We start from the raw sequence: 50,322 nt of genomic DNA on the forward strand, positions 1-50,322 counted from the left end.
CCTCACTCAGAACTTCATCCACACGTGGCGGAACCAGGTAGCCCTGCTCCGGTGAATACGGAAGATAGCGCGACATACTCTCTTTTCGTATATCTATCCACGAAAATCAAGCACTCACACAGACTCTAAAGCCCATTTCATATTGAGCCGATACACCGTGGGCTGAAAGCCCACGGCTCCCACCGATTCGAGCTTCGCTCGAACATCCCACCCATCGCTAGGCAATTCGCTGATGCGAGGCCGCTTCTTTACGCGCGAGGATAATGCTGCCCTGCCCGCAAAGCAACCAAGACCGGCCCGATGATCCCGTCGCGTGCAGAGTAGTCTCCAATGGTTCTGAGTTCATATGGGATGTAATACGTAGTGTTGATCGTGCATGCGTAAAGAGCTTGCGTCGAGGGTAGTAAATGCAGGCACCGGCATGGCATTGTGGATAGGGCATTCTCACGGTGGAAGGAGCTTTGGCCAGGACAAAATAGAGGTTGGTATCTAACTCGATCTACTTGTTAAATTGCACCAGGAGCTAAACATGACGACCGTCTCGAAATGCACTGCTACTTTGATCGCTGTGCTGTTTCTGCTTGTAGCGCCCGCGCAAGCACAAGATCCGGCTCACGCGTCTGCAAAGCAAAGGCAGCCAGGCCATGATCCTGACGGCAGGCCTCGGATTGCTTTTCTCACGCACCGCCTTGGCGCCGATCATGCCGAAGGGATCTCGATGATCGATATGAACGGTGACGGTTTTGTCGATCTGCTGAGTGGCGCCTACTGGTACGAGAACCCGGGGGCGCAAGGCGGCGAATGGAAACAGCACCAGTTCCGCACTGTCGGGATTCACCAGGAGTTCGTCTCCGATTGCGGCGAGTGGGTCATGGATGTTGATCACGACGGCCTGCCTGACCTGGTGACTACCGGATGGATCTCGAATGGCGTTTGGTGGTTCCGCAATCCAGGTCCGCAAGCTACAGTTTCCGGAGAACAATGGAAAGGCGAAAAGATCACGGATAGCTTTGACACCGAGGGCGGAGCCTTCGCCGATATTACAGGGGATGGCAGGCCGGATCTTGCGCTGGCTCACTACAACCGGGCGGGTGTCATCTGGATAGACTTCGCTCAAAACAGGCCGAAGGTGCACCACCTCGGCGGCAGCGAGCAGGATGGGCATGGCATCGGCATCGCCGACCTCGATGGAGACGGTAAAGCTGACATTCTCACGACGCACGGCTGGTTCCAGCAAATCGACGCGGATGCGGACAAATGGCAGTGGCATCCCGATTGGACGCTCGGTGAAACAGGCTTTCCCATCCTTGCCTACGACGTGAACCACGACGGCAAGATGGATCTCATCTATGGACAAGGGCATGGCTACGGCCTCTACTGGCTCGAACAGGCCGGTACACACGAACATCCGCGGTGGATTCGCCACATGATTGACGAGTCTTTCTCGCAAGCGCACGCTTTGGCGCTGGTGGACCTCAATGGCGACGGCAGCCTGCAACTTGTCACCGGCAAACGCTACCGTGCACACTCGGGCGGTGATCCAGGTGCGTATGAACCGACGGTGGTGTATGCCTACCGCCTGCCTGGTGCAGCAGAGCTAGCGGCAGCGAAGGCTCACACTGGTACGAACGCGGCAGGCCCGGACATGACCATCGCAGATCCAACCGCTGATCCTGCGTTCCATCGCATCGCTCTCTCTGTCAACGGTACAGCTACGATCGGCACGCAGATCGTTACGGCGGACTTCGATCACGACGGCGATCTTGACCTGGCGACCGCTGGAAAGCTGGGCGTTCACGTCTTTGAGAATCTCAAGGTGAACGAGATAAAGAAGGCCGCACGAGAGGATATGCAGCCCATCAATCGCGCATGGCCGTTTCCGGGCGAAGGAGCTGAAGTACCACAGGAAGATGGACCGCCAGTTCCAAAGTAGTCAGCTGCTGATAACGCCCGTTCGGGACGCCATTACAGGTACCTCAGCGGCTAAAGCCGCGATCATTTTGCAGCTATTTCGGCACGGCTGAAGCCGTGCCCTTCAGCAAGACATTCGCGCTACGCGCGAACCGTCGTTCTTCGTCATTGTGGAGCAGCTCATGCGTAGCAGTGTACTGCTCCAAGCACTAAAGGCCGCCGTTGCGCAAACGCGCAACTGTTTCGCACCGCAGGTGCGAATGTCTTGTTAAGGGGACGGCTTTAGCCGTCCCGTACCAGACGCTGATATGGTGACGGCTTTAGCCGCTGAGGTACCCAGGCTATGACCTCAGCTGCTAAAGCCGCGCTCTTAAGCAAGACGGAATGCCTTCAGCGCTTCGGGTCAGTTGAGGTCCGCCGAGTCTGAAATCGCCGCCTTGTCAGCTTCGTTCAGACTCGGTTCCCGACTTTTGTCTTGCAAATCCACTTCTAGCCATTTAAGCAAGGAAGCCCAGATTCGGCGTACTGAAATGTCCTATGTTAGGAAAGACCGTGGCCAGATTCGCAGAGCTTACGCCAAACCATTCCGCCAGGGTCGCACCGTATTGATCGACCGACGATGTCGGAATCAAGGAGCCGCGGTTCGTGGCATCGTAGGCGCCGCCGAGCGTGAGCAATGGAAACTGACCATAGAACCTGCCGCCCTGCACGCTGGATCCGATGATGAAATGATGATTGCCCCAGGCATGGTCGGTGCCACCGCTGCCGTTGGGCGTCAGTGTGCGCCCGAATTCAGAGGCGGTAAACGTGGTTACATCCCGGTCGACTTCCAACTCCCGCGTGGCTTCATAGAAGGCCATCACGGCCTGGCTGAGCTGCTGCAGGAGCGAGGCCTGAATGCTCAGCTGACCGCCATGGGTATCGAAGCCATCGAGGTTACAGTAGAAGATCTGGCGTGTTAGCCCCAATGTGCTGCGCACTTTGATGATGCGTGCCACGGTTTGCAGTTGCGCAGCAATCAGATTGGGAGCGCCATCGACTCCGATCAACGGAAATTGCGTCTGCAATGTCGAGTTCGCCAGCGCCGCGCTGAGAGCATTCGCGTAGCTGACTCCACGGCCCATCGTGTCGTTGGCGGATTGTACAAGTTGCAGACCGTTGTCGAAGGTCAACAACTGCTGCATGCCGGTATTGCGGGACGAGTTGACCGTATTGAGCAATGTTGCCGATCCACCGGGCACATTTGCAGCAAAGGTCTGCTGGCCCGTGAGGAAGAGATTGGCTCCGTTCATTGAAGTCATGGAAGGGAAGGTGGCGCCGGAGTTCGAACTCTGCATAAGATCGGCCATGCGCCCGCCCCAACCGGTACTGCCCAGGCCAGATGGAATGGATGTCTGCCACTGGCTCAGCTGATCGGAGTGAGAGAAGAGCGCATTCGGCAAGATCGTCGTGTTGTTCGAAAGGTAGTCGGTGCGGGTGATTGGCTTGACCAGCATACCTACATTGGCCAGCACTGCCGCTCGCCCCGCGTTATAGAGGCTTTGAATCTCAGGAAGAGACGGGTGCAGTCCGTAGACATCGCTGCCGTCCTGAATCGGCAGTAGCGAACTCTGTGCAAGGCCCATGCCGGCGCGGGCGTTTTGATACAGGTTGAAACCCTGTTGGGCGGTGGCGATGGGGATAACGGTATTGTGGCCATCGTTGCCGCCCGTCATAAAGATGCAGACAAGCGCCTGATAGTTCGAGCCGGAGGCGTAGGCATTAATTTCGCCGAATTTGCCTAAGGCTCCCAGTGCACCGGCGGCAGAAACAGCCCGGATCCCGTCCCGTATAAAGTCACGTCGTGTACGAATCAGCATGTTTTTGAGTCTCCTTGTTCCGCGCTGCGCTGTAAGTCTAGTGCCAGACGTTGTAATAGCCCGAAGAAAGAATGAGCCACGCGCCCGTCTGCACGCGCGACAGGTTGCCATTGGTGTCATTCGTAACCGCTGTCACGATGTTTTGCTTCATGGTCGCGGGCATGGTGCCGTGTGTCAGAGTCAGATCAAGCGCGGCCACCAGGTTGTTTGGATTCGAGGCGAGCGCGAGATATGGAGTCAGATCGATGGAGGTTCCAGGTCCGTAGCTCAGAACCGGATTGCTGTAGGAAGAAAAGAGATTCCCCATCATGTTTCCGCGGTAGATAGCGCTGTCAGGTGTGTAGAGCTGGAATTCCGGACCCAGCAGTGTACTTCCCGGTGCACCAAACGTCGGAGAGTAATAGTTGAATACGCTGGGGGCGTTATAGAGATCTTCGCCCATATTGGACAGCTCCCAGGAGAAGTAATTCTGATTTGTCACCGTTCCGCCAAAGGCGCGAACAACACCGGCGACATAAAGGATCGGCTCCTGCAGGTGCCCGTCGCCAGGATCTTCGCTGCCGCCCTCATCGTTGGCGCGCGCTTCGGGATCAAGCAGAATCGCGGTGATCACCGCTTTCATGTCGCCGCGAACGCCACGGCCGTTGTCGTTGAACGCGTCCGCAACACGCTTGATGTAAGCAGGGCTGGGATTGCTCTTCACAAGGTGCTGGATGAGGAGCTTGGAAACGAAGGGTCCCACATTCGGATGGTTGAAGATGTTATCGAGTGCGCCATCCAGATCCGCCTGTGGACTGAGTCCCGCAGATGCAACATAGCCATTCACCAGATTCTTCGAGCCACTATCGTGCTCGGCAGGATAAGGAACCATCGGTCCCGCGGGATTGATATATGCGTTCCAGTAGACGGAGCTTCCGCCCGCGGGTTGATAGGTCCATCCGGTAAAGACGCGCGCCGTCTCGCCTACGGTGGCCTGATTGTAGGTTGGGATAAACAGCCCGTGGCTATCGAGTTGCGGCGTGCCGTCGGGATTGAGCATTACGGTGCCGATGGTGAACAGCTGCATCACTTCGCGTGCGTAGTTTTCGTTCGCTACGGTGCCCAACGCGGAATTCGCCTTCGCGTTGTTCGCCATGTTGAGGTATTGGCCCATGGCGGGGCTCAGCGTCACATCGCCCAGAATCTGGCGGTAGTTTGAAAACGCATCGTTCATCAGCATCTGTTGATATGGAATCACCGAGTCGTTCCAGATAAGCGTGTTGATCGACGTAACGAAGATCTGGCTGAGTGCGAAAGCCACCTTCTGGCGAAGCTGATCCGGGTTCATGACTGCATTTGCCATGAACTGCGTTGCCAAGCCGCCCTGGCTTCCGGTGACTGCGCTGTAGTTGGAGACCTGCGGCATATTGAACTGGTTGGTGATCCATTGCTGGAACCCGACCGCCTGTACGGTATTCGCCTCGGAGGGGGTTGGACCGAAGGCAGCCTGCTCAAGAAACCTTCGCGCTGCCGCCGACGACACCAGCGCATTCTGAATGCCGATTTGTACTGGCGCCGGCTGCGATAAAGTCGAGCCATTGCCGACGACCAGGGTTCCCTGGCCGGACTTACTGGCAAATCCAGAGATTGTAAGTGAGTTAGGCGAATTGTAAGCCGTGGTGATAGGTGAACCATTTAATGTGGCGGTCGATGTCGGGATAAAGCCGCTTCCTGTGACCGTGGAACTGAAGAGTCCCAGCGGAAGCTGCCCGCCATTCCCGACACTGTTGATCACAGGGGTGGGCACGAGCAATGCCACAAGTGCTGTCGCTGACCCGCCGGGCCCAGTGACGGTTACGGTATCGCTGCCGGAAGCCGGCATACCTGCCGGAGCCGTATAGAGACCGGTGCTGCTTACGGTTCCGTATTGCGCGGTCCAGGTGGTGCCTCCACCGCTGGAGAACTGCTGGGTTGTGCCTAGAATCAGGCTCGCGGAAACAGGCGAGATGGTTGTGGGCGTGCTGTTGATGACAGTGATGATGGCTGTGGCCGTACCGCCGGGGCCCGTTGCAGTTACGGTTGCGGTGCCTCCGGCCGGCTGCACGGAGGGCGCCGTGTAGAGGCCAGTGCTGGAGATGGTGCCGGCGGATGCGGTCCACCCTGTAGCACCTGCAGAGGTGAACTGCTGCGTCACGCCCAGGTTAAGACTCACAGCGGCCGGAACAATGGTCTGGGGAGGCAGAGGGACCAGGGTGACCGCAGCGTTTGCGCTTCCGCCAGGGCCGGTTGCAGTGACCGTGACAGTTTTGGAGGAGGGCATGGTTGAGGGAGCCGTATAGAGTCCCGAAGAAGTAATGGTTCCGGCGCTTGCTGTCCAACTTGTAGCTCCGGGAGAGGAGAATTGCTGCGTTTTTCCCAGCGTAACTGAAGTCGATGACGGAGCAATCGTTTGCGGCGTCACGCTCTTGAACTGTAAGTTGTACACTGGGCTCCACAGCGTACCCGGATTTTGAATCTGGAGTGTGCCAGTGGTTTTGTTCCAATAACCTCCGACCTGCAACGTGGTCGAGTTCACATAGGTCGCGGAGCCCGATGCGCCGTTCAACAGATACATGGCGCCTTTTTGAAATCCGCTGCCCGTAACAGTGATCGTGAAGTTTCCCATGGGAATGGGGCTGGGCGACACGGCCGTGACCGTCGGTCCGGCCGGCTGGATATTCACATACACCACGCCAACCGTTTTGTTATCGGAGGCAAGTGCCTCAATCAGCGTGCTGACGGCCGGAACCTGCGCCGGCGCCGTATAGAGCCCAGTGGGGCTAATCGTGCCCACCGTGGCGTTGCCACCCTTCACTCCGGAAACTTCCCAGGTGACGCTGGTATCGCTCAGGCCTGTCACTACGGCGGAATACTGTTGAGTTGCGCCTACACCCAGATTGGTATATCCGGGAGTGATGGTAACCGACTGCGCATGCGCTCGAACGGCAACCAGGAAAATCGACGCCAAGGCAATGGCGAAGGCAAAGCGCCTCAAGAACACGTGCATGGGGACCTCGACTTTTAATGAGAAATAGGGAAGCTATCGCGAGCTTGTCCGCCACTGCGGCCTGTCTCTATAAGCTTGTGGCCAAATGGGAAAGGATATTACCGGGCTCAGAAAAATTTTCTTCAACAGAATTTCCGGGCAGCAACTGCCGATCCCGGTCTGATGGATTTCCTGGAACCGCGCGATGCCGCCGCGGCGCGACAGAAGCGTGACCTGTTAGCGATGGCGGCGGGATTATTCCGGAAGCGTATATCGCGAATCGATGAGAGCGCGTATGAGCTTTCGAGACTCCTGGGAATTCCGAGGAAATTGAAGTTCTATTCGAGCTGCCTGGTCTGCCATGTAAGGATCTTTCACCGCTTCACGAAACCACTTGGAATAGTCTTGACGGTGCAGATGGAAAAGCCACGTTTCCTCATCGATACCTTCAGCAATTTGCGAAAAAATGGCAAGATTGTGGGCCTTGAGATTGTGACGGTTCCCCGGCCCGCGAAAATAGAAGCTGTGATAGCGCATATTGCCTTCAGCGTATTTTCGGCGATGACGGATACGATCTACTTTGGGTGGCATGATGCCCATCGGCGATGGAGGCTTTCCAGACGCAGGAAGCCAAACGATAGCCTGCCCCGCCTTATGGGACAGACCTTGAGGCCAGAGCAGGGGACGACCCGTTGCAGTGCTGAAGCTCTTCATGGTCGCCTCCGGGGAAGGTCCCACTGCGATGACTACATCCATCATCGCCAGGAGCGCGGTCGGCAAATGATCTGGTCGCACCGTCACGAGTATCGTCTCGCCTAGTTTTTGCGGCAATACTTCCGGCAAATGACCCCAATCTAAGGGCAAAAGGTGATGAGCTTCATCAAAGATCATCCAGTGCGGCCGGCCTGTTCGCGTACGCAAGGTTCGGAGGCTAGGGAAAAGTTGCCCGAAAAATCCGGGACGATCCGCAAGCTGAATACCGAGGAGATTGAGGCTGACGTTCATTTTTGGATCCTCGAGTATGCTCAATACCTCGTTGATGCTGATTGCACGATTCGAATCGCCTAGATGGATAACGTCGCGGGAGGGCCCGTAGTCTCCTTCCGGGTCGATAATGCAAACCTGATACGTCTGCTCAAGCAGGCGTTCGACGATACCTGCTGTGATCGTGGACTTACCGCTTCCCGAAGGCCCGGCAATAAGGATATTGGTTCCATAGGGGGGAACTTTGAGCTCGCCTTGGCCCTCAAGCGAACCAATAGGTATGAAATTGCGGCGAAGGTTTCCTTGCATTCGGGCGAGGTCGTCGAAGATTAACTCATTCACTAACTCTGCCAAACCGCTGCCTGCTTCTCCCTTTGTGACCAAGTCGACGAGCTTAACGACGGAAGGCACTGCATTGGCTACCGCAGCGGAACATTCACAACGGTCGAGAAAAGACTGGTCGTTCTCTCCGTCTCCAATACCCACTGCTTCATGAAATGAAAGCCCAAGTCGTCGCAGGGCAACACTAAGTCCAGTCGCTTTATTGACCCCTGTAGGAAGCACCATCACGGCGTTCTTGTTGAAAACGATCAGCAACTCCAAACCCGATTCCTGAATAGCTCGAAGGACGGCGTTTTGATGAGGTGTCCATGTGGCAACTACAACCCGGCCAACCTCGATCGGCTTTACGCCAAGACTGCGGAGACGTTCGATAAAGCCTAAGGGTAACGGTGGGCAAAGGAGCGTCTCCTCTCGTGTCTGAGGGATATAAAGAACCGCGCCATTTTCTGCGACGACACAGTCGAACAGATCAATCTGGGGCAGAACCTCGAGCAACTCAACAAGCCGCCTTCCGGTCACCAGAATGACTCGCCGTCCCGAAGCCCTGAGACGTTTGACAGCTCCGATCGCCTCCTCCGACACTTGCCCATCGGTAGCCAGCGTGCCGTCGTAGTCCGTAGCTAACGCCAAGTATCGCAATGTCGTGATCTCCGATCGCTAATTCGGAGCATATGCTCGCAATGGTAGTACGCGATAAGGGGACCAGCGCACGTCAACTCGCGTAATCGTGTCTCCGATCGTACCCTCTAGGACAGGGTGCGAAAGCTATTCCGCACCTCGAATTAGTCCTCACAAACGCGCTTCCAAAAGTTGTAAGGCTTTCGAAGTGCAACTATGCCGGAAGCGTACACATCGTCGGTGCAGGCTCAAAAACCGATTTGGTTATTTCGGTTGGAGGATCTGTATGGGAAACGGGCATTTCGGAAGTTCCGACTCTCGCTTGTGCCAATCGCCAATGCATTCATCGAGGTGTTTCAATGAGTGCTTTGGCCTGCAGTCGCCAATTGAGAGCGGCTGGGCAGATTACTTACGATATGCCGACTTGTCAGGACTAACCCGATTTCGGCTAAGTTTGAACCGATGGGACTGGACGAGTAGAGATTGTTCTGAGGACGGAAGAGTTCTTGGGATAGCCATCGAAGACCAATAAGCGGGCCGCATGCTAGGTCGCAGGCTCAACGATTTGGGCTATCTTGCCACACCGGACTCGTGAGCACCATCGTCCATCTGGGCCCTTTCTGATACAGCGGACCTACAAGCTTGACAAAGGTCGGCACTTCGCCGTCCATCACCCAGAGTTTGAGATCGGAGGGCTGCTTTCCGATGACGGGCGCAATAGCCCCAGCAACGCCACCGATCTCGATATGGATATTGAAAATGCCCGCTCGCCGACCACCGCCACCCACCGAAAAGTGATCCTCTCCCTCCCGCTTGATGGAAAGCTTCACGATCCGAGGCTTTGAGTCCCCCGCTACGTAGGAGACCTTCATTTCCTGTTGCCTCTCTGGGAAGTTTTCTACTACCAGCGGGACCAAGCCATTCGCCAGGTCGGAAGGAAGTTCCATACGTTGGCTCTTCACTTCGTCCTTACCATTCTTCGTCTCGTGCCAGGTGACCTCGCTGGCCGGGACATTCACAGTCATATCGAGAGGTTCCGGGAACGAGGGGCCCTTCTGGATGTGATGATCGCTCACCAGTTCGAGGATCTTCTGTTGACGGAAGACCGTTGTCTCATCATCGATAGACCCGTCCTTGAACCGGAAGATCAGCCGAGAACGCACTTGGATTCCATGTGTGACAGTTACCTGATCCCCCACGGCGAGGATCTTGCCTTCCGCGGATTTCAAAAGCAGAAATCCGTGAACTGAGCCCTGCTTATGACGAGCAAGCACCTGATCGCCGAATCCGAGCGAGCAAAAGCTAAAGCAGGAAAGAAACAGCAAGGTTGCAGTCCACCGTAAGCGCATCACAATCGGCCCTCTCGCAGAAATCCATCGACGGCAGCCACCACCACCAAAAGCACGCAGGGTGATGCCGCCTAGGCATATGAGATTTCTTGCCCCCGCCAGGGTTGTACTTATCTCGCGGGTAGATAAGGCAGACACACTGGGCGCCCGGTTCCCTCGAGATTCGGAAACACTGAAGAATGACCCTGCCAACTCCCGATAGACGCTGTTCACAGAACAGCGAAGGGGATGGATGGACGCTAAATCGCCGAGTCACTCACTGACGGTTGGCACAATGAGCGCTTTGCCCTTTTAGCAACAGTTCAGAGCCATTTGGCTGAATCGCGAGATGCGGATATCGAGACCGAACTTGAAATCATATGGCCGCTTACAAAAATGACAGACCGGCCAACGGCGGTCTGTCGAAGATCAGAAGTGGCAGCCTGACTAGGCCGGCATATTCCCTTGGATTGTGTTGGCAGCTTTACGGATTACATCAATGACAACGTCAGGTTTAGAGAGCATCGGAACATGGCTGCTTTCGACCTCAATCACTGTCGCTCCCATACGTTTGGAGACCCAACGCTGTAGATCGGGATGAACGGTGTGGTCTTGCAGGCACAGGATGTACCAGCTTGGCTTCGACTTCCAGGGAGTGCTCTGGAGCTTCTGCTGCGTGAAGAGTTCGGCGTGAGGCGGGAAATGTGTCGCCCAGACGAGCTTCTGCTCTTCCTCGGAGAGGTCTCCGCAGAAGAACTCAGTTCCGTTTGGAAGCATCCAGGCATACCCGTCCGCAATCTGGACGCGAGAAAAGATATCCGAGGGATACTTGTCGAGTTGCTGTTGTACGGTCTCTCCGACATCCGGAGCAACCGCTCCGATATAGACGAGGCCGGCCACGCGATCATCGATTCCTGAGGCTGTAATGGTAGCGCCGCCATAAGAATGGCCCACAAGCAGGACGGGGCTGCCAATGCGGTTGAGCGTCCGCTTCACCATGGCCACGTCGTCTTCGAAAGATTCCAGGCTGTATTGAACTGCGATCACCTCGTAGCCATCCGCCTGCAATGCGGGGATCACCTTGCTGAAGCACGAGCCATCAGCCCAAATACCGTGGCAGAAGACGATGGTTGGTTTGCGTTGTGATGACATACTGATACTCCTGAGATTGGATTTTGGAGAACTCGGAAGAGCTATCCATTGGCTATAGATTCCGCCGCGCCAGGTGCGGGGACAAATACTTTGAATGTTGGAGTTATGCTTCTAAGGCATAGATGGAGGCCACATGGAACTTCGTCATCTGCGGTACTTTATTGCGGTTGCCGAGGAAGGCAGTCTTTTGCACGCCGCTGAGCGGCGACTTCATACGGCACAGCCGTCCCTGAGTCGTCAGATTCGCGATCTGGAACTCGAACTAGGTGTGAAGCTGCTGGAGCGAAAAGCGCGGGGCGTTGAGCTCACCGCGGCCGGACGCGTATTCCTCGATCATGCACGGTTGGCGCTGATGCAGATAGAGGTAGCATGCGAGGCTGCGCGAAACACGGAGCGGCCGCACAAACCAGGCTTTGGACTTGGCTTCCTGCCGGGACAGGAAATTATCTGGCTGTCAGAGGCACTGCGGATCCTGCGTGAGGAGGCGCCTGATGTCGACGTCACGATCACCACGAAATCTTCACCTGATCTCGCGAATGCATTAATGCAGGGAGAGATCGACATAGCCCTGCTGAGGCGCGAGAAGCGCACCGCCGGCCTGGACTTCAGGCTTCTCGTGAAGGAGCCTCTGGTCGCGATCCTGCCTTCTCGCCACCGCCTGGCCCGGCACAAGACAATACGGCCAGAGGACATCTGTCGCGAGGACTTTATCAGCACAGCACGTGCCGCGCCCGTGCTTAAGACCGTGATCGAGGAGTACGCGGCGAAGGTCGGCATCAAATTGAAGCAGACCTATGATGCCGAAACTCTTTCTGGCGGAATGTCGTTGGTGGCCTCCACAGGAGGCTTCACATTATTGCCAATCTATGTGCAAAATGCGCTGATTCCGTCGGTGGTCGCCAAGCCTTTGCACGGCGAGATTCCGACGATCGATCTCGTGATGGGGTACAACAAATCGAATACCTCTCCGCTGCTTAACAAGTTTCTGCTGCGGGCAGAGGAGTTGGCCGTACATGGAGCTGCTATGCGAGGAGCTCGCTCTGTACAATCGAGGACCTGAACCCAGAACGGATGAGTGAGCTTAAGCCGATTTATGTTAGTGACCGGAGCGCATCAAGATCAAATCGAGATCTTACAATCTCGGTTCAGCGAGCGACGTGGAGAGTGCGTTTCCAGCGCGTGTCTGGAAAGAAATGCACCAGAACGTGGCCGATCCACGCGAGCTTGGGACCGAATCCTGTCTGTTCAAGTTGTCCATCTGCGGCCTTGAACGACCAATAGTTGAAGAGAGGACGGCCAATTATGTTGGCGCGCGGCACGAAGCCCCAGTAGCGCGAGTCCAGGCTGTTATGCCGGTTGTCGCCCATCATGAAATACATGCCGGGTGGAACCACCAGGTCGCCAGCCTGGATATAGCTTGAGAAGTTCGCGGCCCACGACTCTGTCGACCCAGATGCTGCTGCCGGGGGTACTGCGGGAAAATCATCGAGGAACTCGTTGAAGTTATCCGTTGTCGTCGGTTGCGCAAATCCGGCAGGCTGTGCGACACCATTAACAATCACAATGCCGTTGCGTAGATGAATATGATCGCCCGGTACGCCAATCAACCTCTTCACCAGGGGAGTGTATTGTGGTGTTCCATCCGCATCAGCGGCATCAATACCAGGCTGGTAAACGGGCTTGTGGAACACCACGATATCGCCGCGGCTCGGCTCACGATACCTTACTAGCGGCATCCACGAAGCGGGCGACTTTAGCGTGATCTGGTCGACAACGAGGTGATCACCTACAAGCAACGTGTTCTCCATCGAACCAGACGGAATTACGTAGTTCTGGGCTAAGAAGGTCATAATGAATAGGCCCACCACCAGAACTGAGCAGATGCTGGCCAGCGCCTCGAAAGGAGTCTCCTCCCGGTCGATCTTGGCGGAAGCTGCAGGCTTCGTTGAAACAGGAGAAATCTTCGTCGCTGGGCGCATCCAAGGGCTCCTCAGGAAGGCTGGCGAGCCCCGGAGCGTTCGCAGCGGTCCCTTCGAAAGGGATGATTTTATGTACGTCCGACTGTCGTCGAGTTTGCGTCTTGACCGGAGTCTATCAAATCCGTGTGCAATGTAGAATTCTGCGGATGATTCGGCGTGCGAGCGGTTAGTGGTCGATCCGGAAGTTATATAGGAGTAAATACTTCGGCCCGCTGATAAAGGGCCTAAAAGTAGACGGGCTTTAGCCCTGGGCCTCCTCTGTACGAGAGGAAAAAGCCCAGGGCTGAAGCCCATTTCATATTGAACCGATACACCGTGGGCTGAAAGCCCACGCCTTCACCCCAGCCAGCAAAGCTGGCCGGGACTCCGATGCTCCCACCGATTCGAGCTTCGCTCGAACATCCCACCCATCGCATTGCGATGGATGGGGCACCCAGAGTTTGGGCTATCTGGAATTTGTCGATACGCTTCTAGTGCGCAGGGTTGAAGAAGTGAAGATTCGCTTGAAAAAACTCTTCCAGTGCTTGCGGGTTTCGCCCGGTCACTCTCTGAATGACATCCGTCGGCTTCGTCTGGTGCTCCCGGGTCCTGAAATACCTCCAGAGGTGGGAAAGATGGTCAACGGCATGAGCGTTGATCCTCTCCTTAACCGCATCGGCCCACTGCTCGTCTGTAATAGGTACATACTTCAGGGGCCGGCCTAGCACCTTGCTGAGGCTGTCGACGATCTGATGTACCGTGAGCGCTTCGCTTACCAGAGGAAACACCTTCTGTCGTGGCAGGCTGGGACTCGCTAAAAGAGTTGCAGCAACGCGGGCGACATCCTCCCCGCCTGTAAGTGGGAACGTAGCGTCCCCGTCGCCCCAAGGCAGAAAGACAGTATCTTTTTCGGAGACAGAACGGCTCACGAGCGCACGAACATTCTCGTAGTATGGCGGCGCTTGAATATGAACGGCGCCGACTTCCGCCCAATCAAAAATCAGATCGGTGAGACGGTGCTGTAGGTTGCGTTGACTGGGAGCGCCCACGAGATTGCGAAAGAAAGTGTCTTCCGGAGTGTCTTGAAATTGAGAGTTGTTGACCACCAGCTCCAAACCCGCGGTGCGGGCCATAGCCGCGAAAATCGTGGCAGCATCCATGAGTCCATCTGCGACGGGATAGGTGAAATAGGCGCGACGAATGTCCCTCATCGCTTCTTGGACCGATCCCGGATTGAGGAGATCCCCGACAAAGATGTCGGCCCCTTGTTCGCGCAATTCATCCGACCGCGCATCAACTTTTCGGACGAATGCTCGAACCGGTATCCCTTGCTGGAGCAAAAGCGTTGCGATAAGGCGACCGGTCGCCCCCTGCTGACCACCGGCTGCGCCGGTGACTAAGACTGGATGAGACATATAGGATTCCCCTTTCTGTGCTATGGGATTATTATCATCATCCTATCGATGCACTTTATTCGTATCGCCATGTAGGATGATTGTCAGCATCCTAAAAAGGATCATGCTCCGCAGCAAATGTTCGGGAACGACCTCACGAAATCTTTAACGAAAACCCGGTGATCAGCACCAGCAGATGCAAGGATGCTCGCGATAACTCTCAGCTAAGAGGGCGTCACGCCGCCAAAACCTCTCTACCACTTCATCCAAAACAATGCCTTAGAGCATTTTCCCTGTTGCCGGGTATCCCGGAAGGAACGTGCAGCGGCGTTTTCATTGCGGAAAACGCCCATAGATGCGGATCCTCTGGACTACACCTACAGGGAAAATCCTCTACCGCCTCTGCGCCTGCTCCAGTGCCAGATCAAATACATTTGGCTCCGTGCAGACCCACATGATGCCATTCAACCCGGCAAATCGGCGCACGAACTCCGCCGTGATCTGGATGAGCTTGCTGCCGGTGAGCATTGTGATCGTTTTGAACCGGGAGCGATTTTGCGTGAACCAAGCCGACCATTCGCTGCTCACGTCGATTGAGGCGCCGCGCACATTCCGGGCATCGATAAAAAACTCGACTGCGTTGACCCCAGCCACCCATTCGTCGAGCACTTTAATGGGCGCGTCGAGCAGCTCCCCGGTATCGGTGCCCGTCAGGCGCATCAGGATCAGCGTTTCCGAAAGTTGCTCGAGCTCTACCGCGAAGTGTGCTCCTTCAAAGCTCGCCGATTTCAGTCCTGTTGCCATACCACTGATTCTCGTTCTCATTCCCCAAAGCTGCAACCGCAGACCGGCCGACGCACCAAGTCAGCCCCGGGTTGCCGGTATGTGCGCTAGCGCGTCGGGAGGGTGGAGGGGAAGAAGATGGTGATGACGGTGCCGTGGCGGGCGGGATGCTCGGACGTGCGGACATTGATGTGGCCGTCGTGCTTGGCGACAATGCCGCTGACGACCCAGAGACCCAGGCCGGTGCCCTTTTCGGCTTTGGTGGTGAAGAAGGGTTCGAAGATGCGCGCGAGGTGGGTGCGCGGAATGCCGGAGCCGGTGTCGGCGATGGTAAGGCGGACGCCGGGCTGCAGGGTAGACCAACGGCGCGCGGGATGAAGCGAGATGATGATGCGGCCGTTTTGCGGTGTAGCTTCGATCGCATTGAGGAGCAGGTTGTCGATCACCTGGCGAAGCTCGTCACCGAAGCCGACAATGCGGAGCGCGGGAGTGATGCGGCTGGAGAGGTGGATACAGGTACGCGCGGCCTTTTCGCGGTAGATGGAGATCGACTCGTCGACCACGGTGGAGAGGTCGAGCTCGCGGGGGACGGTGCCGATGCGGTAGTAGGAGAGGCTCTGGCGGACGATGCGGGCAACGCGCGCGAGCTCGGAGTCGGCGGTTTCGACGAGCGCGTGTGTGGTGGGGTCGAGCCCGGCGTTCTTGAGCAGGTAGAGGACATTGATGACGGAGGAGAGCGGATTATTGATCTCGTGCGCGAGCGAGGCCGCAAGCTGGCCGGCGGCGGCGAGCTTTTCGGTCTTGCGCAGGCGGTCTTCCTGCTGTTGGATCGTGCGGCGGGTCTGGTTGAGGAGCTCGGCCTTGTGCTGCAGGAGGCTGATGGCGCGATGGCGCTCGTCTTCAGTGAGGAGGGCGGTATAGGTTTCGGCGGGGATGACGTGGGAGTGCTCGGCGCAGACGAGACGGAAGGCCTCGTCGTGGCGGTCGTCGCCGAAGGTGGAGAGCGAGTAGCCGCAGAGGAGCGAGAAGTGGTGCGTGAGGGCGATCGCGTTCCAGAGGCGCTCGAGTTCAATGGCCGCGGTGGGGTTGGAGTCGGCCCAGAGGAGGGCGACCATCTCGCCGAAGGCGGCGACCGAGGGATTGGAAAAGCCGGTGGCGCGGGTGGCGCGGGTGATGACGTCGCCGATGACGGTGCGGAAGCGCTCGGGATCTGGGTGGCTGTCGACCATGAACTGGTCGAGGGTGTCGGCGGCGTCGAGTGCGACGTAACGTCCCTGGCGGCGGGCGAGCGCGAGGTCGATGCCAAGACTGGAAAGGCGGCCGGCAAGTGCGACGCGATGGGCTTCCGTGGCGATGACGATGCCGGCGCCTCCGGAGCCGAGCGCGGCGCCGATGGTGCGGGTGATGTTGTCGAGGAGTGCAGTGTCCTCCTCGTAGAACTGGACGGCGTGTGCGTGGGGAGCGTGGGGTGTGTGGGGTGCGTGCCTGGTCGAGGGGGCGAGCAGCGGCGCCGGTGGGGAGGAGTTGTTCAGGGGGATGTTGGCGGTGCTCACAGGGATCTCCTCGTATCTATGATGCGGTTTGCGAGGAACACGGATGCAGTGAACCTGATGCGGCAATATTTTACAACGCTGGAGTCAACGAGTGCATTATCGCCAAACCACTCCGCGAGAAATCCTGCCGTTTATCCAAAGAAACCAGCGCGGATGCGCCACGATGAGGCGAAGCCTGTGATTGGGACCTGGCCTGCAAATCTCCTCAATGATCATCGAGAGAGAATCGCTTCCAGAACCGAAACGCCACGCTTTATCTCATTTGCATTACATCCTGCGAAGCCCAGAAACAACGCGGGCTTCTGCTCGTACTTGCTGACAAATGAGGAGATTGGACTTACTTCCAATCCCAGCTGTTTAGCCCGCCGTGTCAATCCCATCTCGGTGATGCGGGTCTTGATCCAGGCCACGGTACACATCCCCGATTGCGCGTGCTCCACCTCGATCAGGCCGGAAAGACGCCGATTCGCTTCATCCGTAAGTAGCTGCGAACGCTCCGAGTAGACCTGCCTCATCTTTCTAACGTGGCGGCCGAAGTGGCCTTCGTTGATAAATTCCGTCAGCACGGCCTGGTCTAACGTCGGAGCATGGCGATCCATGAAACTTCGCGCGATTCTAAACGCTTCAACGAACCGTTCCGGCACAACGATGAACCCAATACGAAGAGCGTTGAAGAGCATCTTCGTAAATGTTCCAACATACATGACCGATCCAGATGGATCGAGACTGTGCAATGACGCAATCGGCTTCCCGGAATAACGATATTCCGCGTCGTATTCGTCTTCGATAATCCATGCCCCCGCACGCACGGCCCAGGAGAGAAGTTCGACCCGTCTCTCTGCCGACATCACGACACCGAGAGGGAATTGATTGGCTGGTGTTACATACACTGCACGGGCAGCGGGAGATAACTTGATCGCTCTTCCAACATCGATGCCGTCGCCATCCACTGGAATGGGAATCACACTCGCGCCGGCGTTCTGAAAGGCTCGAGAGGCTCCAGGGTACCCGGGATCTTCCATCCATACTTCGTCGCCGGGATCGAGAAGCACCCGGGCCAAAAGATCCAACGCCTGTTGCGCGCCCGATGTCACGATGATCTGGTCCGCGGAACAACGTACTCCGCGGGACTGGCCCACATATTCAGCGATGGCTCTTCGCAGCGGTGGATAACCACCTGCATCGCCTTGTCCATACAAAGAACGCGGCGCCTTGCGATAAACCCGCGCCGCGATCCGCGCCCACTGCTCGACTGGAAACAGGTCGATCGCCGGCTCGTAGCCCCGAAACGCCTTACCGACGGAATGCGAAGCGGGCCGGAGAAAGCTGGTCTTAAGAAGACCTTGCGTGCGCTTTGCGATCGTCGCTCTGGAGATGGCCTGCCGGGACGATCTTGGTTTCACCGGAGAGGTCATCTCCCACCCTGGCGCCGGCAGGACAAAGGTGCCGGCGCTCACTTCCGACGAAACGTATCCCTCATCCTGAAGTTGCTGGAATGCTGCTACGACTGTGCCCCGGGCAAAACCGTATTGTGCTGCCAGGTTTCTCGTGGACGGCAAGCGTGCTCCGGACTTCAATCTGCCATCGATAATTGCGGAACGCAGCTCCGTATAGAGCCAGCGCCACATCTCCTGGTCATCCTTCCTCGGTTCTAAGACGAGGTCTTGAAATGTCTCTGTCTTCGGCACGGTTTCACCCGCCTCTCATGGACTACTCATTCCTGCTCATTATGGACCTTCTGGCTGTTCCATCCCAAGATAGCCTGACTGTGGAAGGAGAATACCTCTTGAAGATGAGATTGGAGCCGGTGAAGGTTTCGCCCGCTGCTTACCATGCGATGCTCGGATTAGAAAGCTTCGTAAGTAAGTCATCGAAGCTTGAGGAATCTCTTCTGGGACTCGTCAGGATGAGAGCCTCCCAGATCAATGGATGCGCCTTCTCCATGGATATGTATTCCAAAGACGCGCGTGTGAATGGTGAGACGGAGCAGCGTCTCTACACCTTGTCTGCATGGCGGGAAACGACGTTCTTTACCAACCGCGAACGCGCGGCTCTGGCGTGGACCGAAGCGTTAACGGTTATCACAGAAGGCCACGCGCCGGATGAGGTCTATGCGGAAGTCCGGAAGGAGTTTGGTGAAGAAGAACTGGTCAATCTCTCACTGGCGATCATCACGGTCAACGGGTGGAACCGGCTTGCGATAGGTTTCCGCACGATCCCGGGTGAGTATCAGCCGCACTAACTTCGATTTACCGAAGGGACAATTCCGATGAAACAAACATCGAACGACTACACAGGCAAGAAATCGACATGGGGAGGTGACCGATGAAGGCGATTGTAGCTACAGATCAGGCAGCGGGAATGGCTGGGGTTAAGCTCGTGGAGCGCCCCGAGCCACAGGCGGCGATCAACGATGTCGTTGTTCAGGTGTATGCGTCGGGATTCACCGGGGATGAGCTGTCGTGGCCCTCGACCTGGACCGATCGTACAGGCCGTGCCCGGACTCCTTCGATTCCGGGACACGAACTGGCCGGAGTGGTCACCGCTCTGGGCTATGGCACGACGGGGCTGTCGATTGGACAGCGGGTCTTCGGTCTCACCGACTGGTATCGCGACGGTACGTTGGCGGAGTATGTAGCGGTTGAAGCACGCAACCTCGCGCCGCTTCCGGGTGACGTTGACTTCACGGTAGGCGCTGCCCTGGTGATGCCGGGCTTGACCGCGTGGCAGGGACTGTTCGATCACGGCCGCCTACAGGCGGGACAGCGCGTCCTCGTACACGGTGCGGCCGGCGTAGTCGGTTCCATGGCAACGCAGCTCGCGCGTGATGCGGGCGCCTACGTCATCGGCACCGGGCGTGCTGCCGGCCGTCAGACCGCCCTCGACTTCGGCGCGCAGGAGTTCGTTGACCTCGACAAGGACACTCTGGAAGGCATCGGTGAAGTCGATCTGGTGTTCGATGTCATCGGCGGCGAAATCGCGAAGCGGTCTGTGGGCGTGATTCGCGCCGGAGGAACGTTCGTGAGCATCACCGGCCCGGCCGAGGCACAACCCGCCAACGGCCGAGCGGTCGACTTTGTTGTCGAGTCCGATCGTGCGCAGCTGACTGAGATTGTCCGGCGGCTCCGGGATGGTCGGCTGCGGACGAACATTGGGAATGTCTCGACTCTCGATGAGGCCGTGGCTGCGTTTAATCGGACGGAGAGAAGCAAAGGGAAGACGATCATCCGCTCTCGCCCGTAAGGGATCGAGATCGACATTCCCACCATATCCAGCGTTTGATCGCCCGAACGCGTGAAGCCGTCCGCAGGACTGCTTCGCGCCGGAGGAACGCTGGTGACCATCACCCGCCTATAAGAGGCGCGCAGCCAGCTGCGTTCTGACGGCAGACATTGTTGTCGAGTCCGATCGTTCTAACTAACTGAGATCGCCCGGCGTGTGCGTGACGGACGGCTGCGAACAAGGCATGAGCGACACGCGAAAACACTCTTGTATTTCAACCTATTCCTTCAACGAACGGAGTCATCATGACCAACGCCGTCATCGAATGTATCTTGAGCCGCAGGGCGACCAAGTACTACGACCCTAACGCCAGCTTGAGCGACGACCAGATCCGCGAACTGGTGCGAATCGGCACCAGCGCGCCGACGTCCTTCCACATGCAGAACTGGCGCTTCATCGCCGTTCGCACGCCTGAAGCCAAGGCTCGGCTGAGTCCGATTGCCTGGAATCAGCCTCCAATCAAGGACGCGGCCGTTACCTTCATCGTCTGTGGCCAGCTGGCCGATTCCAGCGTCATACCCGAGCGCCTGGCGCCGGTGGTGGAAGCCGGCATCATGCCCGAGACAATGGTGCCGGAGTGGGAGATTCCCGCACGGGATCTGTATAGGAATTATCCGCAGCGCCAGCGTGACGAGGCAGTACGAACCGCGGCTATCGGCGCGACGGCGATCATCTATGCAGCCCGCTCGCTTGGCCTGGGTTCGACGCCGATGATCGGTTTCGATGCCGATGCAGTGGCTCGGGAGTTCGCACTGGCCGAGAACGAAGTGCCGGTCCTGCTGTTGTCCATTGGGACCGAGCGTCCGGGAAATTGGGCGCAGAAGCCGCGTCGTCCCGTCGCCGATGTGCTGGATTTCGTATAACCCAGGTGAAAACAATAGCGCGCGGAGATCAGATGCCAAGAGCAGAAGCTTTAAAACCGGAACAAGTGCCGCCCGATTCGAAACCAACCCTCGATGCGTTCACCAGGAACATCGGGTTCACCCCAAATATGATGGCGACTTTCGCGCTTAGCCCGATTGCGTTCAACTCATGGGCAGCGCTATTCGGCTCCTTGAGCAAGGCGCTTGATGTGAAGACCCGTGACAGTATCGGTCTCACTGTCTCCGAGTTGAATGGATGCAACTACTGCCTGACGGTTCACAGCTTTACGGCCCAGCATATGGCCCGCTTGAGCGCCGATGAAATCATTCTCGCTCGAAAGGGCCATGCCAGCGACCCTAAGCGAGACGCAGCCATCCAGTTTGCACACAAAGTTATCGAGACCCGCGGCAAAGTCAGTGACGCCGATCTGAAAGCTGTCCGCGATGCGGGCTACACGGATGCAAACGTCATGGAGATTATCGCGCTGGTGGCCATGTACTCCCTGACGAACTTTTTCAATAACGTATTCGATCCCGAGAGGGACTTTCCCCCAGTTGCGCCGGCCGGCTCGATCTGAACTCTTGGGCGTTTTTCCCTGTTGGTGAGTATCCGGAAGGGGCATCTATGCGGCGTGTTTTTGCGGAAAACGCCGCATAGATACGGATGCTCTGGACCTACAGGGGAAATGCTCCATCCCTTCATCTTGGGTAGGGCAGACGTCTCCAGAGATGCTCTACAACTTGAGGTCTGCTGAGACTCAACTATTGTGAAACCCTCCGCACAGCGCATCCCGTTTCGCACCGCAGGTGCGAATGTTTCGCTTAAGGGGACGGCTTCAGCCGTCCCGTCAGACGAGCCACAACGGCGGGGCTTTAGAGCATTTTCCCTGTTGCTGGGTATCCCGGAATAAGAGTGCAGCGGCGTTTTCATTGCGGAAAACGCCCATAGATGCGGAAACCCTACTCTACATCCACAGGGAAAATGCTCCAGCCCCTGAGGATATCGCCATGACACGGTACCTCAGCGGCTAAAGCCGCGATCATTTGCAGCAATTTCGGCACGGCTGAAGCCGTGCCCTTAAGCAAGGCATTCGCGCTACGCGCGAACCGTCGTTCTTCTCAACCCTTGCTTCATCTTCCGAAATACTCAGCAACAGGGAAAATTCTCTAATAAACTTCGATGTCGGTCCTGGAAGCGAGCCGCCTGTCCGGCGCGCTGAGAAACTCGTAGATGTACACATCTCCCTCGAGGGAGTTCAGCAGCGGCCCATGCATCCGCTTCATGAACAATAGCCGTTGGCTGTTCAGAAAATAGTGGTGGATCAGGTCGTTATAGATTGGCCTGCATGCGTCATCGAGTCCACCTGCTCCGAGCAGTACCGGTACGGTGCTGTAGTACGGCTTTTTAGTTGCTGGATGGATCGGCTTTACCGGCCACTCGCGGCACACGGATCCGAAGACGTCATTCACATGAAAGCCTGCCAGCCACGGCATCACCTTTTCCTGTTGTGCAATCAGGTCGGGATCTTCATAGGCCATTTTGTCCGAGCAGTAGACGGAGATGCGCATTCCCGAAAGTCCTCCGTTATTGGTGAATACACCGTCGAAGTAATCCTTCACGTATCGCTCGGCGTCCCCACTGACCATGTCGAGGACGATTTGCGGCAGCTGCTTGATCCCGTCGTAGTCCTCCAGTTTGCTGTGCAGGATGCTCAGCAGTTCACTGCGTCCATAGCTCAAATCAACATCCCGGCCATCCTTGAGCCGGTAACGGATCGAAAAGCTTTTGCCCTCTAGAGAGCTGAAGTACGCGTGAAACCGAGGCGTGAGCTTCCTCTCTCCACTGTCCAGCACCGTTGTCAGAGCTTCATCGAAGTTCGCTAATTCCTGCTCATCGATGTTCACGAATTCCGGAAGAGGTGAATCGAGGATGAGCGACCGGATGTGTTCGGGATATTTCTGCAGGACGGCCATCATCAGGCCGCCGCTGTAAGAAATCCCCATTAGGTTGATCGAGTCGATCTTGAGCATTCGGCGCAAATCTTCGATGTCAGCTGCGCTTTCATCCGTGTTGTATGCGGAAAGATCGATACCCTGTCCGATCAGTTTCTGGCGGCACGCCCGCACCGCTGCAATCCGTGCGGCGTCGGGCGAGCGATGTTCGAGATATGCCTTCTGGACCTCCACGCCTTCGCCATCGCACTCCAGGTTTGGCAGCGCGAAGTGCGTACCTCGTTGTTCGAAAGCGATATAGTCCCGGTCGGCCAGTAACGATCGGCGGGAGATGGAAGTCACAGGATGCAGGGAACTGACACCGGGGCCGCCGCCCGTGTACAGCACCGGATCGGGGCGCCTGGCAGTGTTCTTGCTCTTTACGTAGATGAATGGAAGCTTGATGGACGGGCCTTCAGGACGTTCACGGTTTTCGGCCACAACAAGATAGCCGCAGCGGGCTTCGTATCCTTCGCCAGGCACATAGAGGCAGGGACTATCTTCAACACGCGGCAATGCCGCTTTCTGCGCATGGCACGTCAGGGCCGCACAAGCCAGCAAGAGAAGTCCGCACAGCCTTCCTATCATTCTCATGCGCGGCTTAGACCGCATTCGGCTTTGAAAGTTTCAACCACAAAAATATTTTGATAGAAGCCAGTATCGATAAACACGCTACCGGAGGTTCGAACTGTCGCGACCGGCAACCCAGCTTAGCAGGCTCTATAGACATCCCTGCGATTCAGCTAATTAGGCGCGCTCAGCTTCTTCACAAGATCGCTGAGCTGACCCTGGATATCATCTCGGTCCGATTGAGTAGTTTTCATTCGGCGTTCAGCCTCTTCCAGACGCTCTGATGTCGCCGCTTCTCGTGCCGCAAGTTTCTGGACCTGATCTTTCATCTCGTTAAGTCTGGCAACAAATTGCGGTTCTGGGTTGGTGACCTTGCTCATACCGTCTTCGAATCTGGTCACCTCGCCTTGCGCGGCAACTTTGTCGGCAGTCAGTTGAGTGACTTGCGCCTTGAGGGCATTTCTGTCCTGAATGGCACGATCCAGGGATGCCTGCATGATTTGTAGTTCGGCTAACAGCAACTGGAGGGTTGAACCCGCCTTCAGATCACGGCGGATAGCTCGAAGCTCGTCTAATATCTGCCGCTGCACTAATGCTTCAGGGCTATTGGTTTGGGCAAAGACTGGACTGGCGAGCAGGCCTGCCCCTAAGAGAATCCACTGAGCTTTCATATGCGGTTGTCCTCACAACGGTAACGGTACAAGCCTCAGGGAATGAAGTTCAAGATCGGGCATCAGGGTAAGCGCTGAAGGCCGGGGCCCCAATGAACTTGTTCATTCGGGTGGAAAGGCGCATTCCATAGTTCCAAATGCAAAGTGAATACACGAACACGCCGTGGGAGGAATGTTCGAATCCGGTATCGACAAATTCGATTGATCTAACACTGGTGGGAGCCGTGGGCTTCAGCCCACGGTCATTCGGTCTTAGAGGAAATGGGCTTTAGCCCTGGGCCTTTCTCTTGGTCAAATAAAGTGCCCAGGGCTGAAGCCCACTTACTTTGCGCTGTTATCAGCGGGCTGAAGCCCGCTTCTCCCACCCATCACCGATTTATCCAGCCGCCTACAAAATTTGGTGAACTGCTTTCAACGAGGTCGGTTGCCCCTTTGGCTTACTCGACTCTTAGCGCATCCACGGGATTGACGGCAGCCACGCGAGAGGCCGGTAGAAAACTTGCGAGCGCGGCGGCCAGGATGAGGATGAGCGGCACGATTACGAAGCTCACTGGATCAAGAGGGCTGATCCCAAACAGCAGTGTTCTCATCAGCCGTGCGACGGCCGCAGCGGCTCCGAGGCCCAGGACGACTCCGATCCCGGTGAGTACTAAGGCTGGCCGGACGAACATCCAGCGGAGCTCGTTCTTGCGGGCGCCGAGCGCAAGGCGGATACCGATCTCGCGGGTGCGCTGTGAGACGGCGTAGGAGATGACGCCGTAGATCCCGACAATGCCGAGCGCGAGCACCATCGCTGCGGCGATTCCCAGCATTACGAGTGTGAATGAGGTGCGGGCCAGGGATTTGCCATAGATCTCCTGCATGGTCTGCATGGAGGCCAGGGGCAGATTCGCATTGACCGACCACACGGCTTGCTGCATTTCGCTAAGCAGGCCGGCGGTTCCGGCGCGGTCGGTGCGGATCGCAAAGGTCACGACGCGCGAAGGCATAATCGGCGGCTGCGGATTGTATGGATTCTTCAGCATGGCCGGCCAGTAGACCGTTGCCGGGGCATTTTCATCGACACCCAGGGTATGCACATCTTCGGCGACGCCGATCACTTCCTGCCACGGCATGCTGGAGAATTCCCGAACCTGCTTACCGATGGCCGCCTGTGCGGAGCCCCATGATTCGCGGGCGAAGTTTTCTGAGACGATGACGTTGGGCCGGAGGCTGTAGATGTCAGCCCAGGTGAAGTCGCGTCCAGCGACGAGACGCGTGCCCATCGTGTGGAAGAAGCCGGGTGAGATGTAGTTGAAGAAGCGGATTGGAGGCTCGGTCCCGCCGTAGTCCTTTCCTTTCAGGTAGAGGGTATCCCAGTTGGGCTGGTTGCCATCCATGGGCACGGCGCCGGCAAAGCCGGCGGAGGTGACGCCAGGGATGCCGGATAGTTTGTCGACGATCTCGTTCTCGATGCGCGTGACCATCTCGGGGCTGGCGATCAGTTGATCCGGAACCCATGTGCTTGCGGTCTGTATATGCGGGGCGTCGGCGAAGCCAGGATCGACATTGTGCAACGCGGCGAAAGTGCGGACCATGAGCAGAGCGCACACCAGCAGCACGAGGGCCATCGCCACCTGAGTGACCACCAGCACGTTGCGTGCGCGATAGCGTTCGCGACTGATGCTGGTGGTGCGCCCGGAGCCGTCGAGCAGCGCAGATCTCCGGCGGAAGGCGTATTTCCATGCGGGGAGCGAGCCGAAGAGGAGTCCGGAGAACAGCGAAATCGCGAAGGTAAATACGACGGAACGTGCGTCGAGAGATATCTCGCTGAGGCGCGGCAGATTGGCCGGACCGATGGAGACGAGCAGGCGCAGGGCCGCGGCGGCGACGCCAACGCCGAGCACACCGCCGATCAGTCCGAGCACGACGCTTTCCAGTAACAGCTCGCGGGCGATGCGGGCGCGTCCGGCGCCGAGTGCGGCGCGTATGGAGATCTCCTGATGGCGAGATTCGGCGCGTACCAGCAGCAGATTGGTGATGTTCATGCAAACGATCAGCATGACGACCGCGATGGTGGCCATGACGACCCAGAGCATTTTGCCCACGTCGCCGATGACCTGGCGCTTGAGGAGAGTGAAGTTCGGCGTAATCTTCCACTTCTCGTACCAGTGCGGATTGGTGCCGGGCCCGTTGGACCACGAGTCCATCCATAAGGGAAGAAGACGAGCGATGTCGGCGTTGGCCTGATCGATTTGGATTCCTGGTTTGAGCCGGCCGATTCCGTTGCAGCAGAAAGGCGCGAGTTTGAGCTGGCTGCGATCGAGTGCGAGTGGGATCAGGAGATCGAAATCCTGATCGACCATGTGGAAGCCGCGCGGCATGACGCCGACAATGGTTCTGGTCTGGGCATCGATCTGGATGGCGCGGCCGATGACGCCGCGGTCTCCGCCAAAGCGACGTTGCCAGTAGCCGTAGCTCAGCATGACCGTTTTGGAGCCGTGGGGATCCTGATCCGCAGCCGAAAACCAGCGGCCCAGCAGAGGTGGAACTTCGAGCGTCTGCAGCACACCGTCGCTGACCTGGGCTGTGTGCACCCACTCGGGTTGTTCGACGCCGGTGACGTTGGAAGCACTCGGAGACCATAATCCGATCGACTGAAAGGTTCGGTTATGCTCGGCGAAGGTCAGATACATGGATGGAGAGACTGCCAGTCCGCTGGAGAAACTGGCAAGCCCGCCTGCGCCCGGCGCATCAAGGCGCAGCGCGATGAGCTTGTTGGAGTCTGGATAGGGCAGCGCCTTGAGCAGCACGCTATTGATGACACTGAAGACCGCGGTGTTGGCGCCGATGCCGATGGCGAGCGTGAGAAGAACGGTCGCGGCAAAGCCCGGAGCTCTGCGCAGGCGCCGCAGGGTGAGCTTGAGATCGGCAAAGATGGATTCGAGCGTGGACCATTGCCAGACTCCGCGGCTGCGTTCCTCCAGAAGAGTCACGTTGCCGAAAGCCCGCAGAGCCACTCGCCGCGCTTCAGGGCGCGAGAGATTTTCGAGACGCATGATCTGCTCGATCTTCTCTTCGATGTGCTCGCGGATCTCTTCGGAGAGTTCATCGTAAAGGCGCCGACGACGGAAGATTCGCTCGAACCAGCTCATCGCAGCCTCCTAGGAAATGGCGTTGCGCTTCTGGGGGCCGAGTACCATCTGGATGCCTTCCAGCATGCGATCGAAGCTGGAGATCTCGCGCTCCAGGTGAAGCAGACCGCTCTTGGTGATCTGGTAGACGCGCACGCGACGGTTGGTGGAAGGCGATACCGTCCACTCCGCCTTGACGAGCTTACCTTTCAGCAGGCGCTGTAGGGCAGGGTACAACGAGCCCTCTTCGACCTGAAGCAGGTTGTTCGAGCGCTGCTGGATGTGCTGAACCAGAGCGTATCCGTGCGCGGGCTGGCGGCGGAGAGATTCCAGGATCATCATCTCCAGTGCGCCGGGAAAGAGATCGCGGGCTGTATTCTTACTATTTTCCATAAGGCCTTGTTACAGCAAGCCTAGAGTAAAACAGTAATGAGGGGAAGTCAAATACCCAGAGATACGAGATGCGGATCCTCTGGGTACACCTGCAGTGAAAATGATCTAGCCGGATACTTAGCATATCGTTCACTACCAACACCGCATCTCATTGGCTGGAGGCCGCATGGATCTGTCGAGTAGGTACGAAGAGTACATCCGCTGCTTAAACCAACGAGAACTGTCACGCCTGAGTTCATACGTAGGAAATGACGTCGTACACAACGGGAAGCAGCTCGGTCTGGCCGGCTATCAAGCGATGCTTGCTGCCAATTATGAGGAGATTCCGGATCTTCACTTCCACGTAGACCTTTTGGTCATCCAACCTCCCTTTGTCGCCGCCATTCTTCACTTCGATTGTCATCCAACGGCCAGGTTTCTGGGCATCGAGATCAATGGCCGTCACGTGATTTTCAATGAGAATGTTTTTTACCGATATAGTGAGGGCAAGATTCAGGAAGTGCGTTCCGTTATTGACAAACAGCGTATTGAAGACATGATCCACCAGCGTTGTGAGTAACGAGAAGCGCGCTTTTCTGAAGCTCGCAAAATATCCCATTGACGGGCCGATGATGCCTAGGGCGTATCGAAAATTCAGTTGATCTGACACAGGATGACTGAACTGGTGGGAGCAGCGGGGTCCCCAACAGCTTTGCTGGATGGGTGTTCAGCGGGCGTCAGCCCTCTGATAAAGGCGTAACAATCTGGGCCCTGACAATACCGATTGCCGGCTTCCGCAGTTTGCCGGCCGCAAGCCGGCTTCACGGACACACGAGTTTTCCCATAGAAGTTCGAGTGGTGTATGATTCCTTCCCATAGAACTTCGAGTGGAGGAGCCGATGCACCATAGCAGCGAGCCTCAGAACGAGATGCTCAAGGGCATCCTCGATATGTGGATGCTGCGGACTCTCGTCCGGAGTAATACGCACAAGGACGCGATCGCCAAAGAAGGAGATGTGTAATGAGCTGGCTGAGATTCCTACATCGCAAGCGCTCCGATGCCGAGTTGCAGGACGAGATCGAGGCTTTTCTGACGGAAGAGGCGGCCGAGAATGAGGCCCGCGGCATGTCACCGGCAGAAGCCCGACGCAGGGCCCGGTTGAAGTTCGGCAATGCGCAAAAGGTGCGCGAGTCGCTATGGAGGCAGAACACGCCCCAACGATTGACCGCTATCGCTCGCGACGTAAGATATGCCTTTCGCACATTGCGCCGCACGCCGGGATTTTCGTTCATTGCGATTGTGGTCATGGCCTTGTGCCTGGGCGCTGCCACGTCGCTTTTCACCGTTGTGCGTTCGGTGTTGCTGAGGCCGCTGCCTTTTCGCGAGCCCGCGCGGCTGGTGATGGTGTACGAACACTTCCGGGGAGGGGAGCTCAGCTACCATCCGGTTGCGCCGGCCGACTTCTACGACTGGCGCTCGAAGACCCAGGGCTTTGAAGACATGGCAATCATGCGTTCCGCCGGGTACAACCTCACTGGTGTGGGCAACGAATTGCCGGAGTCGGTCTACGCAGAGGCAGGTTCCTCGAACCTGTTTTCACTGCTGGGAGTGCAGCCGGCATTGGGCCGGAACTTTGCGGACGCGGACGATCATCGCGGCAGCACCGTCGTAATGTTGACCTGGAGCGTGTTCGAGAGGCGGTTTGCAGGCGACGCGAAGATTGTGGGCAACCAGATTCACCTTGACGGCAAACCGTATACAGTAGCCGGCGTGTTGCCTTCGTGGTTCACGTATCCCGATGCCAGAATTCAATTGTGGGTTCCCTACAAGGCCGATGCCAGCGCTGAGATGCTTCAGCATCACGACTGGCATGGGAGCCAGGTGGTGGCAAGGCTCCGCCCCGATGTAAGCCTGGCCAACGCAATCGCGCAGGTCGGCGCCATACAGTACCAGAATCATCTGCAGTATCCACACGATCCGGTGGCTGAAGAGGTGGTTTCGCGCTCGCTGAATGAGGATCTCGCCGGAGATGTGAAGAAGCCGCTGACGTTGATGCTCTCCGCAGTTGGCTGCATGCTGCTGATCGGCTGCCTCAATGTTGCCAACCTGCTGGTGGCGCGGGGCGCGGCACGGCAGAAGGAGGTGGCGATCCGAAGCGCTCTCGGCGCGCAGCGGGCCACCCTGATTCGCGAGCAGATGGCCGAGAGTCTTTTGATTTGCGCAGCCGGCGGCATCAGCGGGATTCTGCTGTCATTGGGAGCTACCGGGTGGCTGGCAAAGACGTGGAAGGACCTGCCCACCGCGCAGAGCATTCACATCGATGGCGCGGTGATTGCGTTTGCCGGCGCGCTCCTGTTCGCCGCGGCGCTGATTGCAGGCTTGCTGCCCGCGCTTTCCACCACAGGTAAGTCGATGCTGACGGCCCTGCAAACCTCGGTCCGGACCGGGTCGAGCAGTGTTTCGCGCACCGTGCTCAGAAAGTCGCTGCTTACGGCGGAGATTGGCATCACCGTGGTGCTGCTGGTGGCCGCCGGGCTGCTGCTCAAAAGTTTTATGCAATTGCGCGCTGCTGATGTCGGCTGCGTCGTAGACAACATGCTCACCTTGCAATACAACCTGCCCGGCAAGAAGTACGACACGCCTGAGAAACAAAACGCCTTCAACGAAGCGCTGCTGGCGCGAGTGAGAGCGATGCCGGGAGTTCGCGGCGCTGCCTTGGGAACCACGGTTCCGGGAACAGGATACTGGGGTACTGACGAATTCACGGTGAAGGAGCATCCTCCGCTTAATGCGGGCGAGCACCTGCCCGACGCGATGACACGCTGGGCCGATCCAGGCTACTTCAGCGCGCTCGGAATTCCGCTGGTGAGCGGACGATTCTTTACCAGCGACGAACGTGGCGCGCGCTCGTACAAGGTGATTGTGAGCCGTCAGCTCGTTCAGCAATATTTCGCAGGCGAAGATCCCATCGGAAAACATTTGCATATTCCAGGGCGCGCTCACGATGGAGCGCCGAACCTGGTGGATTGGGAGATTGTCGGCGTCGTCGGCGACATCCTGTACCAGGTCGGCAAGGCGCCGAAGGCAACAGTGTATTTCCCCATCCTTGAGGGCCGGGGCGGTGCGACACTCGCGGTTCACACGGCAACCGATGCATTGCAATTCTCGGTGCCGCTGCAAAAGCAGATTGCGTCGCTCGATCCGGAACTTCCGGTCTCAGATGTGCTTACCATGAACCAGATCATTGGCGCGTCCCTGGTGAATGCGAGCCTGAGCGCAACCCTTGTGCTGACGTTTGCTGTTCTATCGCTGATTCTTGCTTCGGTGGGATTGTACGGTGTGCTTTCGTACCTTGCTACGCAGCGAACCTCGGAACTGGGAATCCGCATGGCGCTCGGCGCGCAACGAGATCAGCTCCTGCAGTTGATGCTGATGGATGGCTTGCGGCCGGCGCTGTTCGGGCTCGGACTTGGTCTGTTGATGAGCTTCGTGGCGACACGCATCTTCCAGTCGATGCTCTTCGAAACGAAGCCTCTCGATCCGGCGGTTCTCTGCGGCGTGATTGCGACGCTGCTGGCGGTTGCGGTTCTGGCCTGCCTGGCTCCCGCATGGCGTGCTTCCCGGTTAGATCCAATGAAGGCGCTCCGAACGGAGTAGAGCGGTTCCCATAGGCTGCTCTATAGAGATTCGTCGTCCACATCCGGACGCCACTGCCCGTCTCCGGGCACTCCCGCCAAGCTGCACTGGCAATTTGCGCTGAATTTGCAGGAGTTAGCGCGTTTTCGAGTTGGCATTCGAATTGCCTTTCCTCCTCTTAGACAACGAGCGCCCCAGGAAGCTGGAGTAAGAGCCCATGTTCACGCTGTTTCACGATTTCTCCTTTGCTCGCAGGCAGATCACCAGGCACTATACCTATGCCCTTACCGCAATTCTCTCGATGGCACTTGGTATCGGGGCTACCACGGCCGTTTACAGCGTGCTTTATGGGGTTTTGATCGACCCCTATCCCTACCGTGACGCTGATCGCATTGCGTTTGTCACCGTCCAGAACAAGCAGGGCTTTGGCAGAGACATTCCCTTAACGCTTTCGGAGCTCTACCAACTGCGTCAGGCCAGATCGGTGGAAGACGCATTCGCGCAGAACGACGCCAGCATGGTCGCGACGGACGGCGATATTCCGCAGTCGGTCAAGGTGCTGGAGATGACAGGCAATGGGCTTCAATTCCTGGGGGCACCACCGGTAATGGGCCGGATCTTTACTGCTTCTGAAGCGCCGGCAGGTGTAGCGCCTCCCCAGGTGGCGGTCATCAGTTATCTGTTCTGGAAGAGCCACTTCGCATCGAATCCAAACGTGATCGGGAAGGATCTCGATCTCAATCACCGGAAGTACACCATCGTCGGGGTGGTTGGCCCACGCTTTACCTGGCACGACTCCGACGTGTATGTACCCATGCCGGCCGGGATCGATCCGAAGAGCCGCTTTCAAACGCTGATACGACTTCAGTCAGGTATCTCGACCGCTGCGGCGGGCGGGGAACTGGCCGGCTTCGTACAGCAGGTCAGTCGCACGGAACCAACACTCCTGCCGCGTGATGGCTATCGCCTCAAGGTGGATACCCTGAACGATTGGATCCTCGGACAATTCAAAGGCACGCTTTTTGTGCTGTTCGTTGCAGTCGCACTGCTGCTTCTCATTGGCTGCGGCAACGTCTCCATCTTGATGCTCGCCCGTGGAACCGCCCGTTCGCAAGAGATCGCAACCCGGGTTGCTCTCGGCGCGTCTCGCCGCCGCATCATGCAGCAACTGCTCACGGAGGCAGTCATCCTGTCGGTTGCGGGCGGAGTGCTGGGCGTGGTTTTCGCGCATCTCTCGATACGCTTGATCACTGGTTTGATTCCGGAGTATTCCATTCCGCATGAAGTCGTCATCACGCTGAATACGCCGGTTCTTCTGTTCAGCACCGCCGTTTCGATCGCTATCGGAATCCTGGCTGGTATCTCTCCGGCATTGCAGTTTTCGAATCCCCACATCAGTCAAATCATCCAGTCGGCGGGCTCGCGCAGCACGGCTTCTCATGGCGCCCGGACGCGGTCCGTGCTTATTGTTGGACAGACGGCACTCACCGTTCTCATGCTCGCCGGCGCAGGCGCCGCCATGCGCAACTTCCTGCAGGCCTACGCCGCGCAGCTTGGTTTCGACCCACATCAGGTCCTCACGCTTCGAGTCAATTTGCCGGACAACTCGTTCCCGGGGTGGCAGGAACGGGTGAATTACTACGATGCGGTGATTGAAAAGATCAAAACCACCCCCGAAGTCACGGCCGCCTCAGTCTCTGCAGTAGGCATTCCACCGGACAGCAACTGGGTCCAGCCCGTACAGATCGTGGGAAGTGCACCCGACCCAAGTCGCACAACCGGGGTGAATCTGATCGACTCCGATTACTTCGCAGTACTTCATATCCCGCTGCTCGAGGGACGAGTTTTGACGCGCGAAGAAGTTCTTCACGGCGCGCATCTGGCGGTGATCAGCAAGACCTTTGCCCAGCATTACTTCCCTGGCTCCGATCCCATCGGGAAACAGATCATCCCTGAGCAACTTTCGCGCGTCCCGCGCAATCTGTTGCAGGCACCCAACATCAGCCAGCCCTTCCAGGTAGTCGGCGTCGTCGGCGACGTGCGCAACGCGGGATTGCATCGGCCCATTCTCCCTCAGGCCTATATCCCTTCTTCTATTCTCGTCGGTCAGGGTGCAAGTATTCTGATTCGCACCACTGCTAATAATCCCGCCACGCTGCTTCATGCCATCAGCGCCAATATCCGCACGCTCAATCAAAACCAGGCCGTCAGCTTTGTCTACTCGATGGATGAGTATCTTTCCACGTTCGTCTGGTCACACGAACGCTTCATTGCGGCTCTCTTCTCGGTGTTTTCGGCCATTGCACTGGCCCTGGCTGCTATCGGCCTGGCGAGCGTTGTCGCGTACTCTGTCGAGCAGCGAACCCGCGAGATCGGGATTCGTTCGGCCCTGGGCGCACCGCGATTGAGCGTTTTATTGCTCACGATGACCTCAACAGCTCGCACCACAGGGGTTGGGCTCGTTCTTGGCATTCTGCTCAGCATCGGGCTGAGCGATGCCGTGCATCGCTGGACCCAGAGCAGTTTGCGCGATGTTTCGGTGCTCGCCGTTATCGCGGGGATTTTCTTGTTTGCTTCGGCCATCGCTTGTATATTGCCGGCACGGCGAGCAATCCTTATTGATCCGGTACGCGCGTTGAGGGACAACTAGAGCATTTTCCCTGTAGGTCTAGAACAAGGTTTCGTACAGTGAGGCAAATATCGGTACAGAGAATCAAGCGCTGAAGGCGCGTTCTATACCAGCCTGGGGCAACGCCCCAGGGTTTGTCGCCCCCAGACGTTAAAGGGCTGAAGGCCCGCCCTATAGAAAGGTCTTCAAGCCGGCCGTATCGTTTCGATACCAGCATTTTCTCTGTAGGTGTGGTGTAGGGCTTCCGCATCTATGGGCGTTTTCCGCAATGAAAACGCCGCTGCACGCCTCTTCCGGGATACCCAGCAACAGGGAAAATGCTCTAGGCGTACAGCGGTCTCAGGAACCGTTTCGTTTGTGACGATTAGGGATTATAGATCGGGCCTTCAGCCCTCTTACCGTTTTCTATCTCCGTACCTGGGGCGTTGCCCCAGGCTGGTATAGATCGCGCCTTCAGCGCTCAACACGTCTTTCTTGCTCAATAGAAATAGGGCTTAAAAGCAATTTCTCGCGATGCGTTTTACGACACAGCTGAAGCCGTGCCCTTAAGCAAGACATTCGCGCTACGCGCGAACCACCACTCCCGATCTCGATGTTTGAAATTCACATTGACATCAGCAGAAAATCCACTACCATTCGGTTGTGGATCGATTGGGCACAACATTTGCGGCTTTGTCTGATCCGACCCGTCGGGCGATGGTCGAGCGGCTCTCGCATGGGCCTGCCTCGGTGCATCGATTGACGGAGCCTTTTGCCCTCTCGCAGCAGATGATTTCAAAACATATTGCCTATCTGGTGCGGGCCCGGATTGTGATCAAGACAAAGCGTGGCCGAGAGAGTATTTGCACGCTCAGACCGGAAGCGATCAAGACTGTCAGCGACTGGGCGATGAGCTATCGCCAATTCTGGGAAGAGAGTTTCGACAAGCTGGAAGTCGTGGTGAATGAAATGAAGAAAGCGGAGGTGAAGGATGCCAGAAGGCACGGTAAATGAGACAGAGCGGCTGGTTGTAACCAGAGTTTTTGATGCTCCGCGCGAATTGGTTTGGAAAGCGTGGACAAATCCGGAATATGTGATGAAGTGGTGGGGCCCGAAGGGTTTCACTTGTCCTGTATGCAAAATGGATTTTCGCGTGGGCGGAAAATTTCTCTACTGCATGAAATCGCCGGATGGGCAGGAGTTCTGGAACGGTGGTGAGTACCATGAGATTGTTCCGTACGAGAAGATCGTTTCCTCGATGTACTTTTCCGACCCGGATGGAAACAGGGTCGAGCCTGAGCAGTTGGGAATCAAGCATGAGGTCATCGAGGATGCGCACGATGTGATCCTTTTCGAAGATCTTGGAAACGGCCGGACGAAAGTCACCTTCATCGGCAATGAAACCATGCAGGATGCAATGGAGAGCGGTCAGCTGGAGGGCATGAAGCAGATACTCGATAAAGCTGCTGCAGTGGTTGCGGAGTTGGCGCAGGCGAAGTAAGAGGCTCGCTGATCGTCACGTGCGAAATTCACGAATGCAAAAGCCTCCGCAGCCAGTCCGAGACGGCTGCGGAGGTTTGGACACTGAGCGGCTAGAGCAGTTTCCTGTAGGTGTGGTTTCCGCAGATTGGAAGAGCCCGAACTATAGATCGGGCCTTCAGCCCTCGATTATCTTTCCGGACATCAAACCTGGGGCGTTGCTCCAGGCTGGTATGGAGCGCGCCTTCAGCGCTTGAAGGAGTGGCAGTCCTACGTACGAGCTGCTCCACAACGATGAGGAACGAGGGTTCGCGCGTACGCGAAATGTTTGCTTAACGGCACGGCTTCAGCCTTGCCGAAATAGCTACTTGTGTCGTGTATGCAAACTCTTCCACTGGTCTCCTGCAAAGAGCCTGGGTCCGACCTCAATCAGTCTTGGCATCATCTTATGTAGGCTCACTCGGTCCCACGGAGCATTGGCCCGGGTTCGCAGGCCTCTTTCATTGAGGGCGCTGACGATCTGGGAGTAGGAAAAGTCCTGGCCCAGCAGGTCCATCATCTGCATCAAAACCGAGTTCTCGTAGGGATCGATCTCCAGACGCAGGCCATCGTCGGAAAGCCGGAGACCATAAGGAATCTCTTCCATGTGTTCCGGTTCATGAGGTGTTTCCGACTCCGGAAGTTCTCGACGCCACTCGATCGAAACCAACTGCCATCCGGCCTTCTGACGTTCCGTGATGAGAGTCGGGCTGAAGGGGCCGGAGATTCTGTCCTTGACTCGTTCAAAGTAAGGCATGGGTTTCCTCCCGCCTGTGGACTTGCACTCGCCACGCCAAAGAATTTCGCTTCATAATCAAGCGTTTGATGCGCGATCGCCTTTGCAAGCTGTTCACCGTTGGACGGAGCTGTCCGCATTCGGACAAAATTTCCGAAATTCCGCTAACTCAGGATCGAGGCGTTCGTCTTGAAAGACAGCGAGAATCTCCGCGCAACTGCATAAAAGCAACCGGCAAACGATCGGAATCGAATATTCTGCTCACGATACGGTTGCCATGGTTTACGTGATCTGAAGCTTCAATCGCGAGGTCGTGCATGTCCAATCTCTTGCGCAATCTGCAGTATTCCGCGCGCGCACTCTGGAAGAATCCCAGTCTCACCCTCACAATTCTCTTCACATTGGCCCTTGGCATCGGCGCTAACACCGCCATCTTCACCGTAGACTACGCCACCCTGCTTGCGCCGCTGCCTTACCCTGACCCCGATCAGCTCGTTGTTGTCTGGTCGAAGATTCAGACCTTTCACAACGGAATCTCCGCCGGCGACTTCACGGACTGGAAGCGGCAGAACTCAAGCTTTCAGGATATTAACGCCTTCACCGGCGGCTCCTTCAACATCGCCAGTAAAGACCAGCCAGAAAACATCGACGGAAGACAGGTTACCGCGGGCTATTACAAGATGCTTGGCCGTCCGTTCTTCCTGGGCCGCGATTTTCTGCCGGAGGAGGGGACTGACGGTAAGAACCACGTGGTGATTCTCACCCACAAGCTCTGGTCTCACCTTGGCAGTAACAAAAAGATCATCGGCCAGTCGATGCGCATTAATGGCGAGCCCTACACCGTGGTTGGCGTCCTCTCTCCCGGTCTCGACGATAGGGCGGAATCTCAATTGACTGTCCCCCTCGTCTTCAAGCCCGAACAACTCAACCACGATTTTCATTGGCTTCTCTCGATCGCCCGCCTCAAACCGGGTGTCACCATCCAGCAGGCGCGGGCCGATATGGATGCGGTCGCGACCCACATCGCCGAGGCAAATCCCAAGAGCAACAAAGGCTGGGGTGTTTTCGTCGAACCCCTGAAAAACGACTTCCTGCCCAGCGAACGCAAGCAGACGCTCTGGCTTCTGCTCGGCGCCGTCGCCTTCATCCTGCTCATCGCCTGCGTCAACGTCGCAAACCTGCTGCTCGCCCGCGGCCTCGCACGACAGAAGGAGTTAGCCGTTCGTTCTGCTCTTGGAGCAAGCCGAAGAACCATCTTCGAGCAACTGATCACGGAAAGTCTGTTGCTTGCCATTACCGGAGGACTTCTCGGCATCGGCGTTGGTTACGCCATGCTCCAGGGTCTGGTGGCTATGATGCCTCGCGGCACATTGCCGACTGAGGCCGATCTCCATCTCAATCTTCCTGTGCTGCTCTTTGCTCTCGCCCTCACCACACTCGCAGGTCTTCTCTTTGGCAGCGCTCCGGCGTGGTATGCCTCGCGAGTCGATCCTGGCGAGACGCTGAAAGAAGGCAATCGCACGGGGGTAGGGTCTGGACGCCATCGTCTAAGGCAATCACTCGTCATCGGGGAGTTCGCCCTCGCTCTCTCCCTGCTGGCGGGCGCAGGCCTCGCGATCCACAGCTTCCTCAACCTTCTTCGAGTGGACCTTGGCCTAAGCACCGACCACGTCCTCACGTTCTTTCTGCCCGTTCCCGACTCGCGCCCCAAAGACCCAGAGAAGATCATCGCGTACTACAAACAGATTCTCGCCAGTGTCAGTGCGGTCCCGGGAGTGACCTCCGTCTCCGCGATGACCGGTCTTCCTCTCTTCGGCGCGGGCTTTGGTATGCCGTTCACGATTGTCGGTAAGCCCGCCTTCAACGACCCCTCCATGCGCCCCAACACCGGCTTTGGTATGGTTACGCCCGACTTCTTCAAGACCTTTGGTATTCGCATGGTCAACGGCCGCTCCTTTACCGATCAGGATGCCGGCTCCAGCGTGAAGGTCGCTGTCGTCAACGAGGACTTCGTGAAGAAATACTTCCAGGGCGTCGATCCGCTGCAGCAGCGTGTCTCGGTCGAGCAGCTCATTCCCGGCGTCACCAAGCTCGGTCCGCCGCAGGAGTGGCAGATCGTCGGCGTGTATCACACCGTGCATAGCCGGGAGTCGAGCACTCCTCGCCCTGAGATGCGTATCCCCTTCTGGCAGATTCCCTGGTCCAACGCAGGTATTGGCGTTCGCACCGTCAACGATCCGGCCACCATGGTGAAAAGTATTGCCGCGGCGGTTCACTCGGTCGACCCGGAGATCGCACTTGCGCAACCCCGCTCTATGGAGGAGATTCGTGGCCTGGTCCTCTCCAACGACCGTTTCACGCTGGTGCTCTTTGTCTGCTTTGCCACGGTGGCGCTTCTGCTTGCCGCACTCGGCGCCTATGGCGTGATGTCCTTCTCGGTGACGCAGCGTTCCCAGGAGATCGCGCTTCGCATGGCGCTCGGCGCCAACCGCGGCCGCGTCGTCGCTCTCGTGATTCGCGAAGGCTTAGTGCTTGCCTCAGTCGGCCTCACGGTAGGCCTCGTGGGAGCCTACTTCGTTGGCCGAGGCATGCAGAGTACGCTCTACGGGATTGGCAAGCTCGACCTCTCTGTCCTGGCCTCGGTCGCCATTGTGTTACTTGTCACCGCGGTCACAGCCTGCCTCATTCCCGCACGGCGCGCTGCGTCGGTCGAACCGATGCAGGCCCTTAGAGCGGAGTAGAAATAATGCGAGGTTTGCCGGAAATCTTCGACTTGCAACGATAAACGCTACAGGCAGTGAAACACCTGATGTGTATCTCGGCAGCGAAGTATTTAGTACCGAGATACGCGTTTCCTAAATATGCGGTGGAAACTTCTCGCCATGAGTGCATTGGCTTGAACGCGACGTTGAGAAACGCCGCGGCTTCGGATGCTCAGACAGGATTTTCTTCGGCGCTCTTACCGGTATTCTCAAGAAACGTCTGCACAAGACCGGCAAGGAGCAACCCACCGCGGCCATTCAGGTGGATCCCGTCGGTATGAAACTCCCAGCCATTTAATCTGCAAATATCATCAGGACTTTTCCCGAGCACCAGCGCACGAAATGCATCACGATAAAACGCGAAAAAACGGAATTCCGTGAAAGAACGCCGTCGTGAATTGTTCATCTGCGTGCTGAATGCTTCGTAGACATTGATATAGCCGATATCCTGTTCTGTCGCGACTTCTCGGATGATTGTGCTGAGTTTCTCGACTTGCACATTGATTTCGTGTTGGAACGGGTTCGTCGAATCCAAATCTTCGCCGATCGGTGGCAGGGAGCAGAGCGCGAGATCCGCGGAGGTATCTTGTTTTAATCGCCGAACAATTTTTTGAAGATTGATACGGAACCATTCAGGAGATGGATCTTGCGGTAGTTTCTTTGCAAAGCGATAGAACCTTCTCACCTTAGCCGATACGATGCCCAAGACATCATTCGCGCCGATGAGAATCACGACCTTTTGAGGATTCGATTCGATTACTTGGGAAAGCCGTTGAAGGGCATTGTAGGCTAAGTCGCCTCCAACCCCAAAATTGCGCAGTGCAAACTCTTCCTGTCCCAGCCTGTCCTGTAGAACCTTGATCCAGTCGAAGGCCTGGCCCTTGCCTGCGGTGGTACTCGAACCGAGGCACGCCACAACAAACGGATGTCCTTGCGCTGCATATCGCGGCATCTTATCCAATCTTTTCGCGCGCCGTATCGCGCAGGTTAGAGATGGACACATTTACGGATCATCGCCAAATGAGTTCAACTCTATGTTTTCGGCCATCGGACATATTTCACTCGCTGAATGCTTAGAAAGCATGCTCCGGTGGCTGGCCACATGCTATCTCCCCTGGGCCTTTACGGCCAGCCTGTCGTCCACCGGGATAACACCCACGGCAAACGGCGTGCCCTCGTCGTCTCCAATAGATGGGAGAGGGTTTTGGGGGTGTTTGGTGCCAAGCAGGGTCTCGTAGCCGGGAAGATACACCATGATGTGCGGGTGCCAATGACCCGTCGGTCCAAGCACTTGTTCCGCTGACCACATGTAGGCAAAACATACTGCTGGACGCTTGGGGATCTCGCCTTTGGCGTAAGCCGTTTGTACACCCTCCGCAATTTGCTCGGCTGTCTTGCCTTCCAATCCTAGCTTTGTCCGAAGTTCGTAGTAAGGGAGGACGGTTCGCGCGGCGAGTGGGTCGAGGCAAATTGGAGCCCGCGTTTTCGCGTCGTAATTGATGTAGTCCCGGACTTGGGCCGGAGTGTACATCGGGGCTCCGGTGAACCCGCGCATGACCATGCACACGAAGCCGTTGTCTCCCTTGTGTACGGTTTGAAATCCGGACTCGGTGAAGACCTTTATGGTCGCGTGATCGGAAACTGACTCCGGAGCCGCGCTCTTTGCCAGAGCGATTTCAGCGTCGCGCGCCATCATGTATTCGCGGAGGGGAGGGTATTTGGGATTCTGCGCCAACACGGGAAGGCCAGCCAACGTTGCGAATAAAAGAATCACTGGAAACTTGTTCATTTCAGAACCTCCTCGATCAAATTATTTTTAGATCTGCGACTACGGCCATCGGCCGTCGCAGGATACCTACGCAGGATTGATATGCAGGGATTCGCGGGAGACCAGCTCAGATCGTTGTCCAGGCTCGTCAGCTGCTCCCTGACCAGCGGGTTCAGGATGTCTGTAGGACGACGGCCGTCCGGCCGGCGGCACGTCGCGCGTCAGTCAGGTTGCCGCGGTGCATCGCCTGGTGCAGGGCCAGCACAAGGAAGCTCTGTCCGAACGTAGCGAACTCTCGCTCCCGTCCCTTGGGAGGCGCCTTCGCCGGCTTGTCGAAGTCAGCCTCGGTCATTGATTCGAGAATCTTGAGGTTCCGTTCGCGCAGTTCAACATATTTTTCTCGTACCTGCGCGAAGGGTGGATAGGCAGAGGGATCGGCGATGGCTTCCGAGCTTTCGCCAAAGTACTGTTGCCACTCTGCCACGGGATTTTCTTCTGCGAAGAGGGCTGCCGGAATCATGCCTTCAACCAGCGTGAGGTGACCCAGGACCCAGAGCGGATGGCACCCGCCATTCTGCGTTGGAAACGTTGTTGCGGCGTCGCTCATCTCGTCGATTACATCCAGCACCGCTCGGTCCGAAATGCTGAGAGCAAATTGAATAGCATCTTTCATGCGCATGTTTCGTTCTCCTTGAACTGCCCCTCTGCTCTGTATTACGGCTCCAGGGCGGTTCGGGATACGGAGTCCTGCTACATTCCTCAGTGGGGCAGGCGGATGACAACGGAGGTCGCCGCTGGGAGAACCCACGCGCAATGCGCGTAATCCACGATACGCACGATATGCTGATCCGTCACATCGAGACGAGCGACCGAAGCAGGCCTCCACTCGTCGCCGTGTTTATGCAGCGTGACGATTCCCAACTGGCCGTCCACTTCTGCCACTGACAGCCGCCACGGCACTAGCTGGCGTTCATAGTTCTTGAAATATGGCGCTCTTTCGACGAGACCGGCAAATCGATCGACAACCCGCAGTTGCGCGTCGGCGCTGATTAATTCACGCAATCCATCCCAATCGCGCTGATTAAAGCGGTCAACGTAGAGACGCAAAAGTCGCGATAAATCCGGATTTGGTTCCCGACGTGAATTCACTGGTTCAGGCAAGGCAGCCAATTTCGATCGGCCCCGGTTGAGGGCGGCCTTGACGCCTCCCACGGTGGAGCTGAGAAGTTCTGCGATCTCCTCAAGCGTGTAGTCGAAAACATCCTTGAGCAACACGCATGCGCGTTCCTTGGGGGGCAGACTTATCACTAACCGTTCAACCGCCCGGCCGATACCCAGAACAGGGGAAGTGGGAGGCATTATGAAATCCGGGGTCATGGCAGCAGTTTCTGCCTCAACCCGGACACCACGCCTACGCAAGAAGTCGATGCATCGATTGTGGGCAATCTTGAATAGCCATGGAGCAAGAGGACGATTCTCGTCGTACTGATCCAACTTTCGATACGCCTCAAATAGCGCTTCTTGAACAACATCCTCTCCATCCATTACCGATCCGGTCATCCGTGAACAGTACCGATGCAGACGAGGCCGGACTTGCGTGATGGTCTCAAGGAACGCTAAATAGCGTGCATCGAAGGGACCTTGGACTTCCATGTCGCGCGTATGATCCATATTTATCTCTACGCAGCTGATCGCCTTTGGGATACGGCCGGAGTTTCAGCTTACGACATCGGCCCTTGGAGCGGCTCGCAACGACCCTTGCAGAAGAACTGTGTGAACGCAGTGACAAGCAAAACCATGGCGACGGAGGCGAGGACAGAGAGGCCGAGCTTGCCAATCCCCGTAGAGCGTACTCTGCATGCCTCGACCGACGAAGTAGGCTCCGACGATGCCTACCCACCCCGTTCCCGCACGTATGGAAGGCGATAAAGCGAAACGGGCCCACTTTGAAGCGTCCGGATCGATCAGCAGGAAGGTCTTCTGGCCGGAACCGATAGTACAGGCACTGAGATCATCGGTCAGCCACTCATGACGCTCGAGGAGTTCATCCTCGTAAACAGAAGCGCCTTGAGCCAGCTGGAAGCGCGGGCCACCTGCAACGTGTCCGCGCTTTTCCGGATTCATCTCTGGGCTATGGCAGAGAGACTTCACGGTCAACTAATCTGCGCGGAGCATGATGGATGGATCAATGCGCGCGGCACGTAGCACGGCTGGAATTGCGGCAAGCAGGGCTGCGGCGAAAAGGACGAGTGTCGGTACGATCAGCATGGATGGGGCGGCTCCTTCCAATCCGAAGAGCAGTGCCTGGACGTAGCGGACTGAGGTGATGCCGCATGCGATACCGGCAGCGGCGCCAATCAATACGGTGACGAAGATTGGTGCAGTGACCAGCCTGACGATGCTTCCGATACGCGCACCCACCGCGATGCGGATACCGATCTCGCGCTCGCGCTGGAGCACCGAGTAGCTCAACACGCCATACAGCCCGATGGCGGCGAGTAAGAGGGCGACGATTGCGAAGAACAGGGCCAGCAACGCCAGAAGACGTTCGCGGATACTCTGGTTGTCGACAAGTTCCTGCTGGGTTCGCACGTTGTTGACGCGGTAAGCGGGATTGGTCTTCGCGACCAGGCGGCGCGATGTGGCGGCGAGAGAAATAGGGTTGATGCCGGAGGTGCGGACGACGAAGGCGCCTCCGTCAGCCGGATTGAGCGTGCCGTCTTCATTGATCTTATGGAAGGGCACGTAGGCGACAGGGCGGAGGGGTTCGTGCAGGTTGCCGTAAGTTGCGTCGGAAACGACGCCGACCACACGGCAGAGTTGGCGCGAGCCCAAGGGATTTACTTTTTCAAAGGTCCGGCCGATGGGATTGACGCCGTTGAAGAAGATTTTGACAAAGCTCTGGTTGACGATGGCTTCGCCGGGAAACGTGTCTGCGGAGTTGAAGTCACGGCCATCGATGAGCTGTATCCTCATGGTGTTCAGCCAGCCGGGTGAGATGGAGAGGAAGTAGCCCCAGGTGTCTGTGGGCGGAGCAGCGTTGACGGAGATGGAACCGGTCCAGCCGCCTGAGAGAAGGGGCCAGCTCGAGATAGCCACATCCTTGACTCCGGGAACTGTGCGAAGGGTGTCGGCCATCTGCGACCATGCTTCGGGCGATTGGCCGTGCGGTGTGGTGGTTTCGATGAGCAACAGGTTTTGGGCATCGAAGCCGAGCCGCTGTTTGGAAAGATTGCGGTAGGTGACGAGGAAGAGCCCTGCGAAAAAGAGGACGACGAAGCAGAAGGCGACTTGCGCGGCGATGAGTGCATACATCGAGCGATCTTTAGTACGCGGTTCTTCGCCGCCTTTCAGTGCAATGACAGGTTGAATGGCAGAGGCGCGCAGGGCCGGGGCGAGACCGAAGAGAAGTGTGACGGCGAGAGTGAGCAGCGAGCCGAACGCGAGCACGCGCCAGTCTGCCGGAAGGATGAGGTGCGCTGGGTTGTCCGGCGGGTTAATGCGGCTGACGACAAAAGGCGCGGCCCACCAGGCGAAGATTGCTCCGAGCACGGCAGAGAAGAACGCGAGCATGGCATTCTGAACCAGGACGAGTTGCATCAGGCGTGAGCGGCCGGCTCCGATGGAAACACGGAGAGCCATTTCGCGCGCACGCGATGCGGCCTGGGCGGTCATGAGATTTGCCACGTTGGCGCAGGCGATCAGGAGCACAAGCGCCACGAGAACGCCCAGCCAGACCAGCGCCTCGCGATAGTCGCCCTGCAGGCGGGAGACACCGGCGGCTGCCGGCTCGATCACCATCTTCTTCTGCAGAGACATTTCGATGTTATGTCGCGACATCCCGACGAAGCCCCTGGCGCGCTCGGTCTCGTAATTGAGACTAACAGCGTCGAGTTTTGCACGGAGCGGTTCATGGGGCACACCGGGAGCGATGACGGCGAGGACGCGGACCCAGCTTATGTCGGTGCGCGCGACGTCGGGGTCCATCATTGCAGGCAGGAAGATGTCGGTGAGGATACCGGGTTCGGTACCGGTGAAGGACTTGGGGCCGACGCCGATGATCTGGAACATATTGCCGCCGATGCGAACGGTGCGGCCGACGACCTGGGGATCGTTGGCGAAACGGCGAGACCAATAGTTGTAGGAAATGACGGCAATGGGATGTGCACCTGGAGTGATATCATCCTCGGCGGTGAAAAGACGGCCGAGCGTAGGTCTAAGAGCGAACGTCGGGAACATCGTGCCGGAGACGTACTGCACGTAGCCCTTTTCCATCTCATTGTCGGTGGCGTAGGTAAGGTCCGTGCGATAGGTGAATGAAGCTGCGATGAGTTCGGCCTGGCCTTTGGCGGCAGCGCGCATACGAGCGAAGTTGGGATAGGCGAAGTCGTCGAAGCTACGGGGCACGCCGTGGTCATCAGGACCCTGCCGCACGAGAACGTTGAGCTGATCGGCGTGAGCTACATGCAGGGGGCGAAGGAAGAGCGCGTCGATAAGGCGAAAAGCGGAGGTGCATGCACCGATCGCGAGGGCTAGCGAAAGAATCGCAGTGGCGGTAGTGATTTTTCGCTTCAGCAGTTGGCGCCAGCCGAAGACGAGGTCGGCACGCAGATTGTAGAGCCGGCCGGCGATGCGGGCCTCCCGGCTTTGTTCGCGCAGGCGCAGCAGGGAACCGAAGCTCCGGCGTACTTCTGCAGGGTCTTCACCGGCGGCGATTGCTTCTTCCATGTGCGCGGCGAACTCCTCGTCGATTTCTCGATTCAGACGATCGCTGCGGAATGCGTAGGCAATGCGCGACCATAAGGACATCGTTAGGCCTCCTGCAGGACACGATTGATGGCAGAGCTGACGGTGTACCAGCGGGCGACCTCCGCGGCGAGCTGTTTCTTTCCGGCGGCGGTGAGCTGGTAAAGCCGCGTCCGGCGGCCGGCTTCTTTGGGAGCCCATTCGGCGCGGATCCATCCGGTCTCTTCCATGCGATGAAGCGCGGGATAGAGCGAACCGACCTCGGCGTTGAGAACGTCGCCGGACGTCTGCTTGATCGCCGTCATGATGGCATAACCGTGCAGCTTGGGCTGACGGGAGAGAACCTTCAGGATGAGAAGGTCAAGCGAACCTTGCATTGCGTCCGTCTTCTTCATAGTAAGACAGCTTAATACTAAGACGGCTTAGTAGTTGTCAAGTCGGTGTACCAGGCCTGAAGGCCTCTCTAGCATTGGAAAGCAGGTCCGTCACGAATCACCCAGCAAACCTGGTTCGCTGGGATGATTATTCGAGCTCAGCTCGGACCGGTGGGACCCGCGGGCTTCAGCCCGCGGTTTCCAACTCCTGCAGGACACGATCAATGGTGGAACTGACGACGTTGTTAGAACCAGACGAGATCTTTACACTCGACGCATGGCGCTCAAACGGATGGACAACGTAGGAATTGTGGTCGAAGACTTGGAAGGAACCATTGGTTTCTTTCAAGAGCTCGGACTCGAGCTCGAAGGTCGGGCTACGATCGAAGGCGAATGGGCAGGACGTGTCACCGGGCTCGGCGATCAGCGCGTCGATATCGCCATGATGCGCACGCCCGACGGTCACAGCCGTCTCGAACTCTCTCGCTTCCTCACGCCGCCTGTCATCACGGATCACCGCAACGCTCCGGTGAACTCTTTAGGTTATCTCCGCGTCATGTTCGCCGTGGATGACATCGACGACACGTTGGAAAAGCTTCGCAATCGCGGCGCGCAGCTCGTAGGTGAAGTCGTCCGGTATCAGGACGCATATCGACTCTGCTACATCCGCGGGCCTGAAGGGATTCTCATCGGGCTCGCCCAGGAACTGCACTAGAGCACATAGCGAAGGCAATCACGTCTTTCGGCACCCGCGTTTATCAGTACTAGCCGGAAGAACTTTCCGGTATCTCGGAATATTTTTCATCCTCGGATCGATGACGAAGCATAAGTTGCTCATATTGCGTAGATAAGGTCTCCGCTATTTTGCGGCCATCGAAATGCAAGCTGCTGCCCACGGTTCCCCTATTCTCCCCAGGAGCAGCTTGTAGAAATGCAGATCAGTCGCTTAGTCGCTCAGTGTCTTCGTGTGCTTACACTCGTCGCAGGTGCATTGATATCCTGCGCGGTGCCTGCGCTCGCCGCCGTGGTCGTAACCACTCCTACCAACGGCTCCACTGTTGGAACTTCATTCCCGGTCGTTGCAACTACAAACACAACGTGTTCCCAGGGCGTTGCTGCCGTCGGCATTTATGTTGACGACAAGCTACAGTGGAGCGCAAATGGAACTACCGTCAACACGACAATCACTCTTACTCCCGGTGCACACTACGTTGTCGTTCAGAACTGGGACTACTGTGGCGGAGCCACCAAAACAGGCTTGAACCTTAATGTCTCCGACAACTCAACGTTGCCTGGCAGTTCGTTGCCGGGTACGCCGCACATCAACTACACCGATCTCAATGTAGGTTCAGGCAGCGGCGGTGATAACGGAAATGGCGTATATGTCCGAATCTTCGGAAACAACTTCGGAGCTTCGCAGGGAACCAGCACGGCGACCCTTGGTGGACAACTCGTGACCGACTGCAGCCTGTGCTCGTGGTCAGACACCATGATCATCGCGCAACTTGGACCGTCAGCGAAGACAGGAAACATCGTAGTCAACGTAAACGGACTTCCCTCAAATGGCGTTCCATTCACCGTCACCCCGACCACCATCGTCTTTGTCTCCCCGAAGGGACTCGATACGAACAACGGCAGCTTCACGGCTCCCTTTATTGATTCCTGCATAAATAAAGTCCTATTTGAGGCGTAGAAGAAGAGGGCTGTGTTGCACGAAGGATCGTAGCAGTGTCTGTTTGTGCTGCAAGGATCTGGCGGCGTGTCGTGCTTCAACCGCCAAGTCGTCTATGTCGAAGAAGGCGCGGTTGGCGAGCGGATTCATCTTGGCCCAGGACCAGAGATACTCGACGGGGTTCAACTCAGGGGCATAGGGAGGGAAGAAGGAGGTCCACAGGCGTTCTGCGCCGGCAAGCCACTGACTGGTTTGCTTGGAACGGTGGGCATTGAGCCTGTCCCAGATCAAGCACCAGTTGACCTCCAACTCATGGTTGAGGGCACGCAGGAAGTTGATCACGCGTGTGGAATCGACATCTCCTCCAGGATAGAGACGGAAGTAGAGTCGAACCTCGTCACGCTCCGGCGAAACACATAGCGCAGCGATGGCAGAGACCTTCTTGTGATGCCGTCCGCGCTGATAGAGTACCGGTGTTTGGCCGCAAGGCGCCCAGCTGCGCCGCACCAGGGGAGCCAGCAAAAAGCCGCTCTCATCCAGAAAAACCAGCCAGGCTTTCAGCCGGCTCGCTTTTTTTTGAGAGCAGGCCAGTCCTGTTTTACCCATTGCTGGATCGCCTCCTCATCGCGTTCAACGGCTTTGCGGGCTGGCTTTTGTGGACTCCAGTGCATCCGATGCAGCAGGCGGCAAACATGATCGACATGGTAGTGAACCCCGAAGGTTCGCTCGATGTAGTCGGCTACCCGAGGACAAGTCCATAGGTCCGTTGGAAAACCAGCAGAGACAGCTCCTTTTAGCAGCTGCTTCTCCAGCTTCTGCTTTTCAGTCACAGTCAGACGCGGTGGCCTGCCGGTGGCTTGGGTCGCCCCTAACGCCTCACGGCCGCCTTCGGTCCACGCGCGCTTCCAACGCCGCACACTGCGCGGATCAACTCCCAGAACACGCGCTATTTCAGCTTGGGTAATGCCTTCTTCGATTAGAGTGATCGCGCGCTGACGCTTCCGCTCCAACTCCTCCGGACTGCCGACTGGACGCATCATGCCTCCTCGACTGCTCGGATAATATAATAGGACATTAGTTAAGCAGGAATCAATAAAACATGGAGGGCTGCATTCAATTCCGTAACATCGGGTGACTCTGCATCTCCTTCGCAAAATACCGTTATTTATCTTGAACCGGGAACCGACGTGACCTTCGACGATGGACGGAGCTACAAGGCGGCTATGTCGTTGGATCTTGGCGGCAGATCAGCCACAAGTCAGCTTTCCATCGTGGGCTACCCCGGTGGAACAGTGAATGTCGGCAGCACCAGCGTAGATAACGGGGTTAAGAGCTGGGGTAAATTCACGACGATCGCCAACCTTAATATCGTGGGCAAGAGTTCTGCGATCGATTCCGAGGTCGGCAATGTGCGTATCATCAACAACAGCCTCTCATGCCCGGCGCCTCCTTCCGGTATCGGCGGAACTGCGTGCGTTCTGGCCGAAACCACAAACCCCGCTGAGACCTGGGTGTTCCAGGGCAACAATGTGCATGACACCGGTGGCAAGGTAGACAAGACCTATCATGCTGTCTACTTCTCGTCTGGCGCCAATCACGCAGACGTGGGCTGGAACACCATTGGACAAAACTTCAAGGGGTATTGCCGCAGCCTCATGTTCCATGCCACGACCGGCAGCAATCAGTACGATCTTCATATCCATGACAACGTCATTACCGGCGGATACTGCGATGGAATCCAACTCGCATCGGTCAATCCATCACAGGGAACCGTTGAGGTTTACAACAACGTAGTAGCCCATGTCGCGATTGCCTCCAATCCTTACGGAGTCGCAAACGAGGCAGGCATCGCAATCAACTCAGATCCTGCCGGTTCAACAAGTGGAACGGTTCAGGTCTACAACAACACCGTCATGGATGCGGGCGGCTACACACTCGGCAATCAAAATGGATGCTTCGGTGTGATCTTCGCAGGCGCAGTCATCAACTTGACCAACAACATCTGCGTCCAGCCTTCTGCGGCGCAGCCATACATTCAATCAAAGAGCCAGGGAGTCACCGGGACGAATAACCTCTGGTCCGGAGCCGGAGCCGCTCCCGCATTCGATCCGCGACCGGTAACCAGCGCACCAAGCTTCGTCTCCACGACGAACTTCGCACTCCAATCCAGCTCCGCAGGTAAATCTGCCGGCGCCTCTTCCAAGGCGTCGCAGGTCGACATCGTCGGAGACCAACGCGGTAGCACTCCTTCCATGGGTGCTTATCAGTAAGGAAGTGCGGGCCGCCGCAAACAATCGGCGGCCCGATTTCCAAAACTACGTCTCATTCCGTCCTTGTTTTCAGGTATTGATAAGCGTTCCCGTCTTCGGTCCACGCGAAACTTTCCGCTAGAGCATTTTCGCTGTAGGTGTACCGCAGGGCTTCCACATCTATGGGCGTTTTCGCAATGAAAACGCTGCTGCACACCGCTTTCGGGATACACAGCAACAGGGAAAATGCTCTAATCCTCGCCTGTGTTTACTCCGCGGGCGTTCACCCCGGCAAGGCAAGCGCTGAAGGCGCGCTCTATACCAGCCTGGGGCAACGCCCCAGGTATCCGGCCCAGTACGAGATAAAGGGCTGAAGGCCAGCCGTTTCAAGGTGTTTGTATGAGCGGTTGAGGGGGAATCACTTTAGTTATGGTGGTTGTGTCTTTATTGTCTGAGTTGATGGGTTGGAGGTGTTTAGCCTACAGATTTCCGGGAGGAAGTTT

39 protein-coding genes are annotated in these 50,322 nt (G+C 57.1%); 16 read left to right on the forward strand and 23 right to left on the reverse strand.

The annotated features are described in order from the left end of the window. Positions 1-529 precede the first annotated feature (529 nt). On the forward strand, positions 530-1,933 hold the full coding sequence (locus tag OHL21_RS06025; protein WP_263416348.1) for an FG-GAP repeat domain-containing protein: 1,404 nt from the start codon (positions 530-532) through the stop codon (positions 1,931-1,933). A 475-nt stretch (positions 1,934-2,408) separates the two neighbouring features. On the opposite strand, the gene OHL21_RS06030 is transcribed toward OHL21_RS06025, so the two are convergent. The 5 genes from OHL21_RS06030 to OHL21_RS06050 form a co-directional block, all read right to left on the reverse strand. Continuing rightward, positions 2,409-3,770 carry a DUF1501 domain-containing protein gene (locus tag OHL21_RS06030; protein WP_263416349.1) on the reverse strand — a complete coding sequence of 454 codons (1,362 nt, stop codon included), beginning with the start codon at positions 3,768-3,770 and terminating at the stop codon, positions 2,409-2,411. 37 nt (positions 3,771-3,807) lie between these two features. Continuing rightward, on the reverse strand, positions 3,808-6,795 hold the full coding sequence (locus tag OHL21_RS06035; RefSeq protein ID WP_263416350.1) for a DUF1800 family protein: 2,988 nt from the start codon (positions 6,793-6,795) through the stop codon (positions 3,808-3,810). 234 nt (positions 6,796-7,029) lie between these two features. Then, complete coding sequence (locus OHL21_RS06040) at positions 7,030-8,739, reverse strand: HAD family hydrolase (protein ID WP_263416351.1); 1,710 nt, start codon at positions 8,737-8,739, stop codon at positions 7,030-7,032. 536 nt (positions 8,740-9,275) lie between these two features. Next, positions 9,276-10,205: a hypothetical protein gene (locus OHL21_RS06045; protein ID WP_263416352.1), complete on the reverse strand. Its 930-nt coding sequence runs from the start codon at positions 10,203-10,205 to the stop codon at positions 9,276-9,278. Between the two features lie 288 nt (positions 10,206-10,493). Further along, on the reverse strand, positions 10,494-11,198 hold the full coding sequence (locus OHL21_RS06050; protein WP_263416353.1) for an alpha/beta hydrolase: 705 nt from the start codon (positions 11,196-11,198) through the stop codon (positions 10,494-10,496). Between the two features lie 133 nt (positions 11,199-11,331). Here OHL21_RS06050 and OHL21_RS06055 point away from each other — a divergent pair, with 133 nt between their 5' ends. Next, positions 11,332-12,258 (forward strand): LysR family transcriptional regulator, encoded by a 927-nt coding sequence (locus OHL21_RS06055; protein WP_263416354.1) that lies wholly within the window; start codon positions 11,332-11,334, stop codon positions 12,256-12,258. Between the two features lie 85 nt (positions 12,259-12,343). On the opposite strand, the gene lepB is transcribed toward OHL21_RS06055, so the two are convergent. From lepB to pdxR, 5 genes are all read right to left on the reverse strand, one after another. Continuing rightward, on the reverse strand, positions 12,344-13,177 hold the full coding sequence (lepB, locus tag OHL21_RS06060) for a signal peptidase I (RefSeq protein ID WP_263416355.1): 834 nt from the start codon (positions 13,175-13,177) through the stop codon (positions 12,344-12,346). A gap of 470 nt (positions 13,178-13,647) precedes the next feature. Continuing rightward, positions 13,648-14,571, reverse strand: a complete 924-nt coding sequence (locus tag OHL21_RS06065) for an NmrA family NAD(P)-binding protein (protein WP_263416356.1) — start codon at positions 14,569-14,571, stop codon at positions 13,648-13,650. A gap of 372 nt (positions 14,572-14,943) precedes the next feature. Beyond that, positions 14,944-15,354, reverse strand: coding sequence for a hypothetical protein (locus OHL21_RS06070; RefSeq protein WP_263416357.1), 411 nt, complete (start codon positions 15,352-15,354; stop codon positions 14,944-14,946). 86 nt (positions 15,355-15,440) lie between these two features. Continuing rightward, positions 15,441-16,886, reverse strand: a complete 1,446-nt coding sequence (locus tag OHL21_RS06075) for an ATP-binding protein (RefSeq protein WP_263416358.1) — start codon at positions 16,884-16,886, stop codon at positions 15,441-15,443. Positions 16,887-17,098: 212 nt separating this feature from the next. Further along, positions 17,099-18,574, reverse strand: a complete 1,476-nt coding sequence (pdxR, locus tag OHL21_RS06080) for a MocR-like pyridoxine biosynthesis transcription factor PdxR (RefSeq protein WP_263416359.1) — start codon at positions 18,572-18,574, stop codon at positions 17,099-17,101. 104 nt (positions 18,575-18,678) lie between these two features. On the opposite strand from pdxR, the gene OHL21_RS06085 reads away from it, so the two are divergent. The 4 genes from OHL21_RS06085 to OHL21_RS06100 all read left to right on the forward strand — a co-directional run bounded on the left by OHL21_RS06085 (position 18,679) and on the right by OHL21_RS06100 (position 21,609). After that, positions 18,679-19,128: a carboxymuconolactone decarboxylase family protein gene (locus OHL21_RS06085; RefSeq protein ID WP_263416386.1), complete on the forward strand. Its 450-nt coding sequence runs from the start codon at positions 18,679-18,681 to the stop codon at positions 19,126-19,128. An 83-nt stretch (positions 19,129-19,211) separates the two neighbouring features. Continuing rightward, positions 19,212-20,129, forward strand: a complete 918-nt coding sequence (locus tag OHL21_RS06090) for an NADP-dependent oxidoreductase (RefSeq protein WP_263416360.1) — start codon at positions 19,212-19,214, stop codon at positions 20,127-20,129. A gap of 311 nt (positions 20,130-20,440) precedes the next feature. Next, positions 20,441-21,031 (forward strand): nitroreductase family protein, encoded by a 591-nt coding sequence (locus OHL21_RS06095; RefSeq protein ID WP_263416361.1) that lies wholly within the window; start codon positions 20,441-20,443, stop codon positions 21,029-21,031. A gap of 32 nt (positions 21,032-21,063) precedes the next feature. Then, positions 21,064-21,609, forward strand: coding sequence for a carboxymuconolactone decarboxylase family protein (locus tag OHL21_RS06100; protein WP_263416362.1), 546 nt, complete (start codon positions 21,064-21,066; stop codon positions 21,607-21,609). Between the two features lie 589 nt (positions 21,610-22,198). On the opposite strand, the gene OHL21_RS06105 is transcribed toward OHL21_RS06100, so the two are convergent. The 4 genes from OHL21_RS06105 to OHL21_RS06120 all read right to left on the reverse strand — a co-directional run bounded on the left by OHL21_RS06105 (position 22,199) and on the right by OHL21_RS06120 (position 27,770). Further along, a complete protein-coding gene (locus OHL21_RS06105) occupies positions 22,199-23,539 on the reverse strand; it encodes an alpha/beta hydrolase (protein WP_263416363.1) in 1,341 nt (446 codons plus the stop codon). 227 nt (positions 23,540-23,766) lie between these two features. Continuing rightward, positions 23,767-24,264 carry a coiled-coil domain-containing protein gene (locus tag OHL21_RS06110; protein ID WP_263416364.1) on the reverse strand — a complete coding sequence of 166 codons (498 nt, stop codon included), beginning with the start codon at positions 24,262-24,264 and terminating at the stop codon, positions 23,767-23,769. Positions 24,265-24,701: 437 nt separating this feature from the next. Then, entirely contained in the window at positions 24,702-27,398 is a 2,697-nt protein-coding gene (locus OHL21_RS06115) for an ABC transporter permease (protein WP_263416365.1), read from the reverse strand. 9 nt (positions 27,399-27,407) lie between these two features. After that, complete coding sequence (locus tag OHL21_RS06120) at positions 27,408-27,770, reverse strand: PadR family transcriptional regulator (RefSeq protein ID WP_263416366.1); 363 nt, start codon at positions 27,768-27,770, stop codon at positions 27,408-27,410. Between the two features lie 166 nt (positions 27,771-27,936). On the opposite strand from OHL21_RS06120, the gene OHL21_RS24460 reads away from it, so the two are divergent. The 6 genes from OHL21_RS24460 (at position 27,937) to OHL21_RS06150 (ending at position 35,495) form a co-directional block, all read left to right on the forward strand. Further along, positions 27,937-28,329 (forward strand): ester cyclase, encoded by a 393-nt coding sequence (locus OHL21_RS24460; protein ID WP_399257519.1) that lies wholly within the window; start codon positions 27,937-27,939, stop codon positions 28,327-28,329. A gap of 319 nt (positions 28,330-28,648) precedes the next feature. Then, on the forward strand, positions 28,649-28,771 hold the full coding sequence (locus OHL21_RS06130) for a hypothetical protein (RefSeq protein ID WP_263416368.1): 123 nt from the start codon (positions 28,649-28,651) through the stop codon (positions 28,769-28,771). Then, the gene (locus tag OHL21_RS06135) at positions 28,771-31,407 is read left to right on the forward strand and encodes an ABC transporter permease (protein ID WP_263416369.1); all 2,637 of its coding nucleotides are present in this window, start codon (positions 28,771-28,773) and stop codon (positions 31,405-31,407) included. The genes OHL21_RS06130 and OHL21_RS06135 overlap by 1 nt, the downstream gene beginning before the upstream one ends. Before the next feature lie 196 nt (positions 31,408-31,603). Next, positions 31,604-34,036: an ADOP family duplicated permease gene (locus OHL21_RS06140; RefSeq protein WP_263416370.1), complete on the forward strand. Its 2,433-nt coding sequence runs from the start codon at positions 31,604-31,606 to the stop codon at positions 34,034-34,036. Between the two features lie 621 nt (positions 34,037-34,657). Further along, positions 34,658-35,008 (forward strand): ArsR/SmtB family transcription factor, encoded by a 351-nt coding sequence (locus tag OHL21_RS06145; RefSeq protein WP_263416371.1) that lies wholly within the window; start codon positions 34,658-34,660, stop codon positions 35,006-35,008. After that, positions 34,986-35,495 carry an SRPBCC domain-containing protein gene (locus tag OHL21_RS06150; protein ID WP_263416372.1) on the forward strand — a complete coding sequence of 170 codons (510 nt, stop codon included), beginning with the start codon at positions 34,986-34,988 and terminating at the stop codon, positions 35,493-35,495. The genes OHL21_RS06145 and OHL21_RS06150 overlap by 23 nt, the downstream gene beginning before the upstream one ends. A 342-nt stretch (positions 35,496-35,837) precedes the next feature. Here the strand turns inward: OHL21_RS06150 and OHL21_RS06155 are convergent, their stop codons facing one another. Beyond that, a complete protein-coding gene (locus OHL21_RS06155; RefSeq protein WP_263416373.1) occupies positions 35,838-36,269 on the reverse strand; it encodes a recombinase family protein in 432 nt (143 codons plus the stop codon). Positions 36,270-36,565: 296 nt separating this feature from the next. Here OHL21_RS06155 and OHL21_RS06160 point away from each other — a divergent pair, with 296 nt between their 5' ends. Continuing rightward, on the forward strand, positions 36,566-38,989 hold the full coding sequence (locus OHL21_RS06160) for an ABC transporter permease (RefSeq protein WP_263416374.1): 2,424 nt from the start codon (positions 36,566-36,568) through the stop codon (positions 38,987-38,989). Positions 38,990-39,182: 193 nt separating this feature from the next. On the opposite strand, the gene OHL21_RS06165 is transcribed toward OHL21_RS06160, so the two are convergent. From OHL21_RS06165 to OHL21_RS06190, 6 genes are all read right to left on the reverse strand, one after another. After that, the gene (locus OHL21_RS06165; RefSeq protein ID WP_263416375.1) at positions 39,183-39,962 is read right to left on the reverse strand and encodes an SGNH/GDSL hydrolase family protein; all 780 of its coding nucleotides are present in this window, start codon (positions 39,960-39,962) and stop codon (positions 39,183-39,185) included. 153 nt (positions 39,963-40,115) lie between these two features. Then, positions 40,116-40,799: a hypothetical protein gene (locus OHL21_RS06170; protein WP_263416376.1), complete on the reverse strand. Its 684-nt coding sequence runs from the start codon at positions 40,797-40,799 to the stop codon at positions 40,116-40,118. 151 nt (positions 40,800-40,950) lie between these two features. Beyond that, the gene (locus tag OHL21_RS06175) at positions 40,951-41,457 is read right to left on the reverse strand and encodes a DinB family protein (RefSeq protein ID WP_263416377.1); all 507 of its coding nucleotides are present in this window, start codon (positions 41,455-41,457) and stop codon (positions 40,951-40,953) included. Between the two features lie 80 nt (positions 41,458-41,537). Next, positions 41,538-42,449, reverse strand: coding sequence for an RNA polymerase sigma factor (locus OHL21_RS06180; RefSeq protein WP_263416378.1), 912 nt, complete (start codon positions 42,447-42,449; stop codon positions 41,538-41,540). Between the two features lie 486 nt (positions 42,450-42,935). Then, on the reverse strand, positions 42,936-45,587 hold the full coding sequence (locus OHL21_RS06185; protein WP_263416379.1) for an ABC transporter permease: 2,652 nt from the start codon (positions 45,585-45,587) through the stop codon (positions 42,936-42,938). Positions 45,588-45,589: 2 nt separating this feature from the next. Then, on the reverse strand, positions 45,590-45,901 hold the full coding sequence (locus OHL21_RS06190) for a PadR family transcriptional regulator (RefSeq protein WP_399257530.1): 312 nt from the start codon (positions 45,899-45,901) through the stop codon (positions 45,590-45,592). Between the two features lie 289 nt (positions 45,902-46,190). Between OHL21_RS06190 and OHL21_RS06195 the strand changes: the two genes are divergently transcribed. Beyond that, positions 46,191-46,613, forward strand: coding sequence for a VOC family protein (locus OHL21_RS06195; RefSeq protein WP_263416381.1), 423 nt, complete (start codon positions 46,191-46,193; stop codon positions 46,611-46,613). 216 nt (positions 46,614-46,829) lie between these two features. Further along, positions 46,830-47,591, forward strand: a complete 762-nt coding sequence (locus OHL21_RS06200) for an IPT/TIG domain-containing protein (RefSeq protein ID WP_263416382.1) — start codon at positions 46,830-46,832, stop codon at positions 47,589-47,591. Here OHL21_RS06200 and OHL21_RS06205 read toward each other — a convergent pair. Together OHL21_RS06205 and OHL21_RS06210 are read right to left on the reverse strand one after the other, a co-directional pair. Beyond that, a complete protein-coding gene (locus tag OHL21_RS06205; RefSeq protein WP_263416383.1) occupies positions 47,577-48,176 on the reverse strand; it encodes an IS630 family transposase in 600 nt (199 codons plus the stop codon). The genes OHL21_RS06200 and OHL21_RS06205 overlap by 15 nt on opposite strands. Then, positions 48,128-48,610 (reverse strand): IS630 family transposase, encoded by a 483-nt coding sequence (locus OHL21_RS06210; protein ID WP_263416384.1) that lies wholly within the window; start codon positions 48,608-48,610, stop codon positions 48,128-48,130. The genes OHL21_RS06205 and OHL21_RS06210 overlap by 49 nt, the downstream gene beginning before the upstream one ends. 147 nt (positions 48,611-48,757) lie before the next feature. Here OHL21_RS06210 and OHL21_RS06215 point away from each other — a divergent pair, with 147 nt between their 5' ends. After that, entirely contained in the window at positions 48,758-49,840 is a 1,083-nt protein-coding gene (locus OHL21_RS06215; RefSeq protein WP_263416385.1) for a hypothetical protein, read from the forward strand. Positions 49,841-50,322 lie beyond the last annotated feature (482 nt).

This window comes from Terriglobus albidus (genome assembly GCF_025685425.1).
Lineage (GTDB): Bacteria > Acidobacteriota > Terriglobia > Terriglobales > Acidobacteriaceae > Terriglobus > Terriglobus albidus.

Excerpts from the sequence above, each read along its gene's own strand:
- OHL21_RS06085 (WP_263416386.1), top strand. The coding sequence starts at position 18,679 with ATGAGATTGGAGCCGGTGAAGGTTTCGCCCGCTGCTTACCATGCGATG.
- OHL21_RS06120 (WP_263416366.1), bottom strand. The coding sequence starts at position 27,770 with ATGGAAAATAGTAAGAATACAGCCCGCGATCTCTTTCCCGGCGCACTG.
- OHL21_RS06130 (WP_263416368.1), top strand. The coding sequence starts at position 28,649 with ATGCACCATAGCAGCGAGCCTCAGAACGAGATGCTCAAGGGCATCCTC.
- OHL21_RS06185 (WP_263416379.1), bottom strand. The coding sequence starts at position 45,587 with ATGTCCTTATGGTCGCGCATTGCCTACGCATTCCGCAGCGATCGTCTG.
- OHL21_RS06205 (WP_263416383.1), bottom strand. The coding sequence starts at position 48,176 with ATGGGTAAAACAGGACTGGCCTGCTCTCAAAAAAAAGCGAGCCGGCTG.
- OHL21_RS06030 (WP_263416349.1), bottom strand. The coding sequence starts at position 3,770 with ATGCTGATTCGTACACGACGTGACTTTATACGGGACGGGATCCGGGCT.
- OHL21_RS06110 (WP_263416364.1), bottom strand. The coding sequence starts at position 24,264 with ATGAAAGCTCAGTGGATTCTCTTAGGGGCAGGCCTGCTCGCCAGTCCA.
- OHL21_RS06050 (WP_263416353.1), bottom strand. The coding sequence starts at position 11,198 with ATGTCATCACAACGCAAACCAACCATCGTCTTCTGCCACGGTATTTGG.
- OHL21_RS06175 (WP_263416377.1), bottom strand. The coding sequence starts at position 41,457 with ATGCGCATGAAAGATGCTATTCAATTTGCTCTCAGCATTTCGGACCGA.
- OHL21_RS06170 (WP_263416376.1), bottom strand. The coding sequence starts at position 40,799 with ATGAACAAGTTTCCAGTGATTCTTTTATTCGCAACGTTGGCTGGCCTT.
- OHL21_RS06155 (WP_263416373.1), bottom strand. The coding sequence starts at position 36,269 with ATGCCTTACTTTGAACGAGTCAAGGACAGAATCTCCGGCCCCTTCAGC.
- OHL21_RS06200 (WP_263416382.1), top strand. The coding sequence starts at position 46,830 with ATGCAGATCAGTCGCTTAGTCGCTCAGTGTCTTCGTGTGCTTACACTC.
- OHL21_RS06035 (WP_263416350.1), bottom strand. The coding sequence starts at position 6,795 with ATGCACGTGTTCTTGAGGCGCTTTGCCTTCGCCATTGCCTTGGCGTCG.
- OHL21_RS06195 (WP_263416381.1), top strand. The coding sequence starts at position 46,191 with ATGGACAACGTAGGAATTGTGGTCGAAGACTTGGAAGGAACCATTGGT.
- OHL21_RS06140 (WP_263416370.1), top strand. The coding sequence starts at position 31,604 with ATGTTCACGCTGTTTCACGATTTCTCCTTTGCTCGCAGGCAGATCACC.
- OHL21_RS06180 (WP_263416378.1), bottom strand. The coding sequence starts at position 42,449 with ATGGATCATACGCGCGACATGGAAGTCCAAGGTCCCTTCGATGCACGC.
- OHL21_RS06065 (WP_263416356.1), bottom strand. The coding sequence starts at position 14,571 with ATGTCTCATCCAGTCTTAGTCACCGGCGCAGCCGGTGGTCAGCAGGGG.
- OHL21_RS06025 (WP_263416348.1), top strand. The coding sequence starts at position 530 with ATGACGACCGTCTCGAAATGCACTGCTACTTTGATCGCTGTGCTGTTT.
- OHL21_RS06100 (WP_263416362.1), top strand. The coding sequence starts at position 21,064 with ATGCCAAGAGCAGAAGCTTTAAAACCGGAACAAGTGCCGCCCGATTCG.
- OHL21_RS06165 (WP_263416375.1), bottom strand. The coding sequence starts at position 39,962 with ATGCCGCGATATGCAGCGCAAGGACATCCGTTTGTTGTGGCGTGCCTC.
- OHL21_RS06210 (WP_263416384.1), bottom strand. The coding sequence starts at position 48,610 with ATGATGCGTCCAGTCGGCAGTCCGGAGGAGTTGGAGCGGAAGCGTCAG.
- OHL21_RS06070 (WP_263416357.1), bottom strand. The coding sequence starts at position 15,354 with ATGGCAACAGGACTGAAATCGGCGAGCTTTGAAGGAGCACACTTCGCG.
- OHL21_RS06150 (WP_263416372.1), top strand. The coding sequence starts at position 34,986 with ATGCCAGAAGGCACGGTAAATGAGACAGAGCGGCTGGTTGTAACCAGA.
- OHL21_RS24460 (WP_399257519.1), top strand. The coding sequence starts at position 27,937 with ATGGATCTGTCGAGTAGGTACGAAGAGTACATCCGCTGCTTAAACCAA.
- OHL21_RS06090 (WP_263416360.1), top strand. The coding sequence starts at position 19,212 with ATGAAGGCGATTGTAGCTACAGATCAGGCAGCGGGAATGGCTGGGGTT.
- OHL21_RS06160 (WP_263416374.1), top strand. The coding sequence starts at position 36,566 with ATGTCCAATCTCTTGCGCAATCTGCAGTATTCCGCGCGCGCACTCTGG.
- lepB (WP_263416355.1), bottom strand. The coding sequence starts at position 13,177 with ATGCGCCCAGCGACGAAGATTTCTCCTGTTTCAACGAAGCCTGCAGCT.
- OHL21_RS06190 (WP_399257530.1), bottom strand. The coding sequence starts at position 45,901 with ATGCAAGGTTCGCTTGACCTTCTCATCCTGAAGGTTCTCTCCCGTCAG.
- OHL21_RS06115 (WP_263416365.1), bottom strand. The coding sequence starts at position 27,398 with ATGAGCTGGTTCGAGCGAATCTTCCGTCGTCGGCGCCTTTACGATGAA.
- OHL21_RS06135 (WP_263416369.1), top strand. The coding sequence starts at position 28,771 with ATGAGCTGGCTGAGATTCCTACATCGCAAGCGCTCCGATGCCGAGTTG.
- OHL21_RS06055 (WP_263416354.1), top strand. The coding sequence starts at position 11,332 with ATGGAACTTCGTCATCTGCGGTACTTTATTGCGGTTGCCGAGGAAGGC.